The sequence below is a fragment of the Roseibium sp. MB-4 genome (assembly GCF_053005265.1).
This window is the reverse complement of record NZ_JBRKQB010000003.1, coordinates 518,606-575,379: the sequence shown is the minus strand read 5'-3', so window position 1 is coordinate 575,379 and position 56,774 is coordinate 518,606. Positions and strand designations below refer to the sequence as shown.

Annotated in this window: 54 protein-coding genes and 1 tRNA gene (2 of these 55 running past the window's edge); 29 read left to right on the top strand and 26 right to left on the bottom strand. The window is 55.3% G+C overall.

The annotated features are described in order from the left end of the window. The 4 genes from ACVDG4_RS19170 to ACVDG4_RS19155 form a co-directional block, all read right to left on the bottom strand. Positions 1–280: the beginning of a 3-oxoadipate:acetyl-CoA acetyltransferase gene (locus ACVDG4_RS19170; protein WP_447236280.1), read on the bottom strand. The gene continues 554 nt to the left of window position 1, outside the view; the window shows 280 of its 834 coding nt (coding positions 1–280); its start codon is at positions 278–280; its stop codon lies off the left edge, out of view. Next, positions 277–1,170: an intradiol ring-cleavage dioxygenase gene (locus tag ACVDG4_RS19165; RefSeq protein WP_447236279.1), complete on the bottom strand. Its 894-nt coding sequence runs from the start codon at positions 1,168–1,170 to the stop codon at positions 277–279. Before ACVDG4_RS19165 ends, ACVDG4_RS19170 begins: the two co-directional genes overlap by 4 nt. 135 nt (positions 1,171–1,305) lie before the next feature. Then, positions 1,306–2,367 carry a maleylacetate reductase gene (locus ACVDG4_RS19160; protein ID WP_447236278.1) on the bottom strand — a complete coding sequence of 354 codons (1,062 nt, stop codon included), beginning with the start codon at positions 2,365–2,367 and terminating at the stop codon, positions 1,306–1,308. Next, positions 2,364–3,236, bottom strand: coding sequence for a dioxygenase family protein (locus ACVDG4_RS19155; protein ID WP_447236277.1), 873 nt, complete (start codon positions 3,234–3,236; stop codon positions 2,364–2,366). The genes ACVDG4_RS19160 and ACVDG4_RS19155 overlap by 4 nt, the downstream gene beginning before the upstream one ends. Positions 3,237–3,333: 97 nt before the next feature. On the opposite strand from ACVDG4_RS19155, the gene ACVDG4_RS19150 reads away from it, so the two are divergent. Continuing rightward, entirely contained in the window at positions 3,334–4,284 is a 951-nt protein-coding gene (locus ACVDG4_RS19150; protein ID WP_447236276.1) for a LysR family transcriptional regulator, read from the top strand. 60 nt (positions 4,285–4,344) lie between these two features. On the opposite strand, the gene ACVDG4_RS19145 is transcribed toward ACVDG4_RS19150, so the two are convergent. Further along, on the bottom strand, positions 4,345–5,259 hold the full coding sequence (locus ACVDG4_RS19145; protein ID WP_447236275.1) for a LysR family transcriptional regulator: 915 nt from the start codon (positions 5,257–5,259) through the stop codon (positions 4,345–4,347). A gap of 112 nt (positions 5,260–5,371) precedes the next feature. On the opposite strand from ACVDG4_RS19145, the gene ACVDG4_RS19140 reads away from it, so the two are divergent. Continuing rightward, entirely contained in the window at positions 5,372–6,304 is a 933-nt protein-coding gene (locus ACVDG4_RS19140; protein ID WP_447236274.1) for a ring-cleaving dioxygenase, read from the top strand. Positions 6,305–6,317: 13 nt separating this feature from the next. Beyond that, complete coding sequence (locus ACVDG4_RS19135; RefSeq protein WP_447236273.1) at positions 6,318–6,923, top strand: alpha/beta hydrolase; 606 nt, start codon at positions 6,318–6,320, stop codon at positions 6,921–6,923. 5 nt (positions 6,924–6,928) lie between these two features. Here ACVDG4_RS19135 and ACVDG4_RS19130 read toward each other — a convergent pair whose 3' ends face one another. After that, positions 6,929–7,888: a LysR substrate-binding domain-containing protein gene (locus tag ACVDG4_RS19130; protein WP_447236272.1), complete on the bottom strand. Its 960-nt coding sequence runs from the start codon at positions 7,886–7,888 to the stop codon at positions 6,929–6,931. A 146-nt stretch (positions 7,889–8,034) separates the two neighbouring features. Between ACVDG4_RS19130 and ACVDG4_RS19125 the strand changes: the two genes are divergently transcribed. From ACVDG4_RS19125 to ACVDG4_RS19090, 8 genes are all read left to right on the top strand, one after another. After that, on the top strand, positions 8,035–8,283 hold the full coding sequence (locus ACVDG4_RS19125) for a DUF1427 family protein (protein ID WP_447236271.1): 249 nt from the start codon (positions 8,035–8,037) through the stop codon (positions 8,281–8,283). A gap of 27 nt (positions 8,284–8,310) precedes the next feature. Next, positions 8,311–9,018 (top strand): hydrolase, encoded by a 708-nt coding sequence (locus tag ACVDG4_RS19120; RefSeq protein ID WP_447236270.1) that lies wholly within the window; start codon positions 8,311–8,313, stop codon positions 9,016–9,018. Positions 9,019–9,091: 73 nt separating this feature from the next. After that, entirely contained in the window at positions 9,092–10,828 is a 1,737-nt protein-coding gene (locus tag ACVDG4_RS19115; RefSeq protein WP_447236269.1) for an amidohydrolase, read from the top strand. Positions 10,829–10,879: 51 nt separating this feature from the next. Next, entirely contained in the window at positions 10,880–11,722 is an 843-nt protein-coding gene (locus ACVDG4_RS19110; RefSeq protein WP_447236268.1) for an efflux RND transporter periplasmic adaptor subunit, read from the top strand. A 63-nt stretch (positions 11,723–11,785) separates the two neighbouring features. Next, on the top strand, positions 11,786–13,402 hold the full coding sequence (locus ACVDG4_RS19105; RefSeq protein ID WP_447236267.1) for an MFS transporter: 1,617 nt from the start codon (positions 11,786–11,788) through the stop codon (positions 13,400–13,402). An 11-nt stretch (positions 13,403–13,413) separates the two neighbouring features. Next, the gene (locus ACVDG4_RS19100; RefSeq protein WP_447236266.1) at positions 13,414–13,866 is read left to right on the top strand and encodes a (2Fe-2S)-binding protein; all 453 of its coding nucleotides are present in this window, start codon (positions 13,414–13,416) and stop codon (positions 13,864–13,866) included. Positions 13,867–13,868: 2 nt separating this feature from the next. Beyond that, positions 13,869–16,067: a xanthine dehydrogenase family protein molybdopterin-binding subunit gene (locus ACVDG4_RS19095; protein WP_447236265.1), complete on the top strand. Its 2,199-nt coding sequence runs from the start codon at positions 13,869–13,871 to the stop codon at positions 16,065–16,067. Positions 16,068–16,405: 338 nt separating this feature from the next. Then, positions 16,406–17,203: a helix-turn-helix domain-containing protein gene (locus tag ACVDG4_RS19090; RefSeq protein WP_447236264.1), complete on the top strand. Its 798-nt coding sequence runs from the start codon at positions 16,406–16,408 to the stop codon at positions 17,201–17,203. A gap of 297 nt (positions 17,204–17,500) precedes the next feature. Here the strand turns inward: ACVDG4_RS19090 and ACVDG4_RS19085 are convergent, their stop codons facing one another. Continuing rightward, a complete protein-coding gene (locus ACVDG4_RS19085) occupies positions 17,501–18,415 on the bottom strand; it encodes a restriction endonuclease (protein ID WP_447236263.1) in 915 nt (304 codons plus the stop codon). Positions 18,416–18,679: 264 nt separating this feature from the next. On the opposite strand from ACVDG4_RS19085, the gene ACVDG4_RS19080 reads away from it, so the two are divergent. From ACVDG4_RS19080 to ACVDG4_RS19070, 3 genes are all read left to right on the top strand, one after another. Next, complete coding sequence (locus tag ACVDG4_RS19080) at positions 18,680–20,563, top strand: site-specific DNA-methyltransferase (RefSeq protein ID WP_447236262.1); 1,884 nt, start codon at positions 18,680–18,682, stop codon at positions 20,561–20,563. Continuing rightward, complete coding sequence (locus ACVDG4_RS19075) at positions 20,560–23,094, top strand: DEAD/DEAH box helicase (protein ID WP_447236261.1); 2,535 nt, start codon at positions 20,560–20,562, stop codon at positions 23,092–23,094. The genes ACVDG4_RS19080 and ACVDG4_RS19075 overlap by 4 nt, the downstream gene beginning before the upstream one ends. Before the next feature lie 448 nt (positions 23,095–23,542). Then, the gene (locus tag ACVDG4_RS19070; RefSeq protein ID WP_447236260.1) at positions 23,543–24,724 is read left to right on the top strand and encodes a hypothetical protein; all 1,182 of its coding nucleotides are present in this window, start codon (positions 23,543–23,545) and stop codon (positions 24,722–24,724) included. 200 nt (positions 24,725–24,924) lie between these two features. Here ACVDG4_RS19070 and ACVDG4_RS19065 read toward each other — a convergent pair whose 3' ends face one another. The 4 genes from ACVDG4_RS19065 to ACVDG4_RS19050 form a co-directional block, all read right to left on the bottom strand. Continuing rightward, positions 24,925–25,581 (bottom strand): HNH endonuclease, encoded by a 657-nt coding sequence (locus ACVDG4_RS19065; protein ID WP_447236259.1) that lies wholly within the window; start codon positions 25,579–25,581, stop codon positions 24,925–24,927. A 3-nt stretch (positions 25,582–25,584) separates the two neighbouring features. Further along, positions 25,585–26,790 (bottom strand): AAA family ATPase, encoded by a 1,206-nt coding sequence (locus tag ACVDG4_RS19060; protein ID WP_447236258.1) that lies wholly within the window; start codon positions 26,788–26,790, stop codon positions 25,585–25,587. Positions 26,791–26,935: 145 nt separating this feature from the next. Then, on the bottom strand, positions 26,936–28,738 hold the full coding sequence (locus ACVDG4_RS19055) for an ATP-binding protein (protein ID WP_447236257.1): 1,803 nt from the start codon (positions 28,736–28,738) through the stop codon (positions 26,936–26,938). Next, the gene (locus ACVDG4_RS19050; protein WP_447236256.1) at positions 28,735–30,084 is read right to left on the bottom strand and encodes an SIR2 family protein; all 1,350 of its coding nucleotides are present in this window, start codon (positions 30,082–30,084) and stop codon (positions 28,735–28,737) included. The genes ACVDG4_RS19055 and ACVDG4_RS19050 overlap by 4 nt, the downstream gene beginning before the upstream one ends. Positions 30,085–30,310: 226 nt before the next feature. On the opposite strand from ACVDG4_RS19050, the gene ACVDG4_RS19045 reads away from it, so the two are divergent. The 3 genes from ACVDG4_RS19045 to ACVDG4_RS19035 are packed head-to-tail and all read left to right on the top strand — an operon-like array spanning position 30,311 to position 32,221. Continuing rightward, a complete protein-coding gene (locus ACVDG4_RS19045) occupies positions 30,311–30,901 on the top strand; it encodes a MerR family transcriptional regulator (protein ID WP_447236255.1) in 591 nt (196 codons plus the stop codon). 41 nt (positions 30,902–30,942) lie between these two features. Continuing rightward, complete coding sequence (locus ACVDG4_RS19040) at positions 30,943–31,149, top strand: transcription factor iiib subunit (RefSeq protein ID WP_447236254.1); 207 nt, start codon at positions 30,943–30,945, stop codon at positions 31,147–31,149. Further along, on the top strand, positions 31,133–32,221 hold the full coding sequence (locus ACVDG4_RS19035) for a tyrosine-type recombinase/integrase (RefSeq protein WP_447236253.1): 1,089 nt from the start codon (positions 31,133–31,135) through the stop codon (positions 32,219–32,221). Before ACVDG4_RS19040 ends, ACVDG4_RS19035 begins: the two co-directional genes overlap by 17 nt. Here ACVDG4_RS19035 and ACVDG4_RS19030 read toward each other — a convergent pair. The 4 genes from ACVDG4_RS19030 to ACVDG4_RS19015 form a co-directional block, all read right to left on the bottom strand. Beyond that, positions 32,222–32,298: transfer RNA gene (locus ACVDG4_RS19030), tRNA-Arg, on the bottom strand. It abuts the gene before it with no gap. Positions 32,299–32,561: 263 nt separating this feature from the next. Next, entirely contained in the window at positions 32,562–34,043 is a 1,482-nt protein-coding gene (locus ACVDG4_RS19025; RefSeq protein ID WP_447236252.1) for an ATP-binding protein, read from the bottom strand. Positions 34,044–34,093: 50 nt separating this feature from the next. Then, complete coding sequence (locus tag ACVDG4_RS19020) at positions 34,094–35,524, bottom strand: dihydrolipoyl dehydrogenase family protein (RefSeq protein WP_447236251.1); 1,431 nt, start codon at positions 35,522–35,524, stop codon at positions 34,094–34,096. A gap of 43 nt (positions 35,525–35,567) precedes the next feature. Then, the gene (locus tag ACVDG4_RS19015) at positions 35,568–36,356 is read right to left on the bottom strand and encodes a TVP38/TMEM64 family protein (RefSeq protein ID WP_447236250.1); all 789 of its coding nucleotides are present in this window, start codon (positions 36,354–36,356) and stop codon (positions 35,568–35,570) included. Between the two features lie 363 nt (positions 36,357–36,719). Here ACVDG4_RS19015 and rpmH point away from each other — a divergent pair, with 363 nt between their 5' ends. The 8 genes from rpmH to ACVDG4_RS18975 all read left to right on the top strand — a co-directional run bounded on the left by rpmH (position 36,720) and on the right by ACVDG4_RS18975 (position 43,345). Then, a complete protein-coding gene (rpmH, locus tag ACVDG4_RS19010; RefSeq protein WP_081450549.1) occupies positions 36,720–36,854 on the top strand; it encodes a 50S ribosomal protein L34 in 135 nt (44 codons plus the stop codon). A 57-nt stretch (positions 36,855–36,911) separates the two neighbouring features. Further along, a complete protein-coding gene (rnpA, locus tag ACVDG4_RS19005; protein WP_447236336.1) occupies positions 36,912–37,325 on the top strand; it encodes a ribonuclease P protein component in 414 nt (137 codons plus the stop codon). Beyond that, on the top strand, positions 37,322–39,148 hold the full coding sequence (gene yidC / locus ACVDG4_RS19000; protein WP_447236249.1) for a membrane protein insertase YidC: 1,827 nt from the start codon (positions 37,322–37,324) through the stop codon (positions 39,146–39,148). Before rnpA ends, yidC begins: the two co-directional genes overlap by 4 nt. A 190-nt stretch (positions 39,149–39,338) precedes the next feature. Then, the gene (locus ACVDG4_RS18995; protein WP_447236248.1) at positions 39,339–40,019 is read left to right on the top strand and encodes a CatB-related O-acetyltransferase; all 681 of its coding nucleotides are present in this window, start codon (positions 39,339–39,341) and stop codon (positions 40,017–40,019) included. Positions 40,020–40,029: 10 nt separating this feature from the next. Further along, positions 40,030–40,677, top strand: coding sequence for a ribosome biogenesis GTP-binding protein YihA/YsxC (gene yihA / locus ACVDG4_RS18990; protein ID WP_447236247.1), 648 nt, complete (start codon positions 40,030–40,032; stop codon positions 40,675–40,677). 105 nt (positions 40,678–40,782) lie between these two features. Continuing rightward, positions 40,783–41,670, top strand: a complete 888-nt coding sequence (gene argB / locus ACVDG4_RS18985) for an acetylglutamate kinase (protein ID WP_447236246.1) — start codon at positions 40,783–40,785, stop codon at positions 41,668–41,670. Beyond that, the gene (locus ACVDG4_RS18980; protein ID WP_133948752.1) at positions 41,667–42,410 is read left to right on the top strand and encodes a pyrimidine 5'-nucleotidase; all 744 of its coding nucleotides are present in this window, start codon (positions 41,667–41,669) and stop codon (positions 42,408–42,410) included. The genes argB and ACVDG4_RS18980 overlap by 4 nt, the downstream gene beginning before the upstream one ends. 71 nt (positions 42,411–42,481) lie before the next feature. Then, positions 42,482–43,345 (top strand): LysR substrate-binding domain-containing protein, encoded by an 864-nt coding sequence (locus ACVDG4_RS18975; protein ID WP_447236245.1) that lies wholly within the window; start codon positions 42,482–42,484, stop codon positions 43,343–43,345. 5 nt (positions 43,346–43,350) lie between these two features. On the opposite strand, the gene ACVDG4_RS18970 is transcribed toward ACVDG4_RS18975, so the two are convergent. Beyond that, positions 43,351–44,256: an EamA family transporter gene (locus ACVDG4_RS18970; protein WP_447236244.1), complete on the bottom strand. Its 906-nt coding sequence runs from the start codon at positions 44,254–44,256 to the stop codon at positions 43,351–43,353. Between the two features lie 260 nt (positions 44,257–44,516). On the opposite strand from ACVDG4_RS18970, the gene dapD reads away from it, so the two are divergent. Then, the gene (gene dapD / locus ACVDG4_RS18965) at positions 44,517–45,368 is read left to right on the top strand and encodes a 2,3,4,5-tetrahydropyridine-2,6-dicarboxylate N-succinyltransferase (protein ID WP_133948758.1); all 852 of its coding nucleotides are present in this window, start codon (positions 44,517–44,519) and stop codon (positions 45,366–45,368) included. Between the two features lie 72 nt (positions 45,369–45,440). On the opposite strand, the gene ACVDG4_RS18960 is transcribed toward dapD, so the two are convergent. From ACVDG4_RS18960 to ACVDG4_RS18950, 3 genes are all read right to left on the bottom strand, one after another. Next, entirely contained in the window at positions 45,441–45,962 is a 522-nt protein-coding gene (locus tag ACVDG4_RS18960) for a hypothetical protein (RefSeq protein WP_133949685.1), read from the bottom strand. Positions 45,963–46,051: 89 nt separating this feature from the next. Next, positions 46,052–47,215 (bottom strand): succinyl-diaminopimelate desuccinylase, encoded by a 1,164-nt coding sequence (dapE, locus tag ACVDG4_RS18955; RefSeq protein WP_447236243.1) that lies wholly within the window; start codon positions 47,213–47,215, stop codon positions 46,052–46,054. A 36-nt stretch (positions 47,216–47,251) separates the two neighbouring features. Continuing rightward, the gene (locus ACVDG4_RS18950) at positions 47,252–47,674 is read right to left on the bottom strand and encodes a DUF805 domain-containing protein (protein ID WP_040451441.1); all 423 of its coding nucleotides are present in this window, start codon (positions 47,672–47,674) and stop codon (positions 47,252–47,254) included. A 216-nt stretch (positions 47,675–47,890) separates the two neighbouring features. Here ACVDG4_RS18950 and ACVDG4_RS18945 point away from each other — a divergent pair, with 216 nt between their 5' ends. Next, complete coding sequence (locus ACVDG4_RS18945) at positions 47,891–50,134, top strand: mechanosensitive ion channel family protein (RefSeq protein WP_447236242.1); 2,244 nt, start codon at positions 47,891–47,893, stop codon at positions 50,132–50,134. 102 nt (positions 50,135–50,236) lie between these two features. Next, positions 50,237–51,046: a DUF2189 domain-containing protein gene (locus ACVDG4_RS18940; RefSeq protein WP_133948764.1), complete on the top strand. Its 810-nt coding sequence runs from the start codon at positions 50,237–50,239 to the stop codon at positions 51,044–51,046. 15 nt (positions 51,047–51,061) lie between these two features. Here ACVDG4_RS18940 and truA read toward each other — a convergent pair whose 3' ends face one another. From truA to def, 4 genes are read right to left on the bottom strand one after another with little or no spacing between them, the layout of a single operon-like run. After that, a complete protein-coding gene (gene truA / locus ACVDG4_RS18935; protein ID WP_447236241.1) occupies positions 51,062–51,883 on the bottom strand; it encodes a tRNA pseudouridine(38-40) synthase TruA in 822 nt (273 codons plus the stop codon). Positions 51,884–51,891: 8 nt separating this feature from the next. Then, on the bottom strand, positions 51,892–52,431 hold the full coding sequence (locus ACVDG4_RS18930) for a GNAT family N-acetyltransferase (protein WP_447236240.1): 540 nt from the start codon (positions 52,429–52,431) through the stop codon (positions 51,892–51,894). Between the two features lie 19 nt (positions 52,432–52,450). Next, positions 52,451–53,389, bottom strand: a complete 939-nt coding sequence (fmt, locus tag ACVDG4_RS18925; RefSeq protein WP_447236239.1) for a methionyl-tRNA formyltransferase — start codon at positions 53,387–53,389, stop codon at positions 52,451–52,453. 43 nt (positions 53,390–53,432) lie between these two features. Then, positions 53,433–53,951: a peptide deformylase gene (def, locus tag ACVDG4_RS18920; RefSeq protein WP_447236335.1), complete on the bottom strand. Its 519-nt coding sequence runs from the start codon at positions 53,949–53,951 to the stop codon at positions 53,433–53,435. Positions 53,952–54,077: 126 nt separating this feature from the next. On the opposite strand from def, the gene ACVDG4_RS18915 reads away from it, so the two are divergent. After that, a complete protein-coding gene (locus ACVDG4_RS18915; RefSeq protein ID WP_447236238.1) occupies positions 54,078–55,265 on the top strand; it encodes a DNA recombination protein RmuC in 1,188 nt (395 codons plus the stop codon). A 36-nt stretch (positions 55,266–55,301) separates the two neighbouring features. Here ACVDG4_RS18915 and ACVDG4_RS18910 read toward each other — a convergent pair whose 3' ends face one another. The 3 genes in view from ACVDG4_RS18910 to ACVDG4_RS18900 are tightly spaced (at most 60 nt apart) and all read right to left on the bottom strand, a layout consistent with a single transcriptional unit that may run on beyond the window. Continuing rightward, positions 55,302–56,168, bottom strand: coding sequence for a C40 family peptidase (locus tag ACVDG4_RS18910; RefSeq protein WP_447236237.1), 867 nt, complete (start codon positions 56,166–56,168; stop codon positions 55,302–55,304). Between the two features lie 45 nt (positions 56,169–56,213). After that, a complete protein-coding gene (locus ACVDG4_RS18905; protein WP_008190665.1) occupies positions 56,214–56,564 on the bottom strand; it encodes a MarR family transcriptional regulator in 351 nt (116 codons plus the stop codon). A gap of 60 nt (positions 56,565–56,624) precedes the next feature. Beyond that, a protein-coding gene (locus ACVDG4_RS18900) for a leucyl aminopeptidase family protein (protein ID WP_447236236.1) crosses the window boundary here: on the bottom strand, positions 56,625–56,774 show its final stretch. The gene runs 1,248 nt beyond the window's last position; 150 of the gene's 1,398 nt are visible here — the last part of the coding sequence; its start codon lies beyond the right edge, outside the window — the gene reads right to left on this strand; the stop codon is at positions 56,625–56,627.

Here is a 56,774-nt window from a genome sequence, read left to right as displayed (position 1 = left end):
GGGTCTTTCCTGCACCCGACCGTCCGCCGGTCGAGAACTGGATGATCATGCCGGGGCAATGCTTTTCCAGTCCCTCCTTGAGGCGCGCAAACTTCTCAGGATCGGAGCTCGGGGTCTGGTCGTCGTTGCGCACATGAGCGTGACAGATCGTGGCGCCCGCCTCAAAAGCTTCCTGGGTGCTCTCTACCTGTTCAGACACGGTCACAGGAACCGCCGGATTGTGCTCCTTGCGCGGCAGGGAGCCAGTAATCGCAACACAAATGATGCAGGGTTTGCTCATGATTTTGCTTTCTTCGGAGCCAGCACGAAATCGAATTCGACATCCCAATAGGTCGGGCCTTCGAAACCGGCGGCTGCAACCTTCTGCGGATCATTCGTTTCCTTGAAATCCGCGATGAGGCTTTTCTTGACGCCGAACACGCTGTCGGAATCGATGTAAGGATCATCGGGATCGAAGATATGCGTCGTCAACTCGTCGTAGCCGTCCTTGGAGACGATGTAGTGCAAATGCGCTGGCCGGAACGGATGACGTCCGAGACGGTTCAGGAGATCTCCGACCGGTCCGTCTGCGGGGATCGAATAGTGTTTCGGCTTGACGGCCTTAAACCAGTATTTGCCATCTGGGCCTGTGCGGAAGACGCCGCGCAGATTGAAGTCCGGCTGAATGCCTTTTTGCTGAACGTCGTAAAACCCTTCGTCGTTTGCCTGCCAGACATCAATCTTGACGCCTTCGAGCGGATTGCCCTCGACATCCGTGACCTTGCCCCAGACGAGCATGTCCTCGCCTTTTTCATCGAGGCAAATGTTGTAGCCCATCTCGTATTCAGGCGCGTCGCCGAGGTAAAAAGGTCCGAGAACCGTGTTTTCAGAGGCCCCACTCGGCCGGCGCGAATTGACCGCATCGACCAGCATGGAGACACCAAGCACATCGGATAGCAGGATGAATTCCTGACGCCAGTCGTCGCACTTGTGGCCGGTCTTCGTCAGGAACTGAATCGCCTGGAACCACTCTTCCTGGGTTGGTTCGATTTCCTTCACCGCTTCATGGAGTTTGCGGGTCAGGACTTCCATGACTTCCTTAAGCCGTTGATCTGAGGCGTTCTTGTTCCGGCCGGTAACGACTTCGGCGGAGTTTTCTTCGGTGAAATATCCAAGTTCGTGCGCTTCCATAAGGTCGTCCTTTATTCAAAGCAGCTTTTGTGCGCGGCAGGATCATGCGCCATAACGAAGATCTTCCGATCAGCTCCGGAAGCCCGTAAAGATCCGTATCGGTCAGTCATGAAATCTCCTCCCAGAACAACAGGGTTAAAGTGCCGGACGCGATCCCTCCCAGGCGTCCTGAAGCAGATTGCGAATGGACACACGATCGATGGAGCGGGGGTTCCAATACGGGTTCTCAGTCGCGATTTCCGATGCGCGGTCCAGATCGGCTTCGGTTAACCCAAGATCCTTGAGCGCCTGTGGGGCACCGATTTCCTTCGAGAAATCAAAGAGACCCGCGCCAGGCGTTGCGCCGAAGAGGTCTGCGACCGGTTGAAGTTCGGCGGGCATCGCGCCGGCATTAAAGCCAACGGTGTGCGGCAGCATGATCGCATGGGTCTCAGCATGCGGCGTGTCAAAGCTGCCGCCGAGGGTGTGGCAAATCTTGTGATGCAGCGCCATACCGACGGTGCCGAGCACGGTGCCGCACAACCAGGCGCCATAAAGCGCATCCGCTCGGGCATCGGCATCCGAACTGTCGGCAACGAGTGCAGGCAAGGACCGCTTAAAAGCGGCCAGCCCCTCGGCTGCCATCAGGCTGGAGACCGGATTGCGGTCTTGCGCATAAAGAGCTTCGGCCGCGTGGGCCATGGCGTTCAGGCCACTTGTCAGGCTCATGCCAAGCGGCAGGCCCATCGTCAGCTCAGGGTCATAGATCACCACTTCCGGCAGGATGCTGTCCCCCCGGACGGTCGTTTTCCGCCCGCCTTCGGTCTGGCCCAGGATCGGTGTAACCTCCGACCCGGCATAGGTTGTCGGGATCACCACTTGCGGCAAGTCGGTCCTGTAGGCGATCGCCTTGCCAAGGCCGGTTGTAGACCCGCCGCCAAGAGACACGACACAATCAGCACCGACCGATTTGACCGTCTCCATCGCCTCGTCGGTCACGTCGACTGGGGTGTGCATGGTGGCCTTTGAAAAGACACCTGCGCTCAAGCTTCCCAGTTGATCGGACAAACGTGTGGCATCACTTTCCTGGTGGGGTGTCGACAAAACCAGTGCGTTCGAGCAGCTGAGTTTCTCGATCCAGGCGCCTGTTTCGGCGCGCTTTCCTGCGCCAAAGACGATGTGGGCGGCGCTGCCCCGATAGGTGAAGGCCCGGGTCATGAACGCTGCTCCTGCGGCAGTGGATTGAGATAGAACTCAACGTCGAGACGCAATGCGGCCTTGCCTGTGGCATCGGGCTTGAAGCAGCCGATCAGGCCAGGTTTGACGCTGAAGAGGGGATCGGTACCGAGATTGGAGTCGTCCCTGTCGAAGATTTGCGTGGTCAGCGTTTCGTAGCCATCCGCGGACACTTGAAAGTAAATGTGCGCGGGCCGGCAAAGCGGCGCTCCCAACCTTTCAAGAAGATCGCCGAGCGGACCGTCCTTTGGCACATCGTAGCCGGACGGCCGGATCGTGAGATAAGAAACCTTGCCATCGTCGCCGGACAGGAAGTGACCGCGCAGATTGTGTTCAGGCTGCAGATCCGGCTGCTGGTTTTCATAAAACCCTTGAGCATTGGCCTGCCAGGTTTCCAGGCGTGCGTCTGGAATCGGTGTTCCGTTGAGATCTAGAATGCTGATCGTTACGGCGACGGCATTTCCAATTCCGTCCAGGCTGATGTTGTCGCCGTGTTCCATCAAGGGGACATCGCCTCGATAGAAAGGGCCCCGCATTGTGTTCGGAGTGGCTTGCTCCGGGCGGTCCGAGTTGAGCGCATCTACAAGGGTGGACGTTCCAAGCAAATCCGAAACAAGGACCCATTCCTGGCGGCGCTCATCGCACAGATGACCCACTTCGGTTAGAAACTCTATGGCCGCGCGCCAGTCGCTCAAGGATGGGCGTGTTTCGCGAATAACGGCGTGGACATGTTCGGCGACCTTGCACAGCACAGCTGCGAGCCGTTGATCTGCAGCGCCGTTGATCCGCTCTGCAAACAGACGGTCCGACGCATCGGCCTTGAAAAAGGCAATGTCAGACATGCCAGCCATGGTTCCTCCCGCCGGTCGTTTGGTGACCTTGAGAGAAGTTTATCGGGCGATCCAGAATGGTTGATGATTTGTGAGCGCTTCTTTATAACAAATTGCTATGAAATTAGATGAGCGGCATCTCATTCAGTTGGCTGCAGTGGTTCAATGCGGCAGCGTCACCGAGGGGGCGGAGCTCATCGGAATGACCCAGCCTGCGGTTTCCAGAACCCTTTCAACGCTGGAAAAGCGCCTTGGCGAACCGCTCTTCTTCAAAGGCCAGCGTCCTTTGCAGCCAACACCTTTGGCCCGGGCTTTGGCGGATCAGGGCAATGCGATGCTGGCGGCCTCACGCAAGGCCTCCGAAACCGTTCAATTTTTTCGCGAGGGCAAGGCCGGAAGTGTTCGCGTTGGCGGGACCCCCTTTTTCATGGATGCGTTGATTTCAAGCATGACCGCCGAGTTCCAGAACTCTTTTCCCGAAATCCGTGTCGACCAAAGCTACGGGTATGTTCGAGATCTGCGGGAAGCGATCCACGCCGACCGCATAGATCTTGCCATTTGCCCGATCGACATACTGGGCGAAGGGTCGGGTCTGGTTTTTGAAGAAATCCTGCCCGGGCGCAATGTGGTTGCCTGCAGTGTTTTGCATCCGCTTTTGAACAAGCGCAAGCCGACTGCTCGCGAGCTGCTGGAGTACCCCTGGGTGGCTCCGCCGGAAGGCAGCCCGCTTTACGCGGACTTGCATTCCATTCTGTTGTCGCTGGGTGCAACGGAAATCAAGATCCGCTATTCCGGTGGGTCTCTTGCAAGCGTGATCAACTATATGACACGCACAAACGCCTTGACGGTTCTGCCGCACAGCGTTGTCTTTGCTTATAGGAAAGACCGCACTTTGACTGCGCTGCCCTTCAAGATCCCGCATCCTGATCGCGCACTTGGAATCCTACGCCCGGCGGATGCGCCCTATCTTCCGGCGGTCGACAAGTATGCGCAGCATATCGCAGGTGGCTTTAAAGACCTTCGTCATCTCATCAAGAGACATGAAGATGCTGTTGTATGGGGTGGGTAATTGCTGTTTCGGGCCCAACGCACGAGCACAGCCATCTGCGCCCGCGATTGATGTCACCAATCAAACACTGCTGAAATCAAAACCGTCACGATCATCCAGGAAGGCTTCGAAAAAGTCCGTGAAGGTCGCTACAAGTGGCGGCAAGGCTTCATAGGGCGGATAATAGAGCGACAGCCAAAGCGACGGCAAGGACCAGTCTTGCAATACCCTCTCGACCTCTCCGCTGCGCAGGCCGTCCGCAACGATAAACTCCGGCAAAACCGCAATTCCAGCGTCTGAGCGGGCTATGGAATAGAGAAAGTCTCCATTATTAGAGTGCATGACTGCTCCTGTGAGGGTTGTCCGTTTCAGGCCGCCTTTTTGGAACCGCCAGGTTTCCGGTTCCTGACCCGCGCCGTAGGATAGGCACATGTCAGGTGTCAAATCTTCTGGGATCTCGGGCCTGCCGACGCGTTCCAAGAAATCAGGGGACGCGACGGCGCATCTCGGCACTTCGCAGATCTTCCGCCATATGGTTGATTTGTCCCGGGGCGGTTCCGACAAGCGGATTGCCAGATCGCACTCTTCGGCGACAACATCGACCAGCGTATCCGTCAGCATCACAGTCAGATCGATGTTCGGATAGGCCAGCTTAAAGCTGTCCAAGAGGCCGGGGAGCAGGCGCAAACCGAAAGACATCGGCGCGTTGACCGACAAACGGCCGCGATGCGGTTGCATCTCCCGCTCCAGATCACGCTGAATACGATCAAACGACTCCACCACCGGCTGGTACCGGGCGGCAACCGTCGCGCCGACAGATGTCAGCGCCACCTTGCGCGTGGTGCGCACCAAAAGCTGGTGACCCAGATCCTGCTCCAGCCGCGCGATGACCCGGGTGACCGAGGCGGGCGTCATGCCAAGTGTTTTGGAGGCGGCTGCGAAGCTTTGAAGCCTTGCAACTTCCAGAAAGACACGAATTGGTTTGAGATCCTGCATGCGTTTTTATTGTCATAACTGCAATAGTAAATGCAAATCCATTATCATTCTCATCAAGTTGTCCGCCTCCTATTTTGGATCCTGACACAGGAAACAAAATTGCGAGACTGGCATGGACAAGCTCATCAAGGGGCTCCACCACATCACGTCGATGGCGGCGGACGCCCAGAAGAACAATGATTTCTTCACAAAGGCCTTGGGGCTGCGCCGCGTCAAGAAGACCGTGAACTTCGACGCCCCCGACATCTACCATTTGTATTACGGCGATGAGACCGGCACGCCGGGCTCTGTGATGACCTACTTCCCGTTTGGCCAGATGCCGACCGGCACCCGCGGCATTGGCGAAGTCGGTGTGACAGAATTTGCAGTACCCCGCGGATCACTTGACTTCTGGACGGATCGGCTGGCGTCTCATGGCGTTTCCGGCTTGCGCAAAGAACGCTTTCTCAATGAAGACCGGTTGACGTTTTCAGGGCCGGACGGGGACAGCTTCGCGCTGGTTGAAACGGAGGTTGAGGGGCGCGTCCCCTGGACTGCCGACGGCGTTGCACAAGATGTCGGTATTCTTGGCTTTCACGGCGCGCGGTTCCGTCTAAGGGATGTAGCGGCCACTGGCGAGCTGCTGAGCTTCATGGGCTACCAGAAGGACGAAACCGAGGGCGCTGTCACGCGGTACCGGATCGAGCACGGCAATGCCGCCCGGACCATCGATCTGGAGGAAACCCCACAAGCCGCTCCAGCCCGTCAGGGGACAGGCTCTGTTCACCACATTGCGTTTGCCGTGGAAGACCGAGATGCACAGCTGGCTGTTCGCAAGGCGCTCATGGACACCGGTTATCAGGTCACACCGGTGATCGATCGCGATTACTTCTGGGCGATTTACTTCCGCACCCCGGGAGGCGTCCTGTTTGAAGTGGCTACGAATGAACCTGGTTTTGACCGGGACGAGGACACCGCTCACCTCGGTGAAACACTGAAATTGCCCACACGATACGAACCTCATCGTGCGCAGATCGAGGCGCAGTTGCCGCCGCTTGATCAGTGACCGGAGACGAAGAATGTCGACCAATCTCTATGAAACCTTAACCAAGGCACCCGAGCCGGGCCGTCCGCTGATTTTTGCCTTCCACGGCACAGGTGGTGACGAGCGGCAGCTGTTTCAGCTTGCTGGACAGCTGGCACCGGGAGCCGGCGTTGTCTCGCCACGCGGTGACGTCTCTGAACGAGGTGCAGCACGTTTTTTCAAACGCACGGCCGAGGGCGTTTACGACTTGGAGGACCTGTCTCGCGCGACAGCGAAGATGGCGGATTTCATATCGGCTCACCGAGCCCTTTATCCGGACAGTCCAGCCTATGGGTTCGGATACTCCAACGGCGCCAACATTCTGGCGGCTGTCTTTCTGGGGCAACCGGGCTTGTTTGACCGTGTGGGCCTTCTGCACCCGCTGGTCACTTGGGATTTGCCGCAAGACCTGGATTTATCTGGGCGCGAGGTTGTGCTGACCGCAGGCCGGAACGACCCCATCACGCCTTGGGCACAAAGCGCGAGTCTGATCGAAGATCTGCAACGCGCAGGCGCCAATGTCGAGACTGATGTTCATGACGGCGGACATGAACTGCGTGACAGCGAACTGGCTGCACTGGTGCGAGGCTTTGCAGACTAATGCGGTCAAGATCCAGAATGCAGGGCGTTCAGCGTTGTCAAAACGGCGGCTTCGTGCATTGCCCAATCGAAAAAGGCGGCGATGTCTGGGACGGTTTCCCGGCCCGGCCGGCAACACAAATAATACGACAGTCCCGAGGGGATGACCGGTCCGAAGGGGCAGGTCAGCCGTCCATCGGACAGCGCACCGTGGGCAAGCAGGGATTGGGCCAGCGCGATGCCGACACCAGAGGCCGCGGCGTCGACCACCTGGTCGGCAGCAAGAGGTTCGAACATCACCGAGTCTTGCCGGGTCGATTGGTCGGCAAGGCCCGCAACTTCGGACCAGCGTGCCCAGGCCGGCCGCTGCCGGATCCGCATCGGATTGGCAACATGCAAAATGGGCGCTTTGTGCAGATCGTCCGGGCTGCGAATGCCGCGCGCTGCAAGAAGTTGCGGGCTGGCAACCGGGATCAAAAGTTCGGTGTGCAGCTTGATACTGTAAAGATCGCTAGGCGCCGCATGGGCATAGCGGATGACGATGTCCGGCCCGTCCTCGGTCATCGCGTTCACACCGCCTTCAGTCTCGATGTTCACGAAAATGTCGGGTCTGAGCTCGGTGAATCGATGCAGTCGGGGCAACAGCCACTTGCCGATGATTGGTCCGCTGGAATTGATGCGCAGGCGCGGGGGCGTCTTGCCTGGACGGATTGCGTCGACCGCCTGGCGTATCGCCAGAAAAGCATCGCTCAAGACGGGTTGCAGCACTTGACCGTGGGGCGTGAGATGAACCGCCCTGATCTTGCGGGTGAACAGTATCACGCCAAGATCGGCCTCAAGCCCCTTGATTTGCTGACTAACTGCTCCGGCCGTCACATGAAGCTCGGCGGCCGCGGCCTTGAAAGATCCCCGGCGGGCCGCAGCCTCAAAGGCGCGCAGACTGGACAGGGAAGGCAAACGGCTCAGCGGCATGGCGGAGGCTTTCATGAGATAGATTTTCTAAACTGTAAGCCGAAATCTTCTGCTTTGTCCAGAAAAGATAGCGCTCCACTTATGCCGAAGATGAGTACGTACAATTACGTGAAAAACTGGGTTTCCAGCTTTCAGCTGCCCGCTTCAGGAGAACAAAGCGAATGACCTGGCAACCTTATGTCCTGTCACTGGCGGCCGGTGTTGGCATCGGCGTGATCTATGGCCTGATTGCCGTGCGCTCGCCCGCCCCGCCGATTATCGCGCTGCTTGGCTTGCTGGGCATGCTGGCAGGCGAAGCCGCCGTCCAGTGGGTGCGCGGCCACAACGATGTGCTTTCGAAGTGCCTGCACACGAAAAGCTTTTCCGTCGCGGATCGCGACGCCTCCCACGGCGACAAACGCCAAAGCTAATCCTGACCAAACTAACGGAGTGTTTCCATGTCTAAGCTTCAGGTTCTAACCCCGGAAAACAGCCAGTTGATCTTCATCGACCACCAGCCGCAGATGGCATTTGGTGTGCAATCGATCGATCGACAGGTTTTGAAAAACAACACGGTTGCGCTGGCAAAGTCGGCAAAGATTTTCGATGTCCCGACCATCATCACCACCGTCGAAACGGATTCCTTTTCCGGTCACACGTATCCCGAATTGCTTGATGTGTTTCCGGATACACCGCTGCTGGAGCGGACATCGATGAACTCCTGGGACGATCAAAAAGTGCGGGATGCTCTGGCAGAAAACGCCGCTAAAGGCCGAAAGAAGATCGTCGTCTCCGGTCTTTGGACCGAGGTCTGCAATCTCACCTTCTCGCTAAGCTGCATGGCTGACACGGACTACGAAATCTACATGGTTGCTGACGCGTCTGGTGGCACCAGTGAAGATGCCCACAAATACGCCATGGACCGCATGGTGCAGGCTGGCGTTATCCCGGTGACATGGCAGCAAGTGCTTCTGGAATGGCAGCGCGACTGGGCCCGCCGTGACACCTATGACGCCGTCATCGCAACCGTCCAACAGCACTCTGGTGCCTACGGTATGGGCGTCGATTACGCCTACACCATGGTTCACAAGGCGCCGTCTCGCTCCTCCCATACCGGCGAGACGCAATCCCCTGTTCCGGCGGCGACGCAAATCGCAGCCGAGTAACCCAGTAAGTCTTTTCCGTCCCGGCGGATGCCGGGACGGTCTCCTCTCATGATGACTTTCGAAAGGTGCGGTGATGGCCGATACGATCCTCTTTAACGGCAAGATCACGACGATGGATCCGGAACAACCGGAGGCAACTGCCGTCGCTCTCAAGGATGGATTGATCCTGGAGGTTGGCAGCGATGCCGATATCCTGCGGCTGAAGAGCGCCGGAACCGAGGTGATCGACCTGAATGGCCAACGTGTCATCCCCGGCCTGATCGACAGCCACACCCACATTATCCGTCAGGGAAACAATTTTGCCATGGAATTGCGCTGGGACCACGTGCCGTCTCTGGCCGATGGTCTGGCGATGCTCAAAGCCCAGGCGCAACGTACACCTGCAGGCCAATGGATCCGGGTGGTCGGCGGATGGTCGGCCGATCAGTTTGCTGAAAAGCGCCTTCCGACCATTGACGAAATCAATGCGGTTGCACCGGATGTGCCTGTCTACGTCCTGCATCTTTATGACCGGGCCTGGCTCAATAAAGCGGCGCTGCGTGCCCTTGGCATCGACAAGCATTTTTATGAACCATTCGTCTCTGGCCGTTTGGAGCGGGACGATCAGGGCAATCCCACGGGCCTGGCCATGGCGCGCCCGAATGCGCAGCCGCTTTATGCTTTGCTCGACATGGCGCCAAAGCTCGATTTTGAGCAGCAGATCACGTCGACCAAGCACTATTTTCGCGCACTGAACGGGCTTGGCCTGACCTCGGCACTCGACTGTGCCGGCGGCTTTTTGAATTACCCGGATGACTATGGCGTCATTTCGGAGTTGAACAAACGCGGCGAGCAGACCGTGCGCATTGGGTATCAACTGTTTGCGCAGCGGCCGCTGTTTGAGCTGGACGATTTCAAGCGCTGGAACGACATCGTCAAACCGGACCAGGGCAACGACTATCTAAAATGCGTCGGTGCGGGCGAAATGCTCGTGGCATCGGCCTACGATTTCGAAGACTTTTCCTACCCGCGCCCCGAATTGCCGAAACGCATGGAGGGGGATCTGCGGCCGGTACTGGAATTTCTCCTGGAGAACGGTTGGCCAATTCGCTTCCACTGCACTTACGAAGAGAGTGCACATCGCCTGCTGACAGTTTTGGAAGAGGTTGGTCGCGACAAAGGTCTTGAGGAGCTCAACTGGATTTTCGATCACGGTGAGACCATTTCCGAAAGCACCATGGAGTGGGTGGCGCGTCTGGGCGGCGGGATTTCCTATCAGAACCGCATCGCATTCCAGGCGACGGCTTATCGCGACCGCTATGGTGAAGCTGCACTGAATGATGTCATGCCGGTTAAGAAGATGATGGCCTCCGGTGCGCCGCTTGCGGCAGGCACCGACGCGACGCGGGTGTCGTCTTATAATCCGTGGCTCGCAATCCACTGGGCCGTGTCCGGAAAGGGCCGTGGCGGCGATATTATCTGGCAGGCCCAAAACCGTTTGTCGCGGCAGGATGCGCTTCAGCACTGGACTGCGGCTGGTGCATGGTTCAGCCGCGAGCAGGGCAAGAAAGGCCAGATCAAGGCCGGTCAGTTTGCCGATATTGCCGTTCTGGATCGTGACTATTTCGCGATCCCGGAGGACGAGATCATTGAAATTGAAGCTGATCTGACCTTCTCGGGCGGCAAGATCGTCCACGCCAAAGGTCCGTTTGCCGAACACGCTCCGGCCCCGCTTCCCGAACTGCCCGACTGGTCACCCGTCCCCGTCTTCGGTGCGCCAGGGGCGTCTAAAGGCCGGTTAAGCGGGTCGTCGCTTGTCGCTGCGGAATAGGCTTTCGGTGTGGGAGAGCAAAAAATCATGGCTGTTTTTCGGATGCATAGAATGGGAAAGGCTCGCGCTCTGCTACTGGCAGCGCTCTGCACCATTGTCTTTATGGTGTCTGCGGATGCTGAAACGCTCGAGTTCGATGGTCGGGTCGAGGCTGTTCATCAAGCGGACGTCTACAGCCGCGTCGAAGGGATCGTTGCCGAAGTACTGGTATCGCAAGGGGATTTTGTGGATGCAGGAACGGTACTTGCGCGACTGCAGCAAGATGTGCCGAGGCTGAAGGTTGCTGTGTCAGAAGCCAGGCTTGCGCGGGCGAATGCGCTGTCTGAGCAGGCCCACGGTAGGTTGGCGAGAATACAACGCCTTACGACATCCGGAACTGCATCAGATGTTGCACTTACGGAAGCGAAGACGGATCTCGTGTTGGCCGAGGCGGCTCAACGCGCCGAAAGCGCGGAGCTTTCACTTGCTCGTACGGCGCTCGACGATACCGTGATCCGAGCGCCAATAGCCGGCTTCGTTGAAGATCCAAGAGTTCGGGTGGGCGCGTTGTTGGAGTTCAGCTCCGGAGACCCACCGATCTTTCAAATCGTGGATTTGGACCCGGTTCGGATTGTCTACGAAGTTCCATACGAAATCCGGCTGCGCCAAATGAAGGATACCGGGGCTTCGACCGCGGACGAATTTCTTCAAAGTGTCCGTTTGCAAGTCATGACAACGGATGGGGAACTTCTCGCCCGCGGGCTTACTCCCACCGCGACAGCCGTCTGGGTGGAGCCTGATACTGGGACAATTCGCGTCTGGGCCACTCTGGAAAACAGTGCGGGGGTCCTGCGCCCGGGTATGCGGGTCCGTGTTTTGTCAGAGGTGATCAAAAGCGGATCGCCAACGCAGTAACCCGCTTCTGATCACCTAGAAAACAGAAGATCTCAAGCGTTTAACAGGAACAGGCCGCTTGCCATGTCAACACTCACTGATGCCAAACCGGTCGTATCCGCATGGTCACCATTTGGATATCGTGCTTTTGCGTTGCTCTGGGTCGCCACCTTGATCTCCAACATCGGCACCTGGATGCACGATGTCGGGGCAGGCTGGTTGATGACAACGCTGAATTCCAGCCCTGCAGTTGTAACGCTTGTGCAAGCGGCGACGACGCTGCCGTTTTTTCTGTTTGCTTTGCTGGCAGGTGCCTTGGCAGACCGGCTGGACAAACGGCGTATGCTGATCACGATCAACCTCGGGCTTTTCGGAGTAATTTCCGTGCTTGCCTTGCTTGTGTGGCAAGAGCAGATGACGCCCGTCTTGTTGATTGTGTTCACATTTGTGATCGGCTCCGGCGCGGCTTTTATGGCACCGGCCTGGCAGGCGGTCGTGCCGCAACTCATCCCGCGCGAGACACTCAAGCCAGCGATCGCACTTAACTCCATGGGTATCAACATCAGCCGGGCCATCGGGCCGGCGCTGGCCGGTCTCCTGATCGCCGGGGTTGGTCTGGCGGCACCTTTCGCACTGAATGCGGCCACACATCTGGTTATCATCGCGGCCCTTGTTTTCTGGCGGCCCGAAGCTGCACCCAAACGAACCCATCACGGATCTATACTATCCGAAATGGCGACTGGCTTGCGTCACGTTCGGTACAACGGCCCGATGCTCGCAACTCTGGTCCGTGCGGTCGCCTTCTTTGTGTTCGCATCGGCGTATTGGTCCCTGTTGCCGCTCATTGCTCGGGGCGTGGCTGACGGGGGATCAGAGCTCTACGGAATGCTTATGGCCTTGATCGGTGCGGGAGCTGTCACCGGCGCACTGGTTCTGCCGCGTTTGACGGGCAAACTGACATCCAATCAGACAGTGCAGCTCGGCACGCTGGGTACAGCGGCTGCCCTTGCAGTACTCGCATTGTCGGCAGAATCCTTCGCCCTGATGGCTGCGGCTTTCCTTGGTGGCCTCAGCTGGATTGCCGTGCTCACCTCGTTCAACGTGTCTGCCCAATTGGCATTGCCTGACTGGGTCCGTGCCCGTGGTCTCGCCGTTTTTCTGATGGGGTTTTTCGGGTCCATGGCCCTGGGGTCCATTCTGTGGGGACAGATTGCGACTGCGACTTCGGTACCGATCACGCTGCTTATTGCGGCGACAGGGTTGATTGCCGGAATGATCCTGACGCGCAAGGTGGAGGTCGGACAGGCAGAATCCCTGGACCTGTCTTCCGCCAACGTCTGGCCGCAGGCTCCAGCCTTGGATCCCGGCAGTTCGGTGGATCAGCCTGCCATGGTCACGGTTGAATACCGGATCGCCGAAGCGGATCGCGCCGGTTTTACAGCCGCCCTTCAAAACTTCGCGAAAGAACGCCTGCGCAATGGAGCCACGCGATGGGATCTACACCAGAGCGTGGAGGACCCGGAGATTTGGATCGAAAGCTTCCATCTGCCGAGTTGGGCCGAGCACCTGGAACAACACGCCCGCGTAACGCATCATGATGCTGACTTGCAGCAAAGCGTGCGCACATTCGATATCCGCGAAAGCGGTCCCGTGGTCCGGCATTTTGTCGTGCCCCAGGCCGCAACACCGCAGCCAATCTAGGAGATTTTGGAATGACAAAGTTTATCCTGAACGGTCGTCCCGTTGAGTACACCAATCCGCCTGAAGAAATGCTGCTACTGATCCTGCGCGATACGGCAAATCTGAAAGGGACCAAATACGGCTGCGGCGCAGCGATGTGCGGTGCCTGTACTGTCCACGTCGACGGAGAAGCCATGTTCTCTTGTCAAATGTCGCTTGCCGATGTTGAAGGGGCTGAGGTCACCACGATCGAGGGTCTGTCCGAAGATGGATCGCATCCCCTCCAGAAGGCCTGGGTCGACGAGCAGGTTCCCCAGTGCGGCTACTGCCAGTCCGGCCAGATCATGCGAGCGGCTGCCCTGCTTGCGGAAAACCCGCAGCCAAGCCGTGAGGAAATCGTCGACACGATGAGCGCGAACCTGTGCCGGTGCGGCACCTACAACCGCATCTTCAAAGCTGTTGAACGTGCTTCGAAGGAGGCTTGATCATGACCAAGGCGACAGAAGCTCTGAACATATCCCGCCGCGGCTTCGTGCAAATGGCCGCAGGCTTATCCTTTGCCATCGGCCTCGGCGGTGTTTCAGCGGTGCGCGCGGCCACCTCCACAGGAACGCCCCTGGATGTCAATCATTGGCTGACAATCCGGCCCGATGCCACGATTTCAATCGTTTTTCCGTCGACGGAAATGGGCCAAAGCAGCTATTCGACCCTGCCGCAAATCCTGGCAGAGGAACTGGATGCCAATTGGGATGATGTTGTTATCGAGCAGCTGAATGCCGATGACCGCCGGTTCGGCAACCCCCTGTTCGGCAATGTGCTTTATACGGCCGGCAGCACGGGCGTGCAGGCCTATTATGACCCGATGCGCCGCGCCGGTGCCCAAGCTCGCGATGTTCTTCTGCAGATCGCCGCGCGTGAGCTCGGCGTTTCAAAAGCAGAACTGCGGACCGAGCCGAGCGCCGTTGTGGCACCGGATGGCACCCGCCTTGGCTACGGCGAGCTGGTCGCCCGCGGTGCAGACGGCACGTCTGTCCCGGAAGCCGATGCGGTTACGCTCAAGGAGCGATCCGAGTTCCGGATCATCGGCCAAGATGTGCCGCGCCGTGATGTGGTGGCAAAGTCCACCGGCAAGGCGGTCTTTGCCATTGATGTGGATCTGCCGGACATGGCGTATGCTACGGTCTTGCGGGCCCCGGTGGAGGGCGAACGTCCCTTGACCATCAACGACACGGAAGCACGTACCGTCCCGGGGGTCCTGGATGTCGTCGCGCTGCCGGATGGCGTTTCGGTTGTTGCAGAGAGCTTGTGGAGTGCCCTTGGCGCCCGGTCCATGCTGGAGGTGACCTGGAGCGAAGACGCGCCAGCCCGTGCCTTCAACAGTGAAGAAACCCTCCGGCTCTACGCCGAAGCTGCTCAAGATCCCGAAGCTGAGCAGGCTGTATGGGCTGAAAAGGGGAATGCGCCGGAAGCCATAGCAGCTGCAAACCAGACCTATAGCCAGCTGTATCTCTCCGACTATGCCTATCATGCGCAGATCGAACCGATGGCTGCCGTTGCGAGTGTTGATGCGGACGGTCAGGGCGCCGAAGTCTGGGCCGGCACCCAAACACAATCCTGGACAACCCGCACGGTGATGGACGTCCTGGGTATCGAGCAAGACAAGGTGCGGCTCAACATGATGACCATGGGCGGCAGCTTCGGCCGGCGGACTGCCTTTGCCCAGGACTATGTGCGCGACGCCGTGCTCAGCTCAAAGGCGGTTGGACGTCCGGTGAAAGTCATCTGGACCCGGGAAGACGATGTGAAGAACGGCACATTCCGTCCCGCGGCGGCCCAAAGGCTTGAGGCAGGCCTCACCGCGGACGGCAAACTGGACGGCTGGCATCACAAGGTGGCAACGCCAACGGTTATCGGGTTCTTTAACCCGGTGCGCTGGGATGCGGTCAAGCCAAATGATGTGATCTCCATGCGCGGGGCTGAAAGCAAGTTCTACGGGATCAAGGATTTCCGGGCCGATCACATCATCACCCCGCGGCAGGCCCGTCTTGCCCCTTACCGGGGGATCGGGGCAGCCTACACGAGCTTTGCCGCCGAAGCCTTCATGGATGAACTCGCGGAGCAAGCGGGCCGCGATCCACTCGACTTCCGGATGGATCTTGTCGCCGAGAACCCGCGGGGCCGGCATCTTCTGGAAAAGGTCGCCGAGATGTCGAATTGGTCCAGTCAGGATGGCCGGGCCCTCGGGCTGTCCTTTGCGGGCTACAGCTCGTCGATGGCGGCAGGTGTTGCCGAGATAGAGGTGGATCAGTCCACCGGCGATATTGCCGTGAAACACTTCTGGGCCGCGGTCGACGCGGGCCTGATTGTCTCTCCGGACAATGCGCACAACCAGATCGAAGGCGGCATCATCTTCGGCATCTCGATGGCGCTGCGCGAAAAAATCGACCTTGAAAATGGCGAGGTCGTGCAGAACAACTATTGGGATTACGAAATTGCCCGGGCCAACCAGATCCCGCCGATTGAGATCTATATGGCCGAGGTTGATGCCCCGCCGGTTGGGGTGGGAGAAGTCGGCACGCCAATGGTGTCGGCCGCGATCGCCAATGCCTTCCACCGGGCAACCGGCCGACGCTTGCGGCACATGCCGTTCACGCCGGATCGTGTGCTGGAAACTATCAACGCATAGCTCAAGCTGGGCCTGAGTGTTGCTGAAAACATTTGCCGGGACTGTGCATCGTAGAAGGCGCGGTTCCGGCAAGTTCTGTTTGACACAGCCCTCCATGCAAATGCCAAGATTTGCGTTGGGGTCGAGACCTTTTGATATATGGACGTCTTTAACAATTTAATTGGAGATATGGCGCACCGGGGAGGATTCGAACCCCCGACCCCCAGATTCGTAGGCAGGCCCAGTCTGTTGATCTGACAAAATATTTTTGCAAAACGGCTTCGTTTGCACTCCAAAGAGATCAATACCTTAGCTTAGCGCTTGCAAACTCTTTCGCACACAAATTCTGCGAGGTTTAAATGCCTCTTCTACAGCAGAATGACATTCTTTTCGCGCACAAAGCTTTGGGGCTCATGCCGGACCTCTCGGCTGCAACCCGTCGGGTCGCAACGGCTATTGTCGATCATTTCAACAAGCGCACCGGCCAATGTGACCCCAGCATTGGGAGGCTCATGAAGCTTTTGAAGATTAGCCGGGCTGCTGTGATTAGGGCAACAAATGAGCTTGATACGTTGGGCTTGATCGAAAAGAAAAGCCATGGCGGCAAATCCCACCGTACAGCTTACTTGCCAAATTGGCCGATGTTCCGCGCCATTGTTAAAGACTGGGATGCGGGCATGAAGTCAGGAGTAGGACCAACACACAATCTTGAAACGGTCTCAGATTTGAGACCTTCAAAGTCTCAGTCCTGCGACCTTAGGGGTCTCAAAAATGAGACCCAAACCCATCTAAAGTACCCTTCAAATAAACCCATCGAACACTGTCGTGTTGATAAGCCTAGCACAAGCAATCCAAACCTAAGCAAGACGAAAGCACCCAAAGGGCTTCTGAAAAAGAAACAAGAGGTAATAGAGAAATACATATCACTACCACCTCAAGGAAGACAGTCTCTCACGCGTTCTGAAGTTTCCAGAGATAAGGCGCAACAACGCTGGGAGGGAGACATCATGAAGCAGCGGGAACCACAGAAGGTGGCAATTGTAGAATGGCTAACGGCGGAACGGATGGACAAAGCCACAGACGCCGAGATTGATCAACCTGGTGGCGGATTAACCTTTATTCTAGGCGAGATGAAAGAAGCGTTGGGTCATATCTAGTCACGCGGGTCCTTTCGAGCCATCGTGAGGACCACGGGGTCATTCGCCACCGTGGGATACTCGAGCACGTGGTGGCTGGCGACATGTCAGGATCATAGTCAGGGTCATGTTCAAAACCCTCAACACATATTTAGCAGCGCCTCACCTTGAGACGCTCGGGTCCTTTCAGGGCTTCTCTGTACCACGGGGTCATTCGCGACCGCAGGACTTGGGCACATACCATATGTTCCAAAGCGTTAGGATGATCTTTATGTTTATGTTCGCGGGCACTTGGTTTCAAAGTTGGCAGCAGTCAGTTCAAATGCCGTCGAACCAGCCCTTCTCGATAGTGACCTCCTCGATCATGCGGGTCTTCACGCCGAGATCATATTGCTTGAGAAGGTCACATAGCCGGTCGCCGTCAATCAGGTCGATCGCAATAGCGCCGTCACGGGTAGCTTCCTCAGAAGCCTGCCTGGTGAATGTTCCCGTCGTGATGAAAAGCCCCTTATCCGCCCGTCCCTGAAGTCCACCTCGGAAATCTCTGATTTCCTGAGCCCCGACGCTGCTTTTCCAGCGCTTACATTGAAACAGCACCTGGAACGAGACGAGATTGACGCGCAGAACGCCAAGGCCATCAATCCCGCCGTCCCCAGTTTTGCCTCGCACTTCGACCTTCGTGAAACCCGCCTCACGCAGAAGGCGTTGCGACAAGCGTTCGAATGCCGCGGGATCCATTGCCCGCAATGTCTCCAATAAGTTTGTTTTCCAATTGTCTAGTTCGCCACTATCAGAGACCGCGTCCGTAGTAATGGCCTCTACGGGTGTATCGGCCTTCTCTGCCTTCTTAGCTGCCCTGCGCTTTAGCCTCGCCCTTTCCCGCTCCTCATCGTTGACTTGTTTATGGATTACTCCTGTCTGTTCAAGCGTGGTGATGCTTTCTCCGAAGTCCGTTAGCGTCCATACACCTCGCGCGGAGTTTTCCAACGCTCCCCCGCGTTTCAGGAAAGTTCGAGCCCAGGATAGGTAGTAGTTGATCCTTGTTCGCGGATCATTTCCGGGCATCGTGTAGGACTGCTCGTCTTCGCTCAAACCTTCCAGTTCGATGACCTTTTCATCCAATTCATGAATGGACGCTGAGCCTCCAATTGCTTTTAGAGCTTCTACTGTTGCCAGCATCATACCCGGGAGATCCGGCAATCCTTCTTTCTCAATGGTAAATCGGCGTGTCATGAACAACCTCAAAAAACAAATTCTTGAGGTTGTTAAAGCAGCTTTTCACCACTAAGAGAAGGCATGCTCATTCCCGCTTTCTTTCCAATTTTCACAGGAATTGGCCTAACCAGCGTCTCACAGGTTCATTCAATCGCGACGGGGCGTTCAAAATTTTGTAGTTAAAAATGACTCGGCGAGCATGAAGGTTTTCCCGCAAACGATTTGAATTATTGCGTTCCATTGCTAGAGCCAACAACAAGAGATAAACGTCAAGAGGTTCTAATGTCCGGCAAATATGACGATCTTTCCAAGGCGCAATTGATTGAGCTCCTTGAAAAGCGGGATCGGACCAAGAAACTTGGCCTTATCTGGGAGCGCGATGAGATCGCGGCAGATCAGGCAATTGATGAGAATTTCATTACCTGCGAGATCATACCCGAGCTCTCGGACAAATCCGCTCCCTGGTCAAACCTGGTGATCGAGGGCGACAACTTCGATGCGCTGCGCTGGTTGCGAATGACGGTAGCGGGGCAGGTGAAATGCATCTACATCGACCCTCCATACAACACCGGAAACAAGGACTGGGTCTATAATGATCGGTACATGGATGCCGAAGATCGATTTCACCAGTCCACTTGGCTTGAATTCCTTTATCGCCGCTTCACGCTGGCCCGTGATCTTCTGGCCGAGGACGGTGTGATGCTTGTTTCGATCAATGACGAGCAGAGAGCGTTTCTCGAATTGATGATGCAGGAAGCCATGCCTGGAATGCGCATTGCGACGTTTACTTGGCGCACACGAACAGGCGGGAATGACGCAAAAGGCGCCTTTATTTCCGAAAACCACGAACATGTGCTGATATTTGGTAAATCAAATTTTCGCTTCGGCGGATACGAAAAAACCTTCGAAAAATACATCTACTGGGACGAAGATAAAAAAGACCATTTCCGTCTGAGCGACATTAGCCAGCCCAAGGACATGAATGAACGGGTCAACGGCTTCTATGCGATGTATGACCCCAAAACAGATACCTACTATCCGCCGAACCCACAACGGGTTTGGCCGTCGCCCTTCCCTAAAGGTTCAAAATACGACGCCACAGATTTCCCGGGCTTTATGCCAGTTTTTCCTGCAGATGCAGAAACCAAGGGCAAGCTTCCCGCTAAGGACCAGATTACCAAGTGGGTGAAACAGGGGCGTATTGTCTTCCCAAAAGAACAGCGAGTGGAAGTGTTCGATACAATGGACGCTCTCTTGGCTGCCATCGATAAAAATGAAGTACCACTCGCAAGAAAGACGAAGAAAATATGGCGAGATATGCCGCACTTAAAATTCTGGGTCGGCAAAAAAATCGGATACGGAATTCCACAATGGGTTCGTTATAAAAATGAACTCAAGAACGCAACGCAACCGGTCTCGTCATGGATAACGCCATTAGCAGAAACTGACACATTGCCCAGGGGCGTTGATACTGATCGCAACGCACATTTGGTAGCGGGATCCACCCAGGAAGGCACTACTGAAATTCAGGATATCTTTGGATCAAAAGCCTTCAACTATCCAAAACCAGTATCCCTCATCCGTGAACTCATACGTCAGTCGACCGGTCCTGGTGACATTGTACTCGACTTCTTCGCGGGTTCGGCAACGACAGCACAGGCTGTGATGGAACTGAATGCCGAGGATGGTGATGACCGTCGGTTTGTTATGGTGTCTTCCAGCGAAGCAACAGAGGAAGAGCCTGACAAAAATCTTTGCCGCGATGTGACCGCGGAGCGCATTCGGCGGCTAAATGCCAGTCAAGATACAAAATTTGCCGATCTCAACGCACCATTCGCTTATCTACGTACCAAAGAAATTGCCTTCGAGGATCTGGACTACGATCTTGAGCCAAAAGATGCTTGGATCGCCCTAGAAATCCTACATAAGTTACCGCTTACAACCTATGACGCTTCTGCCCCGTGGAATGCGCACGAGAGCGAAGACTTGATCCTAGTCATGGTGGACCGCTATGACGCCGCGTTGCTCGATTGGTTGGCCCAACGCGCCCGTAAGAACGTCTTTGTCTATGCTTGGGCGCCAGGCCAGCTTGCAAGCGAATTGGCTAGCGTAGACGTCGAGCTGCATTCTGTACGAGAAACGCTTGTGCGGAGCTTCCAGCAATGACCGGGGGGCGTTACGCATTAGCGAGATATCAGAGCCATGCAGTCGAAGCATTATCCAGCGTGGTCCGGAAAGTTGCAGAGTACCACGATGACCGCCCTTTGCATCGGACAGAGATAGCACTCAAAAGCGGAGTGACACTACTTCAAGCGCCAACCGGTTCAGGCAAAACACTGATTTTAGGGCGAACGTTGGAGGCGGTCCGAGCAGCGCTATCCCGACCAGTCGTGTGGTTCTGGTTTGCACCTTATTCTGGATTGGTGACGCAGACGCGTGATGCGATTGTCGAACAATGCGGCTCGCTAAGAGTACGGGATATTACAATTGACCGTGAACCCGTTGGCACACGGGACGGAGATGTCTTCGTGCAGACTTGGAGCGCGGTGGCGGCGAACAACAAGGACGCCCGAAAGGTGCGTCGCACTAAGGAAAGCGCATTGTCGCTCGACGACATGATTGAGAAGCTCCGCGATGACGGCTTCTTCGTCGGTGTGGTGATCGATGAAGCGCATTTGAATTTTGGCGCTTCGGCCATGGCGGCGGCGGATTTCTACTTAAACGCATTGAAGCCTGATTTCTCGATCCTTGCCACAGCAACCCCGAATGATGAAAAGCTGGAGGCATTCGAGGAAAAGGCCGGTATCGAAGTGGCCAGCCGCGTGATCGTCCCCCGGAGTAATGTTGTCGACGCCGGCCTTAATAAGAAGGGCCTAATGATGGGCGTGATCCGCATGAGCGAAGCGGACCGTGATCTTGTCGATCATGAACAAGCAACTCTCACTGCAGGTTGGACACAACACAAGCGTGTTAAGGCACGACTGGCTGAACTCGGCGTCGCTTTAACTCCACTGATGTTGGTTCAAGTAGAAGACCAGACAAAAGGTGGCGACGATCCCGTCGACCGTGTGCGGGAGAAACTGATCGAGATCGGTGTTCCCGATAGCGCTATAGCGACACACACATCTGGTCAGCCTGATCCGGACTTTCACACGCTAGCTTATGACCCTGATAAGGAGGTCTTAGTCTTTAAAGTCTCTGTAGCGACTGGGTTTGATGCTCCAAGGGCCTGGACCCTGGTGTCCGTGCGTCCAAACCGCGGCAAAGAGTTTGGTCTTCAGATTGTAGGACGTATTATGCGGGTACACCCGCTGATCCGCCCAACCCACGGACAGGATCCGCTTTTAGACCGCGGTTACGTTTTCCTCACGGACCCGGAAATGCAGACCGGTCTGGATGCTGCCGTTGAAGAAGTGAAGGCAGTACGGCAAAGCATTGAACTGATCACGGATCGACTGGATGTGGTCGAGTTTGGCAATGTTACTCAGCCACTCGAGCTATCAGATTTTGTGAAGACAAGCCCCTACACACCACCGCCAGTCACATCAGACGATCGACAGTCACGCCTTGCCAACTTGATAGAAGAAGGGATCGTTCCAGAAAGCGTCTCCGGTCTCTCCGTTGCGAAGCAGGATCAGGCTATCAAGGCCGGTGAGAGCCTGCGAGCACTCTCAGCAACACCGCTATTCGGCGAACTGCCGGAAGACCAGAAACGAGACAGCATAGTTCTTCCGCCAGTTAGCAAGGCAGATAAAACCTATCGGCTCCGGAGGGAGCTCAGTCTTCCAAAAGGACTGTGGCGGGAGCTTCCTCCCGATCCAACCCAAATGAACGACCTTATTGACGACATCGCTCGAGAGTTTTGCGGAAACTCCGAAATGATGTCGCTTTTGACGAAAAAAAACACGAAAGCGTCAATGAGCCTTCGGGATCTGTTCATTGATAATTCTGAAGAAGAAGTGGATTTGCGCTTAAGGCTTTCGAACGCGCGTGTGGCAAACAAGGCCCAACTGGCCTTCAATTTCAACGATTCGATCGACCCGCGGCTGCTAAAGCGCGCGCTTGTGGAGGAATTAAAACGACGAGCGGATGACAACGGCTTCGAGGCAACAGAAAACGATTTCCGGCGCGCAATTGATTTGGCGGTTATGAAAGAACCGGAAAAACTGAAAAACGCTATGAAGATAGCGCAGGGGAGGAATGTTCGCCTTTCGGATGCCGAACCAATACCTGAAGATTATTTTGGCCCTGAAGGTCTCGACGTTGCAATCAAGTCAGCGTACGGCGTATTCCCGGATCGACTGAACAAGGAAGAGCGAGCGCTTGCCGAGATGCTCGACGAAGATAAATCCGGAACCGTGGAATGGTGGTTGCGCAATCCAGAGAACGCCCGATGGGCGACGCGTCTCTTGCTGCCAAGCGGAAAAAACTTTTTCCCGGATTTCGTTGTGGGAGTGAAGGGTCGAAGTACGCCTAACTCAATTGCGCTTATCGAAATCAAAGATGATGGCGAGACTGGGCGGCTCCAGTCGGACCGTAATCTTGAGAAAATTCGAGTTCAGCACCGAAAATACAATAAGGTATTTTGGACCTACAGATTGCCGGTTGGAATTTGGGTCAAAGCAGAATACTCGGAAGGCCTGAACCGGATTGTCGACCGAGACAAGTATGATGTGGTGCAAATGGTCTATGATTGACTTGAATGCGTTGTTTTCACTCTGAGAGAGGCACTCAATTTTCATAAAACAGGACTTTCAAAAGGTTTAATCGTTGGCGGTCAGTCTTCACGCTTTCGTTTCGAGAGGCGCAAATAAGGGTGAAATGCTATTTCATCATCGCCATGAGGACGGCACATACATAGTCTCAAAAACACCATTTGAAGACGATTACATTCACATTAGCAATCCAAATGACATTTTGAGCTGGCTCGAAAAAGGGTATCGGCTTCGGATGTCAAATCCGAGTAAGGGGATCATTGCAACCAGTCTGATCCGCCCTGAGGCGATTTTCCGGCCAGCAAAATATAATCTCCGATTTGACTTTTCTTGCTCCGGATTTGGCATCCTGGTTCCAGAATCATCCACTAATCAAGAACCTACACCAGTAGCAAGATCGTACTCCTTTCCTGAAATATTGGCGTAATAGATGGCCCACTATATTTCTCGCAAAGCGCTCTATGACCTGGTCTGGTCTGAACCGCTCAAAATCCTCGCGCCCAAGTTCGATGTCTCCGACGTTTCGCTTCGAAAGGCTTGCCAAAGAGCTATGGTTCCGACGCCGGACAGGGGACATTGGGCTAAGAAGGCCGCCGGGAAACGCACTGTAAAGATTCCCCTTGCGCCACGCCCTCCAGGAATGAGCCATGAGGTGACGATTGGCGGAAATCAATACAACTATCGCTACATCACTCCAGAGGAGCATAGGGGTCCCCTTCCCCCGTCGCCGACATTTCCAGAACCGATCGAGCAAATTCGTGCTCGGATCGAACGCACAATCGGGAAGGTAAAAGCGCCAAAACAGATTAGTGCCTGGCACCCGGCCATCAAACACTATTTCAACGCTGACGAGAAAAGGCGAACCAAGCTAGCGGAAAGCCGGTTTATGGCCTCTTGGTATGAACCGCTGTTTGACAATTCCATCGAACAGCGCCGGTTTCGCTTCTTGAACAGCCTGTTTTTTGCCGTCTCAAAGTTCCACGGAAAACCGACTATTCGCGGTACGGCCGCTCGAGAAATCCAACTCGTGTTCCACAAACAGGCAGTGTCCGTGAAACTGGACCGTCCAGGCGTAGCGTGCACCGACGAATATAGTCTGAGGAAAGCGACAAAAAACCAGGAGAAACGCTTAAGATTCGACCTTGGATTCCATGGTCCTGAGGCTACTCCCCACAAGACTTGGGTTGATAACGCGGATGGCAAGCTCGAAAGTTATCTTACCGAAATCGCTATTGAAGTCGTTCTCTATGCTGAAACGCAATATCGTGCTCAGGCGTTGAGCCATTACGATTGGCGGAAGAAACGTAAAGCACAAATTGAAGAAGAAGACCGCCAGAGAGCAATAGCGGCAGTCAAGGCTGAAGAGGAACGCCTTGAACGCCTCAAGCAGGAACGGATCGACAGCCTGCTTTCTGACGCTAACGCCTACCGCAAAGCCGCGGAGATACGCGCCTATGCTGAAGCAGTCTCGCAAGCGATCGAAAGCGGCGAAACTGCCGTCGATCAAGAAAGCCTAATCGAATGGCGAAACTGGGCGCTGAATGTGGCTGACGAGATAGATCCCGTGAATACTCAAAGTTTCCTAAAGACAATGGAGCGGTTGCGTGGATAGAGCAATTAGCTGGATATTGCACCTGGCGTCAAAAAACACGGTCTGGCGATAAGCGCGCACTCAGTCTATCGCTATCGCTCGATTCCCTTTCGACGGTTCGCCGCTGTTGTGCCAAAGCTACCCTTCACCAAACGGTGTCGTATGTTATTCCAAGCGGATAACGTGAGACTTACGAGAGTCCTCTCAAGTTACCGCGAGTGCTACTGCCCGTACTGGTCAGCAAGCGCTTGGACCTCGAGTGCACCTTTACTCAAATTCTCGGATTTATGCACGCCCTGAGCATCATCGAAGCTACCTACTTCTAAGCCTCTCAAATTAAAGTAATCATATGTGAAGGCGCCCTTAGGGCTATCGGGCGATACCGTGTACTTAACGATCACCGTGTCGTTTGCTTCAACTGACGAGCGCTCGAGGTGCTCGCTATACAGGTCGAAATTCGGGTGAATGAACCTGTAGTTATCCGCTTCCACTAGCGCTGCGACATTGCCTGGCGCAACCACGAAATCAGATTTATTCTTCTTATACTCCATGTTGCAGCGCTTGCAGGCGATCCCGAGATTCCACATCGTGTACGATAGCGAGCGATACTCCGGAATCGACTTGGGCAGAACATGTTCACGATCAGTCATAAACGGACCCGCACCTTGTAAATTCACCCGGCAGTAGCAACATCTGCTCCGGTGACGTGATAAATGATAGTCACGGATCTTTTCCTTAGCAGCGGTAATTGCTGCCTGCTTGGCGCCACCTGGTTGCCAACCCCATGGGTCAGCAGTAGTCAACGCCTCAGTTATCGCTGATTGCTCATTTTCATCTAAACTGAACATCGCGAGTGCTGGTAGGTAACGGTCGGCCATGGTCTACGTCAGTCTGTTCTCAGCACTCTCGATTTTGTCGAGAAGTTTCTTCACGGCGTCGAAGAAGTCCCTTTGGCGTTCATCGAAGCTCTCTGCCTCCATGCTCTGGATCAGCAGAAGGACATTATCTTTTGAGACTTCCCCCTTCTCGAAAAGTGATACTTGATCAACGATCTGTTCGCTCACGAAATGGTTGGCAGGGGTCACTACCTCGAAAGCCCTCCAAAGGATTTCCTCAATGCTACTCGGCGACCTTCGGTCCACCTCCAGCGCGAGAAACTTCGGAACTCCATCTCGTACCTCGAAAACTGACACTAAATCTGGATTACTGGCGAGTGCCCCTGTAACCACAAGCGGGGCATGTGTTGCAACGAATATTGAAGCATTGCGAAAACTCATCGCAGCAAGAATTTTCTCAATGTATTCTCGTTGCCAACTTGGGTGAAGACTGTTCTCTGGCTCATCAATTATTATGATTGGGTCATCACCGGTGTTCGTGATTAGATAGAGCAGTGACGATATCAGGAATAGTTGGCCAGAACTTGCTAGCTCCATTTCTATTTCTTCCTCGCGGCTCCTTCGGAGGAACACTTTGATATCGCGAATTGCGTCTAATCGCCGAAGCAGAGCCTCCAATTTGAGAACAGCCCCAAACTCACTCAGACGACTGAACTTAAATCCGCCTTCGCGTGCATCCAACCAAAACCTATTGCCAGGTGAGAGCCGCTGTAGAAAAGACATCGCCGTATCAAGAGAATTGTCCTCCATCATAGAATTGAAGCGTCTTGGTATTTTCGCAGTCTCATACTGAGAACGAATCTCATAGCGAAGGTCATCGGCGCTGTAAAATCGACGTTCACCAAGCACCACCTCAAAGCCAAAACGTGCTTCGTAGCCACAATATTCCAAAATTGAACTAATTTGAAAAAAGGCTGAGCCAGTTTCACTAAGAGAATTGGCGACAGCTTTTTTCACTACATTTTTGGGTGACTGGTCACTCCGGCTAGCCGAAATCCGCTTGATGCTGCGTAGCCCTACAAACCGATCGTGTCGCGTATTGCATATGATCGCCACGTTGCGATGCTTCTTGTAATGCATTGCAATTTCACGAAGCGCCGAACTCTTTCCCGAACCGTTCGGTCCGACAAGAATTGAGACCGCTTCGCGCACGTCATTTTCTGCCAGGTCAAGGTCGCCCAGTGTCATCATGCGATAGCACCACTGTCGAATTGATCATACGTCACCCCTCACCTCTCCCCATCAACAACATTGGCATCCCGCAGACTGGCAGCAGGAAGTAGATTTCTCCCCGATTTTCATCCAGTCAGTGGGATCAATTTTCTAAAAAGATATCCTAGTCAAACACGTCAAGAGCATCACCCCCCCAGAACTCCTGATACTTTGGGCCATGGCTTTCCGGTTGCTGGCCCTTTTCCGGTTTACTCATCAAAATCGGAAGCGGTGCAGGCAGATCTGGACCGACGACGATGGCCTCGCCCTGCGCAAGCGAGGGGATGAACGCCGCTGCACTCTTGTCGAGATCACCGCACGCCTTTTCTATGGTTTCCCGGTCGCGTTCGTTTGTCAGCCGATGCACAAAAAGCGTACCAAGCTGGCTCAAAACATCTTGAGGCACATCACGTGGCCGCTGAGTGGCAATCACCGTAGTGAGGCCATACTTCCGACCTTCTTTTGCTATCAAACCAAAGGCGTCGAGTTGGACGCGGTTCTGTTCTTCGCCAACTGACCTATTCATGAATTGATGAGCTTCATCAAGGATGCAGACTACTGGATTTTCTACGAAAACTCGACCTCGTGCTAGATTTAGGAGATGTCGCCCAATCGCGTTTAACAACAATTCTCGCGCACCATGCTTGAAACTTACACGCTCGAACGAAAGCACCATCGCTCTTGCTTCGTCATCTGCTATGAAATTGTCAATCTTTTCGCAAATGTCCTCTCCATCAGCAGAAAAAAGGCACGAGAGTTCCGATGACTTTAGATATGTTTCGAGCCTTACAATCATCGAGTTGCAGTAACCGAGCATATTTTCCCTAAAGCGGCCAAATCTGCCACTTGCGCCTGTAACTTCGATGCATTCGTTTCGTATCTGCCTCGAGAGCAAATCGAGATCGAAATCGCACAAGTCAGAATTAATTTCATCTGATAGCAATAGTTCCGCGTATCCGAACGCTGTTCTGCTCTGATTTTCTTTGACTATTGTCCCGCGCCCCTCGACTAAAACGTACCCCCTAGGCGTTTGACCGGTTTGGATAAGAATGTTCCGATCTTCGGTTCCCTCAATCAGCTCAGGTCGGAATTTGTCAGGGTTCGCCATCAGGGCTTGTGATAGTCTCAAGCTCTTTATTGCTGCCCGCAGCGTCGGCCCTTGGCTTTGACCAGTAGGCGTTAGCAGAGCGTTCAAGTCCATTTCGGACAATTTCCTGCTCGGAAAATGTGCTCGTTCCGGGTCTTCTGCCATAGTACTGCCAAAGGCATATTCCCACGCATTGGGAACCTTCCCAACAAATTCTCCGGTCGGATCAAACAAGATGCACTTTCCGCCCATCCGAACTACCTCATTCGCTAAGCGGGAGACCGTCCAGCTTTTTCCTCCGCCCGTTGCGCCAAATACACCGCAGTGTCTGCCGAAGAGTTTTTCGGGCGGAATACTGATTTCGGCATCCTCCAGGCCGGATAGCTGGCCTAGCTGGATCATCAGTAAGCCACCGTCTCGCTTCGTGTCACCTCTCAGTGCATCCTTGATCGAGGTGGATAAGGCGCTGCCTTCGGCAAGGTACACGCCATCCCCAACGCGTGGCTGAGTGCTAATACCGCGCGACACTTTCCTGCTGGTCTTGCTGACAGTGGCAAGTAATTGGACCCGCCCATTTGGTTCGACAACTGCCTCCTGTTCAATTTGTTGCTCTAGTCCGGGTCTTTGCCTTTCAGGGATACCCACCTCAGTGATCCGACCAAGAACGGTCTCGCGATCACAATCCACGAAAACGAAATCGCCAACTGCTCCCCTTGCCAACCCTCGCCGACCAGAAGCCGCGAGAGCATTGGGGAGTGTCAAGTCTACTGTATTAGCTGTTACACGTGTGACAGTGCCGATGCGTTTAGCAGTGTCGATTAACGAGGCGGGTTCGGTCATGCCTCACCCTCGCCAAGTCTATTGAGTCGTTCTTGCAGGAGCTGGCGATCCGTTTTCCCCGAGATCTCGGGAAAGGCATGGGCCAGATCCTCGAAGCGGCCATTCAGGATCGTGATCCGGCCATCCCCTTGTTGGACCAATTGGATAATCTTCTTCTGATAGGCACGCTGAATACGCAAATCGAGGTCGATTTCGTGGCAATCGAGCACTTCGAGAAGTTCCGATTGAACAAATCCCCGATCACAAATTATCACCCGTAACGATAGGTTCGTCTCGATGGCAGACCATATCGGTGCGCTGATATGATCGTCGGCAAAGCCGAAACCCGAAACGATTAGCGTAGTATCAGGCTCCCGCAGCGCGGCTTGAAGTGCGGCGAACATGTCGAGGTACGGGGTTTCGAATGCCTCCTGATACTTGGTTGAACGGGGATAGATCAGCACGGGCAACAGATCATGTGCCGGTTTAGCCTGACTTCGAGTAACGATCCCATCCGCTCCCCGCCGCCAATCAACAGAGCCATGGAGTTTGTGCAGGTGGAACACCCCATCGAGATAATCCGCTTTAGTGCTAGATGCCGCGCGGCGCACAATATCATGTTGGAAATGGTCGCGATTGAAACGCTGCACAGCGGTGTGCGAGAAACCGTCGATCAGCACCACGCCTAAACGGCTTGCTGCTGTTTCGATACAGAGATCATAGTTTGTCGTAAATAGTTTGACGCGGGGCTTTTCTGGAGAGCGGCGCGCCAACTTGCGGACAAATGCCATGTGTGCCGGGAGGTCGGTTTCTGGTTTGACGAAATCAACCTTGTCAAGAATTACAACCTCAGCCACACGGACGAACTCAATCAGTTCTTCCATCCAGGCTTTTTCGGAGAATGCTGAATCATGCTTCTCTCGCACTTTCAAAAGTTCGATTTGCATCTTGCACAAGCTCAGAAGACTTTCGATGTCTCCAGCCTTCTGACGACCATTCTGCTCGTTCTCTGGGAGGCCACCCATGACCTTGCCTGCGAGTTCATCGAACCCAACTCGATCTAATATCTTTTGCGCATTAACAGCATCACGGACTGCATGCCAAAGGCTTCCCATGCTGGGTGCATCGGCTACCCCTCCGTTCTTCGCACAGAATGATGCGCCAGACCCCAGAAGAACCACAACATTGGTCGCGTGCAAAGCATTGGTCAGATTACCTTCAACCTGGTCGCGGCACCCGGGAATGCGCTTGGTTGCGGCATCTTCTGAGTCAGCTTCCTTATCCATCCACGATAGCCATTTCCCTTCGCGAGTGAGCAAGCGCAAAAGCTCCTTTTCTCCTTCCAGATATTTATCCCAAAAATCCATAATCTGCCTCACTCACCATCTCTTGGTTATTTCCACTATGGGTTGACGAGTGAGTCGGATCAACTCCGTCCAGGTATCGAGAATTCGATCACATTTGGATTTCCAATCCTTCACTGGATAGTCATGCTGAGGTGCGTCTACTTTCGATTTCAAATCAGCCATTTCAATTAAACCTCAAATGAGTTTCTTACTTGACTCTTTCAAAACCTCATGCGAGGCTTTGAAAATGATACAGAGACTCAACATTGACGCTCCCGAATTCACCCAAGCGGAGGTTGTTCACATCACGGGAGTGAGCGCGAAAACGCTTCAGAATTGGACGGATCCGTCCAGAAAAATTCTTCGACTGAGCCAGGGAAATGTCGGAAAGGGAAGGCGGCGGCTTTATTCACCGCTGGACATGATGGCGCTGACACTGATTACGCAGTTGGGCGTGCTTGGCATCTCACCAAATGTCGTGTCGCGATTGTTCTACGATGAAGGAAGCTCTGTTTCAGAGTGGTTCCAGCTAGCGGCGAGAAACTTAAGTCGAGAGCACATTTGCCGCGTTTACTTCGGTGAAAATGGTCTATGCGCGGAGCTCGTTAGCTCGCAAGAGCAGAACAAGAAATATGTCTATGAGCAAGATAATGGACCACCACGAGGGTATGCTTTCGTTCAAGCAACACTGACCGGTGTTGCGAAATTTGTCCTTTATGGAGTTGCCGAAATGTCATTTGAGCAAACGCCAGATGGGGCTCCTTCGGCGAGGGATAATACCATCTTCGAAATCCGCGAAGAACTGCGGGCAATGAAAATAAAGGAACAGCAAGCTTAAGTACTGCGTGATGCTTGCCAGTGCACGGGAAACCGAAAAAGATGGCGGATCGTAACGGAATAATACCACCCGGCAAAGCCGCAGGTCTCCTCAAGGCAATTAAAACTGCAGGCTATAGCAACGCCCGGATTATCCATCATCCAGATGGCCGCATCGAACTCGTTGGTGAAGATCAGCCCAGCCTTCCATCACAGGAGGCGCGCTCTCCTTTCGAAGCCTGGGAGGCTGAGAATGCGAACAAGACTTAGAGGCATCAACGTCATCAGACGGAAACTCGCCACCGGCGAAGTTCGCACCTACTATTATCACCGCGCCACGAACACCCGACTGCAAGGCCAGCCTGGCTCGGCTGAATTTCTTGCCTCTATCGCCACTGCTGCCGAAAGCGCACGATGTCGCGACAGCGGCACATTAGCCGGGCTCATCAGAGATTTTCAAAAGACTTCGCGATGGCGGCGTTTGGCTGCCTCCACGCAAAGCGAGTACCGACGGATCTTCCAGTTCTGGGAAGACAAGTTCGGCACCTGCCCTCATCCCGCGCTTGAGGACAAGGCGTTCCGCCGAGCCGTCATCAAATGGCACGACCACTTCTCGGAAGACAAACCACGAGAGGCGGACAATAGGGTGACGGTTTTGGCCCGCGTTCTTTCATGGGCAGCGAAGGACGGCCCACTTAAGGTCAATGTGCTCGATGGTTTTGAGCGTGCATACCAAGGTGATCGCTCCGAGAAGATCTGGCTTCCCGAACATGTGGATGCATTTCTTCGTGTCGCCAGCCCCCAAATGAAACTAGCGATGGTTCTCGCCCTACACACAGGACAACGACAGGGCGACATTCTTCAAATGGCCTGGAGCAATTATGACGGCGAGCGAATCTCGCTCCGCCAGGGGAAATCACGGCGCGGCAAGGTCGAGGGACGATTGATCACTCTCAAGTGCACCCAAGCTTTGAAAGAGACACTGGATCACCTCCCCAAAAACTCAACACTCATTCTGACGACCAAGACCGGCAAGGCATTCAAGAAGCGTTACTTCGCTCTTCACTGGGAGAAGACGTGTAAGGAAGCTGGGATTGAAGATCTGAACTTCCACGACATCCGCGGAACGACCGTAACGATGTTGTTTCAGGCGGGCTGCAACTTGGGAGAGATCGTCTCCATCACCGGTCACTCATTACGACGAGCGCAGGACATTCTCGACAAATATCTAGCCCGCACATCGACCATGGCCGACAACGCAATAGCAAAGTTTGAGAACGTTCTGGAAACCGATTTTGCAAAACGGAGTGCAAAACAGGGAAGGCAAAACCATGCTAAGTGATGGCGCACCGGGGAGGATTCGAACCCCCGACCCCCAGATTCGTAGTCTGGTGCTCTATCCAGCTGAGCTACCGGTGCTTAAGAACAAAGCCTGTAAGATCATGAAGCGATCTGCTTTATGGCTGTTCAGTCTGCGGGGCGCTGTGTGCCCCGGACAGGGCGCTTATCTACTGCGGACTGACGGGGGATGCAAGCGCCTTTTTGAACTTTTTTTGAAAGTCACACCAAGTTGTCTCTTCGCCCGCAGTTTTCCGGGAAACCGGCTCCAACTCTGCACAAGCACTGCTTGAACGCTGCGCTTTGTGTTGGCTCATGCCGGTTGTCGAACAGTTTGGCCGCGCTCAAGTTGCCCTGTCAGGCAATTGTATCTTGAAACACGTTCCCGGCTGGTCACAGTCCAGTTCGATTACGCCGCCATGAGCCCTGAGCAGCTCGGCAACGATAGCAAGTCCCAGGCCGACACCGCCTGCTTTCGCGCCGCTGTGAAACGCCTTGAAGAGGCCTTTCTGCGTGTTTTCTGGAATACCCGGGCCCGTATCATGGACTTCAATATGAACACAATTCGCCCGTCGCTCAGCTGAAAGACTGATGCGCCGAACCAGCGTCCCGTCCCGTTCCGCCTCAAGCGCCTGCACCGCATTGCGGGTCAGATTCAAAAGGACACGAAAGATCTGTTCGGGATCCGCATCTACTTCCAGTGCTTCACCAATCCGGTTTTCGAACTGAATGGTGTCATGGTCGACGAGCCCCAGCACATCAGCAACATCCTCCCCCACCCGGCGGAGCGCGATCAGTCTCCTTTGCGGGGCGCGTTCCTGGGCCTTGCCATAGGCCATGACCGCCTGCGTGTACCCGACCGCCCGATCGAGTGTTGCCAGGATCTTTGGTGCCAACCGGTTGACCGTGGGGTCAGGCACATGTTCCAGCCGCTCCAAAAAAAGCTGCGCTGATGCCAACAGATTGCGCAAATCGTGGTTGATCTTGGAGACGGCCAATCCAAGATCGGCCAGACGCTGTTTTTGATGCAGGGCGCGCGAGAGCGCCTCTTCCATGGCTGCCAGCCGGACTTCCGCATCGCCAAGTTCATCGCGCCGCCCGGACACCGTTATGATCCGGGATCCATCTTCCGGATTTTCGGCAAACTGTTCCATGGAGCGAGTCAGCCGGCGCAACGGGCGGATGAAGATCGCACGCAGAGTGATATAGACCAACGCGGCGGTTATCCCGGAGATCACCAGAGACAGCGCCAGAATCCGGCCAGAAAACGCCAGCATGTCCTGTTGAAGAAGCGCGACCGGAAAGACAACGTCAACACGTTCGGTATGGCCCATCTGACCCGCTGCGACAGCCCGCATGACGCCGTCCCCGCGGTAGGTCAGAATTGCAAAGCTTCCGAGGATCGAGGTCAACGGCGTGACTTCCGCCATGTCTACCACGAAATCGACCTGGGTCGGCACATTGCTCATCGCGATCAACCGGCGTTGTGCGCCTTGATCCAGCGCGATGGCCACAGCACCCGTTGTTCTCAGAAGTTCTTCCTGCAATCGCGGCGCAAGCGTGTTGGTTTCAGCAAGGACCGATGCGGCAACACCTGCCGTTGTCAGCCGGTCCATCAACCACGTGTTTCTGAAATTCGCGATGGAGGGCACATAAATGAGCACCTCCGCAATCATAACGAACACAATGGTCAAAAGAAGAAGTTTGCTTGACAGGCCGCCAAAACGATGCCGGCCGAACCCCGGATCAAGTTCCGGACGTCCGTCCGGCCCCAATCCGCTTGCATCGGGTGTCGCAGTCCCCTGTGGGGTGCCCTCATGCTTCATGACAGCTCCGTCCAACGATCACGGCAAGAGCCCATTCAGCCCAATACATCTTATCCAAACTTGCGCAAGATACCGATTCCAAAACGTAACCAACCACTTTTCGGCATGTCAGCATAGTACGAAATTGCTGCACGGCGCACCAGTTCGCCTAATGTTGGGTATGGAGCAATGAAACCTGCGAGGTCTTTCATCTTCAGTTTCTTCGACAACGCCAGTGACAACAGGTTGATGATTTCGCCGGCCTGCGCCCCTACAATCTCAGCGCCGAGAAGCCTACCGCCAGTGCCCGCGATCAATTTCAGGCGCCCCGTGGTTGCCCCCTCAGCTTGAGCCCGGTCGTTGCCTGAATAGTCTGCCGTCAAAACCTTGACTTTGTCGCCGTAGCGCTTGCGTGCCGCGGCTTCGCTGAGCCCGACATGCCCCAGTTCCGGCGATGTGTATGTCACCCAAGGCACCTGATCGTTGTCCATGGAAACCGGCAGCCGGAACAAAATGGAACGGATCACCAGCCCAGCCTGATACCCGGCAACATGGGTAAATTGAAGACCGCCGGCGATATCGCCGATTGCATAAATTTTGCGGTTGGAAGTCCGAAGCCCCTTGTCAACCGTGATACCTTTTTTTGAGAAATCGACGCCCGCCGCCTCCAGCCCCAAGCTGTCCACATTGGGTGCACGGCCCGTCGCAACCAGCAAATGACTGACCGTTTGAGTAACAGTATCTCCGGGTTCGTTGCGCGCTGTCAGTGTGATCCCGTCACCCGTTTTTACGACCCTCTCGACGGCCGTTTTCTGGAGAATTTCGATCCCCTCGTCTTTTAAGGCCTGCAGAACGATTCCCGCCAATTCCGGATCGTCTTTACCTAGCGCCGTCTGAGCTTCAAACACCGTCACCTTTGCCCCAAGACGGCGATGCGCTTGTGCCATTTCCAAGCCAATCGGGCCACCACCAATGATGCCGAGGTGCTCCGGTGTTTCTCGCAGATCAAACAGGGTTTCATTGATCAGATACGGCACTTCATCCAACCCGGGGATCGGAGGAACGAGAGCGGAGGAGCCCGCCGCGATGACAAAGCGCCGTGCCTTGATCTCGTGTTCACCGGCTAAAACACACTCCGGGCTGGTGAATTGCCCATGCTCCCGCAACACGGTGGCACCAAGACCTTCAAAGCGCTCTTGAGAATCATGCGGCTCGATCGCCGCAATTACGCTTTTGACGTGATCATTTGCTTCAGAAAAGCTGATATCAGCTGCGCTGGCGTGAATGCCAAACGCCGCGCCTCCCTGCGCATGTTTTGCCGCTTTGCCTGCCGCCAGAAGAGCCTTTGATGGAACGCACCCGTAATTCAGGCAATCTCCGCCCATCTTACCCTTTTCGATCAGAACCACATCCACGCCGAATGCGGCGGCAGCGGCGGCGACCGACAGGCCACCCGATCCTGCACCAATCACGCAAATGTCTGGGGTCAGCAGTTTCGCCATGCACGGCTCCTGTCATGTTGGTTCGGTAAGGGCAGGATTTCTGTTATTTGCTGGAACGCAAACGCTTCAAGACGACGGGGATCAGGCTTGCAATACCAAGGGCAAAAAATGCTGTTATCAACTGCGGTGTGACAAGTGCCGAGATTTCGACCGAGCAAGTGCCCGCAGACGCACAGCCTGGATTTGCCGCTTCCTGGGCCGCAATAACGCTGTCGAGACCGGACCCGATGAAAGCAAAAGCGAATGTCCCGGGAATGATGCCGACAAATGTGGCAAGCGCATAGGACGGTAAAGGCATCTGAAAAACAGCAGGTGCAATGTTCACCAGCCAGAAGGGAAAAATCGGCGTCAGGCGGAGGAAGAGTAGATAGTTGAAGGCCTCTTGCCGGAACCCTTCGGACAACCGTATCAGGAAGGGACCTGCCCGTTTCGTCAGCACATCCCCGATTGAGGAACGAGCAATCAAGAACACTGCTGTAGCGCCCAATGTCGCGCCAAAAACAGTTGCCGGGCCGCCGATCACCCAGCCGAACAGAAAACCGCCAGCGATCGTGAAAAGAGAGGCGCCAGGGAACGACAGGGCGACAGTAGCGGCATAAAGAGCGATATAGCTCAGGACGGCCACTGCAAGATTGGCATCAACGAAGGTGATAAGCTGTTGCCGCTCCATGATAAGCGTAGAAAGCGTAAGATGTTTGTGCAGGCCCTGTGAAAACGCGAGTGCCATAAGGGACAACAAGACAACAAGTGGGGCCCACTTTTTCGCAATCGCTGTCAACGAGCGTCCGGGCACCGAATTCCCTTTTTTATCGTTTTCGTCGGAAGCGCTCATTGCCTCCGCCTTATTGCCGCGCATTGGCCAATCACTCCATTATCCCTATTTCCGCCGCTTTTGATCGGTAGGTCTGCCGATGTCTTAAGTCAGGTGTACCTTAACCGGGGTAAAAAGAAGTTGGTTTCACTGATAAGTGAGGCTGGCGCTCTTTTCGGTCACCTGTGTGTGATTGCCTGAGAAAGCGAGAATCTCAGCGACACAAGTTGACTCCAAACATCATGACGCTTATAAGCGCGCTCGATCGGGACATGCATTCGGACCCAAGGCTTTTTAGGAGCTGCGCTGGCTGAGCGCTTCGAGTGCTTCCTCCAAAGAATTTAAATGAACAAGGGCCGCGCTTAAGCCGCGCGGGGAAGAACAATGAAGCGTACGTATCAACCGAGCCGTCTTGTCCGCAAGCGTCGCCACGGCTTCCGCGCACGTATGGCCACCAAAAGCGGCCGTCAGGTGCTTGCTCGCCGTCGTGCGAAGGGCCGTAAGAGCCTCAGCGCCTAAGCGGCAACTGCTTGCAGCGCCGGATTGGCGGCGCATGCCAACAGCCAATCCGCAGCCATGATCACACTCAGAAAGCGCTCCGATTTCCTTGCGGTTGCCAAAGGTGGCCGTGTAGGTCGGCGCGCTTTTGTTGTTCAAGGCTTGCAACACTCAGCCGAGGCTGCGCCGCGGATTGGCTACACAGTCACAAAAAAAACCGGCAATTCCGTTGTCCGAAGCCGTATCAAGCGGCGCTTGCGTGCAGCGGTTGCTGAGCTTTCACCAGCCGAAATTCCCAAAAATGCAGATTTTGTGCTGGTCGCGCGTGATTCTGCGCTGACTCTTCCCTTCCCAAATCTGGTTGCAGACCTTAAGTCTGGGCTACACCAGGTCCTGGATCCGGCGACACCGCGCGGGCGCGGCAAGCCACGCAAGGGCAACCGGCAGAAACAGATGCATCACCGTACAGGTAACAGGGGTAAATCCAGTTGATTTCTGAAAACCGCAATACGATTCTCGCAATCGTTCTGTCCCTGATCGTTCTGCTGGCGTGGCAGTATTTTTATGCCGGCCCGCAATTGGAGCGCCAACAGGCGGCACTTCAGGCCCAACAGGAAACAGAGACTGCTCAACAGGCTACTCCAGGTGGGGTAAACCCTGACGCACCGACCCCAACTGTAGCCGGCTCAGGCGCGACTGTTGCACCATCTGCTACGGGCCTGCAGGGCTTTGCCTCACGCGACCAAGCCATTTCTGCGACACAACGCGTGGTCATCGACACACCGCGCCTGGAAGGATCCATCAACCTGACGGGTGGCCGGCTCGATGACTTGCGGCTCAAGGACTACCACGAGACGGTCGACCGGAGCAGCCCGACCATCGTGCTGTTCTCCCCAACCGGTAGCCCGAACCCGTACTACAGCGACTACGGATGGGTTGCTGATGCAGGTGCCAACATTACCCTGCCGGGACCGGATACTGTTTGGTCCGTCAACGGTTCGTCGAACCTCACACCATCCACGCCTTTGACCCTGTCCTGGGACAATGGCGAAGGCCTTGTGTTTAACCGCACGTTCTCTGTGGACGAGAACTACATGTTCGACGTCACACAATCGGTGACAAACAACTCTGGCGATGCGGTCACGCTTTACCCGTACGGGTTGATCGCGCGCAAAGGCATCCCTGAAACGACCGGCATCTGGATTCTTCACGAAGGTCTGCTCGGTGTCTTTGGTGAAGAAGGCCTCGTGGAAGTCGACTATTCTGATTTGGAAGAAGATGGTCCGGTACGCCCGGCAGCAGTCGATCGCGGATGGCTTGGCATCACCGACAAATACTGGGCCGCGACCCTCATCCCTACACCTGGCCAGGAATTCCAACCCGGATTCAGCTATGGCGCGCAGAGCGGAAACTTTCAGGCCGATTACCTCGGCAATGCGGTTGTCGTCCCTGCCGGTGGTGTCGGTGAAACCAGCTCGTACCTTTTTGCCGGTGCCAAGGAGACCAACCTCCTTGACGCTTATGAGGCGTCTCTCAGCATCGAGCGCTTTGAGCTGCTGATCGACTGGGGTTGGTTCTACTTCCTGACCAAGCCGATGTTCTACGCCATCGACTTCCTGTTCCATTACTTTGGAAACTTTGGCGTCGCGATCCTCCTCGTCACCGTCATCATCAAACTGTTCTTCTTCCCGCTGGCAAACAAATCCTATGTCAGCATGAGTAAGATGAAACTGGTGCAGCCTCAGATGACGGAGATCCGCGAAAAGTATGCGGATGACCGACAGAAGCAGCAGCAAGCGCTGATGGAGCTGTACAAGAAGGAAAAGATCAATCCGCTGGCCGGCTGTTTGCCGATCCTGATCCAGATCCCGGTATTCTTTGCACTCTACAAGGTGCTCTTCGTCACCATCGAGATGCGACATGCGCCGTTCTTCGGCTGGATCCAGGATCTCAGTGCCCCGGATCCGACATCCTTGTTCAATCTGTTCGGTTTGATTCCGTGGGATCCGCCGCAACTTCTGATGCTTGGCGTATGGCCGCTGATCATGGGCATCACGATGTTCGTCCAAATGAAGATGAACCCGGCTCCGCCAGATCCGACACAACAGATGATCTTTACCTGGATGCCTGTGGTCTTCACCTTCATGCTGGCATCGTTCCCGGCCGGTCTTGTGATCTATTGGGCATGGAACAACTCGCTCTCGATTGCGCAGCAGTGGGTGATTATGAGCCGCCAAGGCGTCAAGGTGGAGCTTTGGGACAATCTTGGCTCCATGTTCAAACGAAAGAAACCGGCAGCAGACGACAAGAGCTGACAAACGCGGAAAATAAAGATATAGACCAAAGGCCTCGCCAACTGGCGGGGCCTTTTAAGTGTCAGGAGTGTCCAGTCAATGAACCACTAAAACAAAGACCAGTTCCGCAAGGCGAAGCCGCTGACCGGTTGGTCGACAGCGTTTTCAATGACGCGCCCAACTTCCCTTGTTTCTTTGTTTTGGAGGTCCAATGCACGGCCCAGCCCCTGATAACACGCACCCATTCAACGGTGAGCCGCACACTGTTTTTCTGAAGAATGTCATTACCCGACCCAACATCGAGGTCGGCGATTACACCTATTATCACGACGACACACACGCGGCGGAGTTTGAAAACCGCAACGTGCGTTATCACTTCGACTTCGTCGGAGACAAACTCAGGATCGGACGGTTTTGCGCACTCGCATCAGGCACAACATTCATTATGAATGGCGCAAACCACGCCTTGACCGGCTTTTCGACCTACCCGTTCAATATCTTTGGCAACGGTTGGGAAGCAGGCTTCGATCCAACGACGATCTTTGATCATTTGCGCGGGGACACGCTTGTGCAGCATGACGTCTGGTTTGGCACCAACTCCGTTGTCATGCCGGGTGTAACCATTTGCTCTGGCGCAATCATCGGTGCCCATGCTGTCGTTGCGTCGGACATCCCTCCATTTGCGATCGCTGTCGGCAATCCGGCCCGGGTCATCAAGATGCGCTTTGACGAGCGAACGATCGACCGTCTTCTGGATATTGCATGGTGGGATTGGCCGGTAGAGAAAATCTCCCGGAACCTTTCGGCAATCAGAGCATCGGATATCGAAGCGTTGGAAACTGCAGCCATGGAACCTGCGAACATGCTCGACGCAACTGCACAGGCAGGTTAGAAGGCAACTCATGAGTGACAATGAAACCTATACCGAGGAAGATCTGGAAGCCGGGCGACTGATGTTTGCCCGGCCATGGGATTTTCTGACCAGCGTGACCGATATGGCAAATCTGCCGCCTGCCGCCGGCACGGAAATCGCCTTTGCTGGACGGTCGAATGTCGGCAAATCCAGCCTGATCAATGCGCTGACTGGGCGAAAAGGGATTGCCCGGACGTCGTCCACCCCGGGCCGGACACAGATGCTGAACTTCTTTGTCGCGCCGGAGACACCGCTCACGATCGTCGACATGCCCGGCTACGGATATGCGCAGGCCCCGAAGGAACTGGTCGAGGCCTGGACAAATCTCGTGTTTTCCTATCTTCGTGGCCGCCCGAACCTACGGCGCGTAATCCTGTTGATCGATAGCCGTCACGGGATCAAGAAGAACGATCTTGAGGCGATGGAGCTGCTTGATAAGGCTGCGGTTGTCTACCAGGTCGTGTTGACCAAGGCCGACAAAATCAAGCCACCTGCCTTGGTGCGCCTGATCGATGAAACCAAGGCTGCACTGGCAAAACGGGTGGCAGCCCATCCTGAGATTATCGCAACGTCCTCGGAGAAAAATCGGGGCGTAGATGAGCTCCGGGCAGAATTGTGTAACCTCGCCACTCAATAGGCCTCCAGGGCATCATTGATTGTGAGATCTCGCCAAACCCGGTATAGCAAAGCTCTTTCGCTTTCATGGACTTCTGCAGACTAAACTGAAGAGTATCGTTTCTTTATGACCGCACCTGAAACTTCGAGCCGCGCGCACATCATCTCGCAGGCCCTGCCCTACATGCAGCGCTATGACGACAAGACTGTTGTTGTGAAGTATGGCGGGCATGCCATGGGCGATACGGATCTCGGTCAAGCGTTCGCACGAGATATTACCTTGTTGCGCCAAAGTGGCGTCAATCCCGTAGTGGTTCATGGCGGGGGGCCGCAAATCGGAAAGATGCTCGAACGGCTGAACATCGTCAGCGAGTTCAAAGGCGGACTTCGGGTCACCGACAAGGCAACGGTCGAGGTCGTCGAAATGGTCCTTGCCGGCGCGATCAACAAGGAGATCGTGCAGCTGATCAACGCCGAAGGTGGACGTGCGGTCGGGCTGTGCGGCAAGGACGGCAATCTGATAAAAGCGCGCAAGCTGAAACGCACCGTGGTCGACCCAAACAGCAACATTGAAAGCGTTCTGGATCTGGGGTTTGTCGGAGAACCAGCAGAAGTCGACCCGACGGTCCTCAGACTCGTTCTCAAGGAGGACATCATCCCTGTCGTTGCACCGGTTGCTCCGGGCGATGACGGCGAGACTTACAACATCAACGCCGACACATGTGCCGGCGCAATTGCCGGTTCCCTGAATGCCAAACGCTTGTTGTTCCTGACTGATGTTCCAGGTGTTCTCGACAAGGATGGTCAACTGATCAAGCAGCTGACCGTTGCAAAAGCGCGGGAATTGGTGGCAGACGGTACGATTTCGGGCGGCATGATCCCAAAAGTCGAGACTTGCATTGATGCGCTGGAACGCGGTGTTGAGGGCGTCGTTATCCTGAATGGTAAGGTGCCGCATGCGGTTCTCTTGGAGCTCTTCACCGATGGCGGCGCTGGGACGCTGATACGCCCGTGACCGACAACTCCTCTCTTCCGACCGAAGGCCGGCATGCGCACCGGCAAGACCTGCGCGTATTCCAAGGCGTTGAAGCGTGGGTCTTCGATCTCGACAACACACTCTATCCGCATGAGTCAGACCTCTTTCCGCAGATCAATGACCAGATCTCCAAGTATGTGCAGAAAATTCTGGATCTTGGGCGGGACGAAGCCATGGTGCACCAGAAGGCGCTGTACCATGAATACGGCACCACGTTGCGCGGGCTGATGACCACCCACAACATCGACCCGGACGACTACCTCGCATTTGTCCATGACATCGACTATTCGAACCTCGCGCCCGATCCCGATTTGGGCACCGCGATCGAGGCATTGCCGGGCAAAAAATTCATCTTCACGAATGGCGATCGTCCGCATGCCGAACGCACTGCGGAAGCACTCGGCATTTCGAACCATTTTGAAGACATTTTCGATATCGTATCCGCAGAGCTGATTCCAAAGCCCAACCGTGAGACATACGAGATGTTCCTGTCACGGACAGGCGTTGCTCCGGCACGCGCTGCCATGTTCGAGGACCTCGCAAAGAATCTCTCCGTCCCGCACCATCTCGGCATGCGCACTACGCTGATTGTTCCGAGAGGATCTCGCGAAGTCTTGCAGGAGAACCTGGATCTGGAAGCAGACCCCTACCCGCATGTTGATTTTGTGACCGAGGACCTGGCGGGATTTTTGAAAGCCGTCAAAGGATCGCTGGCTTAGGTGATATCCCTTCTGGCTTAAGAAGCGCGTATCTCCTAGTTTGAGAAAAACTCAATCTGGTTCGATCACCTATGGCGTCTCTTCGCGCACTTAACGCTTTTGCCCTGCTTGCCCGTCATGGACGGGCAGCACTGGCGGCTGAAAAACTGGGCGTGTCCCCCTCCGCCTTGTCCCATCTGATGCGCAAGCTGGAAAGCGAACTCGGCGCGACACTGGTCAACCGGGATGGCCGCGGCTTGACCTTGACCGAGGAAGGTCAACGACTCGCACTCAGTCTCGGCGATGCGTTTGATAGAATTGATGAAGCTGTCGACAGCTTCAAGCGGCGTGGCCGCACGGAGTTACGCATCAGCACAGTGTCGACCTTTGCCACACGGTGGTTGATCCCTCGCCTGCCACAGTTTCAATCCAACCAGCCAGATGTTGAACTGCTGCTGTCGACATCCACGCGGATGGTTGATCTGGATCGCGAGAATTATGACTGCGCCATCCGCCTCGGAACAGGCAACTGGCCAAGCGTCGAAAGCCATCTTCTTTGGAAGGAGCATTTGGCAGTTGCCATGGCGCCTGGGCTTTTGGCTGGCAAGGACCCTGAGGACCCATCCGTCCTGACCGGACTGCCCCTGCTACACAGCGCGTCGCGCCGTAATGACTGGAGCCAGTGGCTAAACGCGGCTGGCCTAGATCATCCAGATACGAAATCAGGAACCCTGCTGCAGAGCCGAGACCTTGCTATCCAGGCAGCCATTGCCGGTATGGGCGCAATTGCGATTGATCGGCGGTTTGTCTCACAGGAACTGGAGGCTGGCCATCTCATTTGCCCGGACTGGACCGTATTGGAGCTGGAGACTGGATACTGGTTTGTCCGCTCCCCGGCACGGACCCTGAGCCGCCCTGTCTCAGCCTTTCGTGACTGGCTCCAGGACGCTGCGTAATCCGCTCAGCTCCAAAGGATAATGCCCAACACAGCCAGCACAATAAGGATACAGCCCGCGATCTCTGATCGTGCAATTGTTTCCTTAAACACAAGCCAAGACGCCAGGAACGTGAACACCAGCTCGATCTGTGCCAGTGCCCGGACATAGGCAACGTTCTGCAAGGTCATGGCCGTAAACCACCCGATCGAACCGGCCACACCGGTCGCCCCCGCCCAGATGGCAACGCGCCAAGCGGCTAAACTGGCTGTCAGTTGCGCGGGTTCCCGGAAGATCATCCAAACAATCATGACGATGGTCTGGAAAAGCGTGGCGTAGGCCAGCGCAAAACCGGCTTGCATCGGAACACCCGTGCCCTCCAAGGATAATGATGCGACACGATAAGCGGCAGCAGAGGCGCCAAACATGGCCGCTGACCCGAGACCGATCAAGGCAGGTCGACCCAATAGAGATTGCCGGACGACAGAAGCACTCAATGACGTCCGGGCGAGTGAAATAACAATCACGCCCGCAATACCAATTAGAATGCAGACACCGGTCGCCCAGGAAATGTGTTCGCCCAAAAGCAAGAAACCAAAAAGCGCTGCCTGGATCGGCTCCGTTTTCGAGTAAGCCGTACCGACCGCGAAATTCCGGAATGAAAACAGATAGACAAGCAAGAACGTGCCGAAGATTTGAGCCAAGCCTCCCAGAGCCCCAGCAATCAAAAATACGGCGTTAATTTCGGGAAACTCGAAACCGAACCCGGCATGCAAGACCGCGACATAAAGACAGGCAAATGGAAACCCGTATCCAAATCGGACAAATGTCGCGCCTGTGCTTCCGAGCTGGCCTTTCAAGTGTTTCTGAACGGCTGAGCGCAGATTCTGGCAAAATGCGGCAAAGAGCGTAATCGGGATCCAAAGTTCCATCAGAGCATCAGTCTAATTATTGATATGAACTCACTCTACAGCCTACGGAAAGCTCGAATAATTATTGTTTTGAACGCCCTTCTATGAGTTTCTTTCAACTATAGCGGTCATTCTGAGATCGAGGAGAGAAAGTGTTTCCCGTCCAAGCGCCGATTGTTTGCCGTTTGCCGGTCTGTTCTGGTCGCTGCCACGCTTGACACCTGACGGCGTGGAGGCTTAGGTCCGCGCTGAATTCCTCAGTTCCGGAGACTTGCTTCCAGATGACACACGACCTTGCAGCCCTTTCGAAAATCATTGACGCGGCGTTCGAAGACAGTGCCTCGATCGACATCCACACGACCGGCGACGTTCGTGATGCTGTTGAAACCACGCTGAACCTTCTCGATCGTGGGCAATTGCGGGTCGCTGAGAAGAAAGACGGCGACTGGGTTGTCAACCAGTGGGCCAAGAAAGCAGTCCTGCTGTCGTTCCGTCTCAACCCGATGGATGTAATCAAGGGCGGTCCGGGAGATGCGACCTGGTGGGACAAGGTGCCGTCCAAGTTTGACGGCTGGCGGGGCCTCGATTTTGAAGACGCTGGCTTCCGGGCTGTGCCGAACTGCACCGTCCGCCGCTCCGCCTTCATTGGCAAAGGCGTTGTGCTGATGCCATCGTTCGTCAACCTCGGCGCATATGTCGACGAGGGCACGATGGTGGATACCTGGGCAACTGTCGGCTCCTGTGCTCAGATCGGCAAGAACGTTCACCTGTCGGGTGGCGTTGGCATTGGCGGTGTCCTGGAGCCGCTTCAGGCCGGTCCTGTCATCATCGAAGACAACTGCTTCATCGGAGCCCGCTCAGAAGTGGTCGAGGGCTGCATTGTCCGCGAAGGCTCTGTGTTGGGTATGGGCGTTTTCATCGGCAAGTCGACAAAGATCGTCAACCGCATGACCGGTGAGATTACCTACGGCGAAGTCCCGCCGTATTCGGTCGTTGTTGCCGGCTCCATGCCCAGCGCAAACACCATGGGCAATGGTGAAGCTGCCCCGCACCTCTACTGCGCCGTTATCGTTAAGACGGTCGACGAGAAGACACGGTCCAAGACCGCGATCAACGAGCTGCTGCGCGACTAAACAGCAAAAGCTTCAGTTAAATCGGAAAACCCGCCGGTCTGCGGCGGGTTTTCTGCGTTTTGGCCGGTTAATTCAAGCCGCCCAAAGACGTCCGGTCAGCTCGCCGATCACGAGCGACAAAAGAATGTCGAGGAATACAATTCCGATCGCCATGCTGACCGATGCCTGCAAGGCAATGCGTGCAATCAGGAACCGATACCACAGCACGACAATCAGGCAGGTGAAAGACAGCAGCACCATGATCCCGGACGGGATGATGCCGGTCAGATACAGCAGAGCGATAGCCAGATAGGGCATGGACGCCAGAATGCTCGTCCAATTGCGCACCACAATAAACGGCACGTATTGCCGTGAAATACCAATCGGCCCGGCGATGAGCGCCAGAATGAGGGGCAGTGTTACCCAATCGATGCCGAGGCTCATGAATTGAGCAAACCAGTAGGTGTCTGCTGGAAAGAGCTCTGCGACGATGACGTTTTCAGAAATCAGCAGTTTCTTTTCCGCCATGGCGCTGACCAGAAACACAGGCGCCAACAAAAAGATCACCTGAAACGATCGCCAGAACCCCTGTAGGGACAAGTCGAAATAGGACATTCCCTGAGGGTCACTGCGTAATAGAAGCCATGAGCCTTCCCACGCTGCCCGCAATTCATTGGTACTGATCAAATCCCGACGGCTCCGGCCTATTTCGAAAAGTAGCTGACCAGGAATCGATGATAGATTGCAGCCAGACGGTCAAGATCTTCCACTGCGACACATTCATCAACCTTGTGCATCGTTTGACCGACCAGACCAAACTCTACAACAGGACAGTAGTTCTTGATAAACCGGGCATCTGACGTCCCGCCGCCTGTCGATAGTTCCGGCGTCCGCCCTGTTTCCTCAGAGACGGCTTTGCTGAGCGCCTCAATCAGCGTTTCATCTTTGGTCAGGAAAGACTCGCTGGCGTCTCTCTTGAACTCGGTGTTCATTTTCAAGGAACCCAGGTCCACCGTTTCCAGCGTCTCCAGGATCCTCGCCTTCAGGCTATCCAGCGTCCAAGTGTCATTGTAGCGGATGTTAAACCGGAACTCTGACCGGGCCGGAATTACATTGAATGCCGTGTTGCCGACATCGACCGTCACGATCTCCAAATTGGAGGGCTGAAACCGCTCATTGCCTTCGTCCAATTTTAGATCGTTAAGTGCAGCCATCAGATTTGTCAGGCCCGGGATCGGATTGTCCGCAAGATGCGGATAAGCTGCATGGCCCTGAATCCCGGTGACTGTGACAATGCCCGAGAGAGAGCCCCTGCGGCCCACCTTGATTGCGTCTCCAAGAGCGTCCGGATTGGTCGGCTCGCCGACGATGCAGGCGTCAAACCGATGGCCTTGCTTGTCAGCCCACTCCAGCAATTTGACCGTGCCATTGATCGCCGGCCCTTCTTCGTCACCCGTGATCAGGAACGAAATCGTGCCGCCGAAATCCGTTCCATTGTGGTCAACGAACTCCAGCGCGGCGGCTGCAAAGGAAGCAATGCCTCCCTTCATATCAACAGCGCCGCGGCCATAAAGCACGCCATTATCGATTTCGCCCTCGAACGGTCCGTGCGTCCAATCCGCTTCAGAACCAGCTGGAACGACATCAGTGTGCCCCGCGAAAACAAAATGCGGGGCTCCAGATCCAACAGAGGCAAAGAGATTTTCAACATCCGGCGTGTGGTCATCCTGAAAAACCACTCTATCGACGCGGAAACCGGCGTCTTTCAGAAGCCTCTCAAGCGCCGACAAAGCGCCACCTTCTTCCGGCGTGACAGACGGGCACCGGATCAAATCACGGGCGATGACGGTGGCAGGCGACATGGACATGATGCAAACTTTTATAGTGTTGGATGGCAGGCGGAATCAGCTTTTGCGCCAGTAACTGTTGGGCAAGGGGCCATGCTTGTTGGGTTCTGCGACACCCGGCGTAAAACCAACGATCAAGACCATCAGAATATTCAGACCGGGCACAAAGATCAGCAAGGCCCAGAATCCACTGAACCCCATATCCTGCAATCGTTTGATTACAAGCGCCAATTCGATCCACTGCAGAACAAAAAACAAGATCGGAAACAGCGGATTGGATTCCATGAATTGGGAAATCGCCACCGTCTCAGCCGTGAAATCGATCTCGGTCGAGCTCCACCACATATTCACTGAAATCGCGATCACGACCCACACAAGCGCAAAACACAGCCAATACGGCTCCCGCCCGATCCTCCCGATCGGGCTGAACAGGGCCCAGACGGGACCGGGGGAAATATTGGCGCTCGGAGCGTTGGTCATAGAAGTCCACTTGTTAAAATCGGATCTGGACAGGAGTTAGTCGCTTAAGACACCGGGATCAAGCTTCGTTCTACGCGAAAGACGCATACCAACGCCGCACTGGTTTTTTCTGTCGCAACAAGTCAATAATACCGCTGCGTAATTTTTTGGCAGGCTTTTGCCGGTAGGGAGATTAACGCAACTACCCTCCAGTTCCACTTCCTGAGCGGGGCACCCATGATCAATGCTTCAATAATAAAGAATCCCATCGCCTATTTCCTCATCGCACTCATTTCCATCCCACTTTTCATAATTCCGTCGAACGCCCAGGAAACGACATCGGCACTTCCACCTGCACTCCAGCAAGAGTCGATGGAAAAGCTCGCGTCTGATCTCGATCCAGATCAAGTCAATGCGCTGGCTGATCTCGTTACCTTGCTGCAAGAAGGCGCTGACGCCAAGAATGCAAGCACTGACGCATCTGCCGAGGGGGGTAGCTTCATCGAGCAGTTGCAATCCGCAGTTGGCGCCTTCGGGGCCATGATCGCCGGCCATTTCCAAAACTTACCTGCACTTGTTACAGGGATCGTGTCAGGGATCGGCGCCTTGTTCGCGGGCTCGGTCGCCGGACCGGTCCACATCCTCCTCGGCTCGATCGCTCTGCTCTTGGTCACGGGTTATGCTGCCGAGTTTCTTTTCAATCGCTTGGTCATCAAAAAACGAGAGCAAATCCAGTCTCAGGAGCCTGACTCCCTCTTCCAGACCATTAAGACTGTTTCCACGCGGGCCGGATTGGATCTTGGCGGACTGATCATTTTCGCGATTGTCGTCATGATTGTCGGCCGAATGGCGATCTTCGACCCTATAACCCGGTCCTTTGCGTTCCAGGCAGTGTTTTGGATTGTTCTGCTACCGAGGGCCATTGCGGCCTTGTTGCGATTTGCGCTTGCGCCTCAACGCAGCGAATTGCGTTTGGTAAGTGCCAATGACACGACCGCAAAGTCGCTCTACCGCAGCTTTACGTCACTGTTCGCCTTTGTCGGCGTTTCGTTTTTCGTGCGCAATGTAATGCTGGCGACCGGGGCAGATGTTGGCGAAACCTATCGGTTTTTTATCGGTTTTGGTGTGAACGCCTGGCTGGTCGCTGTTCTCTGGAAATCGCGGCATGGCCTCACAAACATCATATTGGGGGACGATGAAGAACCCACCAGCGGCCTGGAGCGCATGGCGCGATTCTGGCCCTATTTCTCAATGGCGTTCATCGTCTTCAATTGGCTGCTCGTCCAGATCACATCCAGCATGGGCATTGATGCATTGACAGCGGGCCGGTCGCTCGGCGTCATTGCTCTCGTCGTCTTTGCCCCATTCCTCGACACAATGGTTCGCGGGATCGTGTCGCATATTGTTCCGCCGATGCAGGGCGAAGGCCCGGTTGCCGAGGCCGCGCACATGCAGACCCGGCACAGCTATGTCCGGATCGCCCGTGTCGCACTGCTTGCCTTCCTCATCCTGACCGTAGGCCGCATTTACGGCCTGAACCTCTTGGCTCTTGGGGGTGATGGGGGATCCGATGTTGCGCGCAACAGTGTCATCTTCCTTCTGATTTTGGCCGCCGGTTATCTGGCCTGGGAGATCACCAATCTCTGGGTAAGCCGTCAGCTCGCGAAAGACTCGCCGCCACAAGCCGCTCAAGATGAGGAATCGGAAATGGGCGGTGCCGGCAAGTCCCGTCTGGCGACAATTCTGCCGCTTGTCCGGATCGTTCTGCAGGTCACAATTGTTACCCTCACCGTCCTGCTTGGCTTGAGCCAACTTGGTGTCAACATCACCCCGCTGCTTGCCGGTGCCGGTGTAGTTGGTTTGGCGGTTGGCTTTGGTGCGCAAACGCTTGTCAGCGATGTCGTCGCGGGCATTTTCTTCCTCATGGACGACGCATTCCGCATGGGTGAATTCATCAACACCGGCGGAGCACAAGGCACGATTGAAAAAATCTCGATCCGGTCGATGCAGCTTCGCGGCACCAAGGGAGCCGTCCATGTCGTGCCTTATGGTCAGATTTCAAATCTCACCAATCTGTCGCGCGATTGGGTGATCATGAAGCTGAAGTTCACCATCCCGTTCGACACCGATCAGGAGAAGGTCCGCAAGATCTTCAAGAAAATCGGCCAAGAGATCATGGAGATGGACGAATACAAGGACGACATGCTTGCGCCATTCAAAGGTCAAGGTGTCGCCGATGTCGACGATGTTGGTATCGTCGTCCGTGGCAAGTTCACCACCAAGCCCGGCAAACAGTTCGGTGTCCGCCGGGAAATCTACAAGCGTGTCCAAAAAGCGTTTGAAGAAAACGGGATCCAGTTTGCCCGCAAGGAGGTTCGGGTGCAGCTGCCGGAAAACGCAAAACTCGATGACAGCGAAAAGGAAGCCGTTGCCGCGGCAGCGGCAGAGGCTGCAGCTCCTAAACCAGCTCCTCAGACTTAATATCAAAAGTAAGCCCTTCTGCGCATTGGCGGAAGGGCTCCCTCAAGCGTATCATCGGACCACAAACATGTGTTTCGTGTGCTTTTGGGAGGAAGCTGAGACATGAGCGAACAAGAGTTGGCGTCAAATGAGCTGCGCCCAATGCCGCAGGTCAACAAGATCACCGCCAATGATGTGATTGATGCCCTGGCCGCAGGTATGGCGGATTTCCGGCGCGCCCCGGTCTACGGCATTACGATCGGAGCAATCTTCGCGGCGGGAGGGCTGTTTGTTGTCCTCAGCGCCGCCGCACTGAAGATGAGTTACCTGTCCTATCCGGCGGCAGCAGGGTTCGTTCTTCTCGGCCCATTTGCCGCAGTGGGACTGTATGAGGTCAGCCGGAGACTGCAATCGGGGGAAGAACTCTCCTGGTCCAAGATTTTGGGCACCATGTGGGCGCAAAAGGGCCGAGAACTCTCCTGGATGGCGTTTGTCGTACTCTTCATCCAGATTATGTGGATGTACCAAGTTCGGTTGCTGCTTGCGCTGTTTTTGGGCTTCCGGTCATTCGCTTCGTTTGAAGAGTTTTTGACTGAGATTGTCTCGACGCCGGAAGGCCTGATGTTCTTGGCCGTGGGGCACGTGGTTGGCGCAATCCTGTCTCTGATCCTCTTTTCCCTGACAGTTATCTCGTTTCCGCTTCTTCTCGAAGAGGACCGGGATTTCATCACAGCAATGATCACGAGCGTTCGCGCAGTTGTCACATCTCCAGTGCCAATGATCGGTTGGGCGTTCGCCGTGACCGCCACTTTGATCGTCTCGATGGCACCCGGTTTCCTGGGATTGATCATCACACTGCCGATCCTCGGGCACACAACATGGCACCTTTACAAAAAATGCGTGGTGTTTCCTGAAAAAGCAGAGGTCGGCTAGCCGCGGTTGGTCGGCCTAGTCGGCGGGCGCTTCCTCTGACGTGATTTGCGCCTTACGCGCCTGCCACTCTGCCAAGGAGTCAATATCCACCTGCGCGGGCCGGTAATCAACTCGGGTCAGATAAAGACCGTCAGCTGGAGCGACCGGTCCGCACGCTTTCCGGTCCCGCGCCTGCAGCGCCTTGGAGATATCCCCTGGACCCCACCGGCCTTCGCCAACGAGACGAAGCGTTCCCACCATTGACCGGACCTGATTGTGCAGAAAGGATCGGCTGGAACATTCGGCAATGACAAATTCGCCGTCCCGGTAAACTGAAAAATGCTCAAGTGTCTTTTCTGGGCTTTTTGCCTGACACCGGGAGTGACGGAAGGTCGTGAAATCGTGGTGGCCAACGAACTCCTGCGCCGCCTCATGCATGGCATCGGCATCCAGCTCATGTTTCACGTGCCAAGCCAATCCGAGCTGATGCGTCAATGGCTGCAGACGATTGTGAATTCGATAGCGGTAGGCACGCCGGATCGCAGAAAAGCGGGCATCAAATCCATTATGCATTTCTTCACACTCAAGGATGACCACCGGGTCGGGCTGGCAATGGAAATTCAGCGCGCCCATGACCGTTTTGGTTGGCCATTTCTTGGAGAGATCCGCGTGGCAGACCTGACCTGTTGCATGAACGCCTGTGTCCGTGCGTCCTGCCCCGCCAATGGTCACTGCTTCGCCGGAGAACGCCTTGATCGCCCGCTCGATCACCGCCTGCACAGACGGCGCATTTGCTTGCCGCTGCCATCCGGAAAACGGCCGCCCATCATATTCCACGGTCAGCTTGTATCGCGGCATCGGTCTTCTTATTCAAATTCTTCAAAAGGCGTGGCGAAGGTGACTTCGATCGGCAAGTTGTTCGACCCAGCTTCGGTCAAAGCAGCCGCCATAAAAGCCGCACCGGCATAGGGCCCATGAACTTTTTTAGCCAGCTCCGCATCAAAGCCAAATTTCGGGAAATAGCTCGGCGGACCGAGCACCAAAACCAGATCTTCCTGCAGCTCGCCGAGACGCTCCATCGACGATCCAATGAGCCGGGATCCGATCCCTTTGCGTTGCTCATCAGCTCGTATCGAGACTGGAGCAAGACAGGCAACCTGAACGGCTTGATTTGCCCCGATCGTGGTGTTCGTGACCCGGCTGAAGGCGATATGTCCAAGAATGGCACCATCAGATGCTGCTGCCACCTGTTCCAGTACGAGCGCACCGCAATGACGTAGCTTGTGCACGAGGCGCGCTTCCATATCCGACGGATAAACGGACAGAAGAAGCGCCTCAACAGCCTTTTCATCCGCAGGTGTCAGCTCCCGGATGGTCACGTCGGAAATGGTGCTGTCATTGCTCATTGGTCGCTCCTGCTGCAGCCTAGCTGACATGTGCTCCAACAGATAGGGCTGCGCCGCGCAAGAAATCTTCGCCTGTCATCGGTTTCTTGCCAGCACGTTGAACTTGATCGAGGCGCACCGCATTAGCGCCACAAGCCACAACTGGTGCCCCGTCAACAGTCAATACACTTCCGGGATCGCCATTGCCGTCTGCCAAGCTGCTGCGCAAAACCTTCACCCGTTCGGTTTTGCCGCCCAGCTCCATCTCGCACCAGGCGCCCGGAAACGATGAGAGGCCACGGATGTGATTGTGTACGTTTTTAGCCGGTAAAGACCAATCGATCCGAGTTTCCTGTTTGGAGAGCTTCGCCGCATAGGTGACACCCTCCTCGGACTGCACCTGTTCGCCCAGCGCGCTCCGGGACAAGGCTGCGAGCGCCCGAACCATCAAGTCGCCACCGAGGCTCGACAATTGGTCGTGCAACTCTTCGGCTGTCATGTTGTCCGAGATTGCTACAGTCTCAGACATGCAAACAGGACCCGTGTCCAGGCCCTCTTCCATCCGCATGACCTGAACCGCGGTCTCTTTGTCCCCCGCCATGATCGCCCGATTGATCGGCGCCGCACCCCGCCAGCGCGGCAGCATCGATGCGTGCAAGTTCAGGCAGCCGTTTTCCGGAGCCTCCAGGATCGCCTTCGGCAACAACAGACCGTAGGCGACAACAACCGCAACATCGGCGTCAAGCGCTGCAAACTGAGCTTGGTCTTCCGGACTTTTCAGGCTTGTGGGCGTGAAAACCGGAATGCCAAACGACTCCGCCGCCTCGTGGACGGGGGACTTCTTCAAATCCATGCCCCGCCCGGCCGGACGCGGCGGCTGTGAATAGCAAGCCACAACCTCATGGCCCTGCCCGACAATTTCCATCAGGGTTGGCACGGAGAAGTCGGGGGTGCCCAAAAAAACGACGCGAAGTGACATCTGTTTCCCAGAAGCTGGAGGATTGAGTGCCTTGCGGCGTTGCTTAGAGTTGGCCGGCCATTTTGGCCTGTTTCGTAAACTTCTTGACCACCCGATCGCGTTTCAGTTTGGACAGATAATCGATGAACAGCTTGCCGTTGAGGTGGTCGAGCTCGTGCTGGATACACGTTGCCAGCAATCCGTCGGCCTTGATCTCCTGTTCTGCACCTTCCCGGTCCATAAACTTGACGGCAACTTCAGCCGGACGCTCGACGTCTTCATAATAGTCCGGGATCGACAGACACCCCTCCTGATAGACTGAAAGCTCATCACTGGACCAGATGATTTCCGGGTTGATGAAAACCATCGGCTCCTTGGGTGCATCCTCCTTAGCAACATCAAGAACGAATATCCGTTTCAAGATGCCGACCTGGCTGGCAGCAAGGCCAATACCGGGGGCGTCATACATGGTTTCCAGCATATCATCGGCCAAAGCGATGGTTTCAGCGTCGACCTTTTCAATTGGCGCGCACACTTCGCGGAGTACCGGGTCAGGAATGGTGATAATCGGGCGTTTTGTCATGCGCCTGACATAGGAAATCGCGGCATCCCGGTCAACGCGTAATTCCGCCAAAGTGTGCTAGCCAGTTCCCCTTTACTCGCCTTCTTGCCGGATGTTCTTTGCTCCGAATCGTTCTATGTTTGTTTCATGAACGAGATCCTTTTTGAATTGAGCGGACGACCGGTCACGGTTTTGGAAACGGCCGTTGGAGGCGGACTGATTCTGCTTGCTCTGATTGTCTGGCTGGTTATGAAAACCATGCGAGAAATCCGTCTGCGCGCTGAAGCCGATACAGCCGCGACGGAACGCATTCACGAGCTGGAAAGCCACCTCTCACAGTTGCTGAAATCTCAAGGCGAGATGACCGGACGGATGCAGACCATGGCCGAGGTGTTCGGCTCTCGTCAGTCGGATATGATGCGCGCCGTCAATGAGCGCCTTGACGGCATGGGGCACAAACTCGGGCTTTCCATGGCAGATACGAGCAAACGCACCCAAGACGGACTGCGTCATCTGCATGAGCGGCTTGCTGTGATCGACCGGGCACAAGCGACTATCACCGACCTTTCCGGACAGGTCGGGCAGCTGCAGGCGATCTTGTCCAACAAGCAGACGCGGGGTGCATTCGGGCAAGGACGCATGGAAGCCATTATTCAGGACCAATTGGCGCCGAGCGGCTACTCCTTCCAATCAACCCTTTCTAACAACAGCAGACCTGATTGCCTCATTCACATGCCAAACGGCGCGCCTCCGCTCGCCATCGACGCGAAATTCCCGCTAGAGGCGTTCAATCTCATTCGGAATGCCGAAACGGACGAACAGCTCAAGTATGCGCAAGCACAGTTCCGGCGGGATTTCACAAAGCATATTCAGGACATCGGCGAAAAGTACCTGCTCCCTGGAGAGACCCAGGACACAGCATTCCTGTTTGTGCCGTCTGAAAGCGTCTTCGCAGAGCTTAACGAGCGGTTTGAAGACTTGATCCAGAAAGCTCATCGCACCCGCGTGGTGATCGTTTCACCGTCGCTCTTAATGCTGTCGATCCAAGTGATTCAGGCCGTGCTGCGCGATGCAAAAATGCGCGAACAGGCCCATCTGATTCAGGCCGAAGTTGGCCACCTGATTGCGGATGTCGGCCGCTTGAACGACCGCGTCGGTAAGCTGCAGTCGCACTTTGCACAGGCCAACAAGGACATCGACCAGATCCTTATCTCGTCAGAAAAGATCGGCAAACGCAGCCGAAGGATCGAGGACCTGGAACTTGGAGAGGTCTCTTCGAGCGCTGATACACAAGGTGATGATGCGCCTCAGCTGGCCCTAGCTCCCGACCGTTAAGGCTGCCAGCTGTATGACAGCGAGCCGCATCCTATTTCAGCCCAGGCGGCGCGCTTTCGTGATCGCGCCCCATTCCGTCGCCGCTATCCTGGCAACAGCCTTTTCAAGATCCTCATAAGCCACTGTCATTGTGTGGCCGTTGGCATGAAGCAGCTGGTTTGGACCCGTGATGATCCCGACGTGGCCCTTCCAAAACAGAAGGTCGCCGCGGACAAGCGACGAAAGATCATTGAAGGGTATTTCGCTCCCGGCTTCTGCTTCCTGCATGTCACTGTCCCGCGGAAGCAGCATGCCGCCCGTTTGCGCCGCCAGTTGAACGAGCGCAGAACAATCCAACCCCAAACTGGACCGCCCGCCCCAAAGGTAAGGCGTTCCGAGAAAAGCTTCGGCTGCATCGACCCAATCGGCTTCGGTGTGGTCCAAGGGAACCAGATGTTTTGCGACAATAGCAGAGCCATCTGCCAAGAGAGCATATTGCAAGCCTCGCGTTTCTGCTTCGCTTACAACACTCACCAAAGACCCAATTGAAAGCAGGCCCAGCGGCGGCATTTTGAGCTCCGGCGCTGGATACCGAAATGTCCTCAGCGCTTTCACGCGGTGCGTTGGCTTTCCGGCCTTATGAATGGCGTCAGAGGAGAACCAGCCCACATAATTATCGGTTTCCAACTGGCCCCAGGCCCAGCCCTCCGGGGTTTGTTCGTAAACAGTTACTTTCTCGCCAAATAAAACTTCGGTATCAATAGAAATGTCTTGCCGAGGCTGCGGCCGAAACTCCAAACGGTCGGCGCTCACCCGGTACTCATCACCCTCTACAAACCGGTCTGCGGTTACCTGCCCTTCATACGATTTAGCTGCGAGGTCCATGCGCACCGGATGACGCCGTTGATCGAAGTTGGTCTGCATGGAAAGCAATCTGCCTAGGCTGGAGAAGATAGAGGGGTGAGTTGACTATCGAGGAAGCTCGGCGGCCTTTTCGACAACGAGGTCTCCAAGCTGCTCCAAATAGAGCGCACCTTCAACCGTGCGTGTGATGATCACATTGCGTTTGTCGGCCTCATCCCTTTTTCGAGACAGCAACCGCATGGACCCGAGAGTGTCGAGAGCCCGGGTGATAGCAGGTTTGGTGACGTTCAACTTTGCCGCCAAGCCGCGCACGGTGTGGGGCGGCGGCTCGAGGTAAACCGTCAAAAGAATCGTCAATTGCCGCGCGGACAGATCCTGATCGCTGCCGCGGACCAACGCCAAATTGACCTCGTGCATGAGCCGCAACGCCTGTGCGCCGCGTATTTCAATGCCCATTGATGATCCGTTCCCAATTCCTATTCGGGATCATTCAAGCATGAATACGTTTCGGTTCCGTTATTTTGTTTTGGTGTAGCGCTCACTGAGCAGGTCGAACAAAGCCCGGATTCCCTGCGCTTCTCCGCCCATCGGTTTTCCGGGCTTTTCAGCAGGTGTCCAACCGAAGATATCGAAATGCACCCAGCTTTCTGCCTTCTCGACAAACCG

Bases quoted from the DNA above. Each gene is read 5' to 3' on its own strand.
- ACVDG4_RS19160 (WP_447236278.1), bottom strand. From the start codon at position 2,367: ATGACCCGGGCCTTCACCTATCGGGGCAGCGCCGCCCACATCGTCTTT.
- ACVDG4_RS19045 (WP_447236255.1), top strand. From the start codon at position 30,311: ATGATACAGAGACTCAACATTGACGCTCCCGAATTCACCCAAGCGGAG.
- fmt (WP_447236239.1), bottom strand. From the start codon at position 53,389: ATGTCACTTCGCGTCGTTTTTTTGGGCACCCCCGACTTCTCCGTGCCA.
- ACVDG4_RS19060 (WP_447236258.1), bottom strand. From the start codon at position 26,790: ATGATGACACTGGGCGACCTTGACCTGGCAGAAAATGACGTGCGCGAA.
- ACVDG4_RS19100 (WP_447236266.1), top strand. From the start codon at position 13,414: ATGACAAAGTTTATCCTGAACGGTCGTCCCGTTGAGTACACCAATCCG.
- yihA (WP_447236247.1), top strand. From the start codon at position 40,030: ATGAGTGACAATGAAACCTATACCGAGGAAGATCTGGAAGCCGGGCGA.
- ACVDG4_RS19115 (WP_447236269.1), top strand. From the start codon at position 9,092: ATGGCCGATACGATCCTCTTTAACGGCAAGATCACGACGATGGATCCG.
- ACVDG4_RS18960 (WP_133949685.1), bottom strand. From the start codon at position 45,962: ATGTCCTATTTCGACTTGTCCCTACAGGGGTTCTGGCGATCGTTTCAG.
- ACVDG4_RS18950 (WP_040451441.1), bottom strand. From the start codon at position 47,674: ATGACCAACGCTCCGAGCGCCAATATTTCCCCCGGTCCCGTCTGGGCC.
- def (WP_447236335.1), bottom strand. From the start codon at position 53,951: ATGACAAAACGCCCGATTATCACCATTCCTGACCCGGTACTCCGCGAA.
- ACVDG4_RS19110 (WP_447236268.1), top strand. From the start codon at position 10,880: ATGGGAAAGGCTCGCGCTCTGCTACTGGCAGCGCTCTGCACCATTGTC.
- ACVDG4_RS18975 (WP_447236245.1), top strand. From the start codon at position 42,482: ATGGCGTCTCTTCGCGCACTTAACGCTTTTGCCCTGCTTGCCCGTCAT.
- dapE (WP_447236243.1), bottom strand. From the start codon at position 47,215: ATGTCCATGTCGCCTGCCACCGTCATCGCCCGTGATTTGATCCGGTGC.
- ACVDG4_RS19070 (WP_447236260.1), top strand. From the start codon at position 23,543: ATGGCCCACTATATTTCTCGCAAAGCGCTCTATGACCTGGTCTGGTCT.
- ACVDG4_RS19125 (WP_447236271.1), top strand. From the start codon at position 8,035: ATGACCTGGCAACCTTATGTCCTGTCACTGGCGGCCGGTGTTGGCATC.
- argB (WP_447236246.1), top strand. From the start codon at position 40,783: ATGACCGCACCTGAAACTTCGAGCCGCGCGCACATCATCTCGCAGGCC.
- ACVDG4_RS19020 (WP_447236251.1), bottom strand. From the start codon at position 35,524: ATGGCGAAACTGCTGACCCCAGACATTTGCGTGATTGGTGCAGGATCG.
- ACVDG4_RS19050 (WP_447236256.1), bottom strand. From the start codon at position 30,084: ATGGATTTTTGGGATAAATATCTGGAAGGAGAAAAGGAGCTTTTGCGC.
- ACVDG4_RS18930 (WP_447236240.1), bottom strand. From the start codon at position 52,431: ATGAGCAATGACAGCACCATTTCCGACGTGACCATCCGGGAGCTGACA.
- ACVDG4_RS18910 (WP_447236237.1), bottom strand. From the start codon at position 56,168: ATGCAGACCAACTTCGATCAACGGCGTCATCCGGTGCGCATGGACCTC.
- ACVDG4_RS19150 (WP_447236276.1), top strand. From the start codon at position 3,334: ATGAAATTAGATGAGCGGCATCTCATTCAGTTGGCTGCAGTGGTTCAA.
- rnpA (WP_447236336.1), top strand. From the start codon at position 36,912: ATGATCACACTCAGAAAGCGCTCCGATTTCCTTGCGGTTGCCAAAGGT.
- ACVDG4_RS18945 (WP_447236242.1), top strand. From the start codon at position 47,891: ATGATCAATGCTTCAATAATAAAGAATCCCATCGCCTATTTCCTCATC.
- ACVDG4_RS19065 (WP_447236259.1), bottom strand. From the start codon at position 25,581: ATGGCCGACCGTTACCTACCAGCACTCGCGATGTTCAGTTTAGATGAA.
- ACVDG4_RS19155 (WP_447236277.1), bottom strand. From the start codon at position 3,236: ATGGCTGGCATGTCTGACATTGCCTTTTTCAAGGCCGATGCGTCGGAC.
- ACVDG4_RS18915 (WP_447236238.1), top strand. From the start codon at position 54,078: ATGAACGAGATCCTTTTTGAATTGAGCGGACGACCGGTCACGGTTTTG.
- ACVDG4_RS19025 (WP_447236252.1), bottom strand. From the start codon at position 34,043: ATGAAGCATGAGGGCACCCCACAGGGGACTGCGACACCCGATGCAAGC.
- dapD (WP_133948758.1), top strand. From the start codon at position 44,517: ATGACACACGACCTTGCAGCCCTTTCGAAAATCATTGACGCGGCGTTC.
- ACVDG4_RS19165 (WP_447236279.1), bottom strand. From the start codon at position 1,170: ATGGAAGCGCACGAACTTGGATATTTCACCGAAGAAAACTCCGCCGAA.
- ACVDG4_RS18970 (WP_447236244.1), bottom strand. From the start codon at position 44,256: ATGGAACTTTGGATCCCGATTACGCTCTTTGCCGCATTTTGCCAGAAT.
- ACVDG4_RS18905 (WP_008190665.1), bottom strand. From the start codon at position 56,564: ATGGGCATTGAAATACGCGGCGCACAGGCGTTGCGGCTCATGCACGAG.
- ACVDG4_RS19015 (WP_447236250.1), bottom strand. From the start codon at position 36,356: ATGAGCGCTTCCGACGAAAACGATAAAAAAGGGAATTCGGTGCCCGGA.
- ACVDG4_RS19120 (WP_447236270.1), top strand. From the start codon at position 8,311: ATGTCTAAGCTTCAGGTTCTAACCCCGGAAAACAGCCAGTTGATCTTC.
- ACVDG4_RS19135 (WP_447236273.1), top strand. From the start codon at position 6,318: ATGTCGACCAATCTCTATGAAACCTTAACCAAGGCACCCGAGCCGGGC.
- rpmH (WP_081450549.1), top strand. From the start codon at position 36,720: ATGAAGCGTACGTATCAACCGAGCCGTCTTGTCCGCAAGCGTCGCCAC.
- ACVDG4_RS19145 (WP_447236275.1), bottom strand. From the start codon at position 5,259: ATGCAGGATCTCAAACCAATTCGTGTCTTTCTGGAAGTTGCAAGGCTT.
- ACVDG4_RS19040 (WP_447236254.1), top strand. From the start codon at position 30,943: ATGGCGGATCGTAACGGAATAATACCACCCGGCAAAGCCGCAGGTCTC.
- ACVDG4_RS19090 (WP_447236264.1), top strand. From the start codon at position 16,406: ATGCCTCTTCTACAGCAGAATGACATTCTTTTCGCGCACAAAGCTTTG.
- ACVDG4_RS18940 (WP_133948764.1), top strand. From the start codon at position 50,237: ATGAGCGAACAAGAGTTGGCGTCAAATGAGCTGCGCCCAATGCCGCAG.
- ACVDG4_RS18995 (WP_447236248.1), top strand. From the start codon at position 39,339: ATGCACGGCCCAGCCCCTGATAACACGCACCCATTCAACGGTGAGCCG.
- ACVDG4_RS19080 (WP_447236262.1), top strand. From the start codon at position 18,680: ATGTCCGGCAAATATGACGATCTTTCCAAGGCGCAATTGATTGAGCTC.
- ACVDG4_RS19130 (WP_447236272.1), bottom strand. From the start codon at position 7,888: ATGAAAGCCTCCGCCATGCCGCTGAGCCGTTTGCCTTCCCTGTCCAGT.
- ACVDG4_RS19140 (WP_447236274.1), top strand. From the start codon at position 5,372: ATGGACAAGCTCATCAAGGGGCTCCACCACATCACGTCGATGGCGGCG.
- ACVDG4_RS19085 (WP_447236263.1), bottom strand. From the start codon at position 18,415: ATGACACGCCGATTTACCATTGAGAAAGAAGGATTGCCGGATCTCCCG.
- ACVDG4_RS19095 (WP_447236265.1), top strand. From the start codon at position 13,869: ATGACCAAGGCGACAGAAGCTCTGAACATATCCCGCCGCGGCTTCGTG.
- truA (WP_447236241.1), bottom strand. From the start codon at position 51,883: ATGCCGCGATACAAGCTGACCGTGGAATATGATGGGCGGCCGTTTTCC.
- ACVDG4_RS19055 (WP_447236257.1), bottom strand. From the start codon at position 28,738: ATGACCGAACCCGCCTCGTTAATCGACACTGCTAAACGCATCGGCACT.
- ACVDG4_RS19075 (WP_447236261.1), top strand. From the start codon at position 20,560: ATGACCGGGGGGCGTTACGCATTAGCGAGATATCAGAGCCATGCAGTC.
- ACVDG4_RS19105 (WP_447236267.1), top strand. From the start codon at position 11,786: ATGTCAACACTCACTGATGCCAAACCGGTCGTATCCGCATGGTCACCA.
- ACVDG4_RS19035 (WP_447236253.1), top strand. From the start codon at position 31,133: ATGCGAACAAGACTTAGAGGCATCAACGTCATCAGACGGAAACTCGCC.